This window comes from Candidatus Hydrogenedentota bacterium, assembly GCA_012730045.1.
Taxonomy (GTDB): domain Bacteria; phylum Hydrogenedentota; class Hydrogenedentia; order Hydrogenedentales; family CAITNO01; genus JAAYBR01.
The window spans coordinates 114429-172099 of sequence record JAAYBR010000143.1 but is presented as its reverse complement, the minus strand read 5'-3'; the positions used below and the strand labels follow the sequence as shown (position 1 = coordinate 172099).

Sequence of the window (57671 nt, the reverse complement as noted above, 5' to 3'; positions counted from 1 at the left end):
GCCGGAGCCGGTCGAGGCGCTGGAGCCGGTCGCGCCCCCCATAGATGTCATGGCCATCGTGAAACTGGACAACCTGGGGGACGGCGAGGCCCGCCAGAAAATCCGGGGACTTGAGAACGACCTGGTCCTGGCCGACCAGGATCTCAGCCTGGCCCAGGTGAAACTGGAGGGGACAAAGCGGCTCTTTGAGAAGGAGTTTGTAACCAAGAACCAGCTTGACAGCGACCAGGCCGCTTATGACCGCAAGGTGATCGCCCTCGAAACCGCCCAGACCAGCAAGGAGCTCTTCACCAAGTACGCCTTCCCGAAGATGGTGGAGAAGCTGGTTTCCGACTATCAGGAAACCCTGCGCAAGCTGCGCCGGGACGAGCGCATGGCCATCTCGCGGACGGCGCAGGAGGAGGCCGACCGCGTCTCCGCAGAGGCCCGGCACCTCCTTCAGACGCGCAAGCGCGAGGAAATCGCCGAACAGATCGAGAAGTGCGTCATCCGCGCCGTGAAGCCGGGGCTGGTCATCTACGGCACCGGGCAGAGCTCCTACCGCGAGGAGATCATCGAGGCGGGCGCCAACGTGCGCGAGCGCCAGGTGCTGATCACGATTCCCGACATGAGCGTGCTCGCCCTCACCGTCAAGGTCCATGAGTCCGTCGTGCAGCAGGTGAAATCCGGACAGAAAGTTCGGGTCCGTGTGGACGCGTTCCCCGCCGAGACCCTCACGGGCGTGGTCCACTCCATCGCCCCGCTTCCGGACACCTCAAACCGCTGGATGAACCCCGATGTCAAGGTCTATGAGACAAAGGTCTACCTTGACGAGGCCCCCAAATGGCTGCGGCCCGGCATGAGCGCCGAGGCCGAAATCCTCGTGGAGCGCCACGAAAACGTGCTCCAGACGCCCATTCAGGCCGTCAGCATCCGCAACGAACGCCAGGTGTGCTTTGTCAAGACCGCCCTCGGGGTCGAGGAGCGCCCCGTGGAAACGGGCGCCATGGGCCTTACCATGGCGGAGATCAAGAGCGGGGTGGAGGAGGGGGACACGGTCCTGCTGCGGGCGCCCGCCCTCCCGGGGGGCGCCGCAGCGCCGGGGGAAAAGGAAGGAAAGAGCGCGGAGGAAGGGAAGAGGGGAGGCAAAGACAAGGCGGAAAAGGCAACGCGAGAGAAACGCCCGGAATCCGGCGGAACCCCCGAAAAACCGGCGGAGCAATGATGCAGGCGGAAACCATGGTGGAGCTTCAGCGGGTCACCAAGACCTACCGCATGGGGTCGGTGTCCTTCAACGCCCTCGACGACGTCTCCCTCGTGGTCGAGAAGGGCGAGTACGCCGCCATCATGGGGCCCTCCGGCTGCGGCAAGTCCACCATGCTCAACCTGCTCGGCTGCCTCGACCGCCCCACCGCCGGGAAGTACCTCCTGGACGGGCTGGATGTCTCCACCCTCAACGACGACGACCTGTCCACCGTGCGCGGGGCCTGCCTCGGGTTCATCTTCCAGTCCTACAACCTGGTCCAGCAGCTCAACGTGGTCGAGAACATCGAGGTGCCCCTGTACTACCAGGGCCGCCACCCCGACGAGAGCCGAGGGATCGCCGTCGCCCTCGCGGAGCGCGTGGGGCTGGGGGAGCGGGTCTACCACAAGCCCTTCGAGCTGTCCGGCGGCCAGCAGCAGCGCGTGGGCATCGCCCGCGCCCTGGCCAACTCCCCGCTGGTCCTCATGGCCGACGAGCCGACGGGCAACCTGGACTCCCGGTCGGGACAGGAGATCCTGGCGCTTTTCGACGAGCTGCACGGGCAGGGCATGACGATCATCATGGTCACGCACGACGAGGGCATCGGCGCGCGCGCCCAGCGCGTGATCCGCCTGCGCGACGGGCGCGTGGAGGAGGACCGCCGCAATGGCTGACATCGGCGAACTCCTCCACACCCGCGGCCGCCTGTCGCTCCGCGTCAGCTCCCCCTGGCGCACCGTGCGCCTGGGATTCAAGAGCCTGTGGATGCACCGCCTGCGCAGCCTGCTCACCGTGCTGGGCATCGTGTTCGGCGTCTGCTCCGTCATCGCCATGCTCGCCGTCGGCGAGGGTGCCAGCTACGAGGCCCAGGAGCAGATCCGGCGCCTCGGCAGCAGCAACATCCTCCTCAAGAGCGTCAAGCCCTCGGAGGAGCAGAAGGTCTCCGCCCAGCGGAGCTATGTGAGCGAGTACGGCCTCACCTACGACGACATGGCCCGCGTCCGCGACAGCATCCCCGGCGTCACCGTGGTCGTCCCCGGCCGGGTGATCCGCCAGCGGGTCTGGAACGCAACGCAGAAGATGGACGCCGAAATCGTCGGCACCGTGCCCTGGTACCCCGAGATGCGGAACCTCTCCCTGCTGGAGGGGCGCTACTTCACCGAGACGGAGATGCGCTCGCACCACAACGTGTGCGTCCTCAGCGAGCCCCTGGTCGCGGGCCTGTTTCCCCTGAGCCCGCCCATCGGCGGGCGCGTGCGCGTGGGCAGCGACTACTACGTGGTCATCGGCGTCATCAGCCAGGAGGCCGCCGGCCCCGCCGCCGCCGCCCCGGGAAACGGGGAGGGCGGCCCCTCGAAACCGGGGGAGTCCTCGGCCACTCCGCGCGCGTACATCCCCCTGAGCACCGCGAAGTCCCACTTCGGCGAGGTGCTCATCCGCCGCAGCACGGGCAGCTTCGAGGCCGAGCGGGTCGAGCTGCATGAGGCCATCATCAAGGTGGACTCGCAGGACGAGGTGGAGGAGACGGCCCGGGTCGTCGCCGAAATCCTCTCCCGCCACCACAAAAAGGCCGACTGGGAAATGCTGGTGCCCCTGGAGCTGCTGCGGCAGGCCGAGCGCACCAAGCAAATCTTCAACACCGTGCTGGGCGCCATCGCCGCCATCTCCCTCATCGTCGGCGGCATCGGCATCATGAACATCATGCTTGCCACGGTCACCGAGCGCACCCGGGAAATCGGCATCCGCCGCGCCCTGGGCGCCAAGAAGCGCGACATCGTCGTCCAGTTCCTCGTCGAGACCGTCATCCTCTCCGGGTCCGGCGGGCTGGTCGGCGTGGCGCTGGGCCTGGTCATCCCCTGGTTCATTTCGCGCTTCGCGGAAATGGCCACCATCGTCACGCCCTGGGCGCCCATGATCGCCTTCTCCATCTCCGTCTCCATCGGCATCATCTTCGGCATCTACCCGGCCCTGCGCGCCGCCAACATGGACCCCGTCGAGGCGCTGCGCCACGAGTGACGGGACGGGGCGCGGGCTGTGCTATTCTTGAGACCCGACGCAACCGAGAGGATCCGCCGATGAGAGTCTCCCGAAACCGGTCGTCCGTCTTCGCCCTGTGCGCGCTCGCCGTGCTCGCGGCCCCCTGCGGGTTCGCGGAGCCGGCCAATAACTGGCACGAGGACGCCTTCTTCGGCCTGCACTACGACCTCCACCCCGGCGCCACCGACACCGAGCTCGGCCGGGAGTCCACCTACGATCACATCCGGGCCATGCTGGAGAAGGTCAAGCCCGATTTCGTGCAGTACGACTGCAAGGGGCATCCCGGCTATTCGGGATACCCCACCAAGGTCGGGGCCCCCTCGCCGGGCATCGTCGGTGACGCGCTGAAGGTGTGGCGCGAGGTCACCCGCGACATGGGCATCCCGCTCTCCATCCACTTCTCCGGCGTGTGGGACTCGCGGGCCATCGAGCTTCACCCCGAATGGGCGCGGATCAACGCCCAGGGGAAACCGGACCCCAACTACACCAGCCGGCTCAGCGCCTACGATGACGAGTACATGATCCCGCAGCTCCTGGAGGTGGTGCGGGAGTACGACATTGACGGGATGTGGATTGACGGCGAAAACTGGGCCAGCCAGCCCGACTGGAGCGAGGCCTGCCAGAAGGCCTTCACGGAGAAGACGGGCATCGCCGAAATCCCCCGCAAGGCGGACGACCCCCACTGGCACGAGTGGCTGGCCTTCCAACGGGAGCTCTTCGTCAACCACGTCACCCGGTATGTGGACGCGGTCCACGCCCTGAAGCCCACCTGCATGGTCACCAGCAACTGGATGTACAGCGTGCGGATGCCGGAGGCCGTTGTCTCCCCCATTGACTACCTCAGCGGCGACTTCGACCCCTCCTTCGGCGCGGAGCGCGCCATGGCCGAGGGCCGCTTCATCAGCAGCCGCGGCAAGCCCTGGGACCTCATGGCCTGGGCCTTCCTCCAGACCGGCAACCAGGGCTGGACCATGAAGAACGCGGAGCACCTCTGCCAGGAGCTGTCCACCGTCCTGGCGCAGGGCGGCTCGGTGTTCATCTACGACAACCCCCACCGCTCCGGACGCCTCACGGAGTGGCACCAGGACATTCTCGCGGACGTGGCGAAGTTCTGCCGCCAGCGCCAGGAATACTGCCACAAGTCCGAGACCATCCCCCAGGTCGCCATCCTCCACAGCGAGACGGCCTACTACCTCCACAACGACCCGCTGTTCAACTTCGCGCAGGCCAACCGGGCCATGGAGGGCGCGCTGCACGCCGTGCTCGAAAACGGCCTGAGCGCGGACATCCTGAACGAGGACACGCTGCTGAAACGCCTCTCCGAATACCCGGTGGTCATCATTCCCGAGGCAGTCGAGGTGTCGGACGCCGTCCGCCAGGCCCTGCCGGGCTACGTGGAGAACGGCGGACGCCTGCTGCTCACGGGCGCGCAGGTCGCCGAGCAGTACGGCGCCGTCTCGGGCGTGGAGAAGCGGGGCAAGCCGGAGGAGGGGGGATGGCTGCCCGTCGGCGGCGAGGCCGTCAACGTGTCGGGGCCCTACCAGGCCGTCACCCTGAAGGACGCCGAGGCGCTCGCGCTCATGTTGAACGAGCGGGAGCCCGCCCTGAACGCCCGCGCGGACTTCCCCGCGGCCACCCGCCGCCGGGTGGGCAGGGGCGCCGTCGTCGCCGTCCACGGGCCGGTTTTCCGGTGCTATTACGAGTCCCATTACCCCGCCCTGCGCCGCTTCATCGGCGAAATGGTCGCCGCCCTGAACCCCGCGCCGATGGCGCGGGTGGACGGCCCCTGGTGGGTCGAGATGGCCGCCCGCAAGAAGGACGGCCGCACGCTCATCCAGCTGGTCAACCGGTCCGTCGGCGGCTACCTGTCCCCCAGCCGCCACATGGCGGAGTCCGTACCCGACACGGGCCCCTTCACCGTCACCGTTCCCCTCGCCGAAAAACCGGCCAGGGTCTTCCTCGCCCCCGACGACAAGGGGCTGGACTGGTCCTGGGACGGCGGCCTGCTCACCGCCAAAATTGGCGGGCTGGGCATCCACAACGCGCTTGTGATCGAACCCGGCGCGCCGGGTTCCTGAGAACAAAGGAGAACATGCCATGCTGGCAACCCTGGCCGTCCTTTCCGCCTGCTGCCTGGGACTCGGCGCGGGCGCAGAGGCCCCTGACACCACCCCAAAGCCCCGCGTGCTGGTCGTGACCGGCGGGCACAGCTTCGACGAGCCGGAGTTCCGGGCGCTTTTCGACGCCATGACGGAGCTCGACGTGACCTTCCACGACCTGAAGGACGAGAGCGAGGTGTTCGAGGACATCAGCGCCTGGCCCTACGACGTGCTCGTGCTCTACAACATGAGCCAGAAGATTTCGGAGAAGCGCAAGGCCAACTTCCTGTCCCTGCTGGACAGGGGCGTGGGGCTGGTCGTGCTGCACCACGCCATCGCCGCGTTCAACGACTGGCCCGAATACTGGAAGATCATCGGGGCGCGGTATTTCCTCAAGGACACAGAAGTGGGCGGGAAGACCATCCCCGCGTCCACCTACCGGCACGATGTGGACATTCCCTGCAAGATCGAGGATCCCGCGCACCCCGTCACCGCCGGCCTGAAGGACTTCGTGGTCCGCGACGAGACCTACAAGGGCTTTCTCGTGGAGCCGGACAACCACCTGCTGGTGGGTGAGGACCATCCCGAGGCGCAGCGCGAGGCGGCCTGGACCCGCCAGTACAAAAACGCCAAGGTGTGCTACATCCAGCTCGGGCACGACAAGCTGAGCTTCGGCGACGACAACTACCGCACCCTGGTCCGCCAGGCGATCCGGTGGGCGAAGAAGCCCTGACCGCCGAAATGGCCTTCGCGCGCGTTCGCGGCAATTCGAGAACGAGATCGCTTTAGTCGCTGGCGCTCCTTCGCGATGACGGTGAGCGCCGCAGCCGCCGAAAGGACACGCGTTTCTGCGGTCATTGCGAGCGAAGCGCGGCAATCTCGTTCCCGCCAAAGCCCCGGGCCGCCGCGGCAATCTCTTGTCGGAATGCCCGCGGTCAGGCGCATCCTGCGGGGGGAAGGGCGCACCTCTCCCAACAAAAAAACGGGCCGGACAGGGCGCTTGCCCGTCCGGCCCGTGTGTTCGGGCTGGGATCAGTCCTCTTCCTCGCCGCTGCGGGTCTTCTCGTAGGCCGCGATGAGCTCCTTCGCCACGTGGTCCGGAACCTCGTCGTAGTGGCTGAACTTCAGCTCATAGCTGCCCCGGCCCTGCGTCATGCTGCGCAGCTCCGTGGAGTAGCGGAGGATCTCCGCCTCGGGAACCAGCGCCTTGATGACCTGGCGGCCGCCGCCCACGGCGTCCATGCCGAGGAGCCGGCCGCGGCGGCTGTTCATGTCGCCGCTGATGTCGCCCATGAACTCCGACGGCACCGTCACCGCGATCTCCATGATCGGCTCGAGCAGGCAGGGCTTCGCCTCCTTGACCGCCTTCTGGATGGCCTTGCGGGCCGCGATTTTGAACGCCATTTCGGAGGAGTCCACGGCGTGGAAGGAGCCGAAGTACAGCTCCACGATGATGTCCACCACCGGGTTGCCGCTGATGACGCCCTGCTGCAGCGCCTCGAAGCTGCCCTTGTCCACGTGGGGGATGTACTGCTTGGGCACCACGCCGCCCACGACGCTGTCAACAAACTGGTACCCGCCGCCGCGCTCGTTCGGCTTGAGGCGCAGCCAGACGTCGCCGAACTGGCCGTGGCCGCCGGTCTGCTTCTTGTGCTTGCCCTGCACCTCGGCCGTGCCCTTGATGGTCTCGCGGTAGGCGACCTTCGGGGTGCGCGTCTCCACCTCCACCTTGTACTTGCGCGCCATGCGCTTGAGCAGGATGTCCAGCTGCAGGTCGCCCATGCCCCGGATGACATGCTCGTTGGTGTCCGGGTCGCGGTAGTGCGTGAACGTCGAGTCCTCCTCGGCCAGGCGGTTCAGCGCCTCGCCCAGCTTGTCCTCGTCCGCCCGCGCCTTGGGCAGGATGGCCAGCTTCACCATGGAGACGGGAAGCTGGATCGGGGGCATGAAGACGTTCGTGCCCGGCGCGGCGATCGTGTCGCCAAAATGGGTGTTCTTCAGCTTCGTGAGGGCGGCCAGGTCGCCCGGCCCCACCTCGTCCACCGCGACCTGCTCCTTGCCCCGCACCAGGAACACCTTGCCGGTGCGCTCTTTGGTGTTGGTGGTCACGTTGTAGAACTCGGAGTCGCTCTTCAGGGTGCCGCTCAGCACGCGGAACAGGGTCAGGTGGCCCACATAGGGATCCACGACCTGGCGGAACACCTGCCCGAAGAAGGGCTCGGAGGCGCCCACCTTGACCTCAACGTCGTTCTCGCCGGAATCCCTGGCCACCACTTTGCGCAGCAGCGGGTTCGGGAAGGACTCGGCGATGAGGTCCATCAGCTCACTGAGGCCGAAGCCCATGCTGACGCTGCCCGCGATGATCGGCACGATCTTGCCGCTGGTGATGCCGTTCTGCAGGCCCGTGACGAAGTCCTCGTGGGACAGCTCCAGGGCGTCCAGGTACTTCATCGTCAGCTCTTCGTCGGTCTCGGCGACCGTCTCGACCAGCGCGTCCTTCAGGGCGTCCGCCCCGTCCACCGCCGACGCGTCGCCCGTGACGATGTTGACCACGCCCTTGAGCCCGGCGCCCGCGCCCACAGGGGCCACCAGCGGCACGCAGTGCTTGCCATAGGTCTCCTGCAAAGCCTTCACGACCTCCAGGAAGTCCGTGTGCTCGCGGTCCAGCTTGTTCACAAAAAACGCGCGCGGGACGTTGAACTTGTCCGCAAGGCGCATGGCGTTGTCCGTGCCCACCTGCACGCCCACGGAGGCGTCCACCATCACCACAATCCCGTCCAGCAGGGGAACGGAGGACGAAGGCTCGCCGAAGAAGTCCACATAGCCCGGGTGGTCAATCATGTGGATGCGGCGCTCTTTCCACGTGAGGTGGACCATCTTCATGGCGATGGTGCACTTCCGCTCGATCTCCTCCTCGAGATAGTCGCAGACCGTGTTCCCCTCCTCGATGCTCCCCATGCGCGAGGTGAGCCCAAGCTGGTTCAGCACGCGCTCGACAAACAGCGTCTTCCCCACGCTGCCATGACCAAGCATCCCAACGTTATGTACCATTGCAGGGTCCATGGTTGCCATCAAAAATCGCCTCCGCGTTGCAGGTTGGACGGCCCGGAAAGGGCCATGATTCTGGCTACACACGCCGCCCCCGCCGGGAACGGACGGGAAGCGGGATTATACCTTCTGACGCCCGTGTTACTCAAGCCGGGGAGGGAGGACGGGGGGCGTTCGAAACGCGGCGAGCCGGACCGGCGGCGGGAGAGAAGAAATGGGCATGAGAAAACAGCTGGCGTCGGTGTTCACGCTGGGGCTTTCCCTGGTCGGGGTGAGCTGCAGTTCCCTCGCCGTGGACCCGCCGGAGGTGAAGGGCCCCCTCGACCTCACGGTCAAGGACATCGAAGGCAGCGACGTGGACCTCTCCAAATACAAAGGGAAGGCCGTCCTGATCGTGAACGTCGCCTCCAAGTGCGGCCTCACCCCGCAGTATGACGCCCTGGAGGCGGTCTACCGGAAGTACAAGGACCGGGGGCTGGTCGTGCTGGGGTTCCCCGCCAACAACTTCCTCGGCCAGGAACCCGGCACCAACGAGGAAATCGCCACCTTCTGCCGCACCAAGTTCGACGTGTCCTTCCCCCTGTTCGCCAAAATATCCGTGAAAGGGGAGGACATCGCCCCGCTCTACGCCTGGCTGACCTCCGAAAAGACCAACCCCGGCTTCTCCGGCGACATCGAGTGGAACTTCGGCAAATTCCTCGTGGATGCCTCGGGAAAAGTGGTTGCCCGGTTCCACCCGAAAACCAAGCCCGACGCGGCCGACGTGACGGCGGCCATCGAGAAGGCCCTGCCCCCGGCGGCGGCGAAGGCTGAACCTGAAGCCACGCCGGAGAAGTAGCGCCCCCTGCTAATGAAGTAAGTCGTCGAGAACGCCCGCAAGTAGACGCGCCATCTTGGCGCGTTCTTGATCCAACGAAAACCCCAAGAACGCGGCAAGATGCCGCGTCTACGTTTCCAGCCCTCCCGCAGCCCTCACTTCATAGGCAGAATTCCCGCCCACGGCGGTCAGGGGCTCGCCAAGAAAGAGCGCCGCGACCGGATGGCCGGTCGCGGCGCTTCGTTTTCAGCAAGAGGTTGCGGCTAGAAGAGCACCTCGGCGCCCCGCCCCTGGGAAATGAGGGACTTGTAGTTCTTGAGCGCCGTCTGCGTGTCCTTGTCGGTCAGGTAGATGGTCTTGCCCTCCTCGGCGGACATGTAGGCCGCCTGGCAGAGCTTGGTGATCATCGCGCCGTACTCGAAGTTCAGGAACCCGTCGCGGCCCGCCTGGAACGACGCCACGGCGTCCTGAATCTCGTCCACATACCCGTACAGGTCCGCCTCGTTCGTCTCCACGGCGAGGAGGCCGCGGCTGGCCGTGGACTTCTCCAGCGCCAGCTCGGTGTCCGCCGCCGCCTCTGCCGCCTGGTCGCCGATGAAGATTTCCAGCGGGGACTTGAGGGAGTTCAGCTCGAAGGCGTAGCCGGGCCCGAGGCCGTCCATGGCCAGGCGGAGCCCCTGCTTGTCGTACATCCAGGAGTTGGTGAACTGCGCCTGGACCAGCTGGCTCGTCTCGGGGTTCTTGAAGGTCACGATGCCCGTGCAGAAGTCCTCGGCCGGCGTCTTGGCGTAGTCCACGCCCATCCGGTCCAGCAGCTCCTTGCGGTAGCGGGGCACGCCCCACTTCAGCAGGCTGGTCGTCGCCGACACGGAGATGGGCTCCAGGAAGGTCGCCGGCTTGCCCACGGGGGTGAGCACATACCAGCCGACCGCGATGCTGTGGCAGCCCATGTCGGAGAGCACGCCGCCGCCCTGGCGGGTGGGGTCCCAGAACCACGGCTCGTGCGGCCCGGAATGCTCCTCGGAGCTGCGGGCGAGGGCCAGCGGCCCCATCTGCGCCTGCACCGGTGCCAGCTGCTCCATCTGCGCCCGGATGCCCTTCATGTGTACCTGGTTCTCGAAGTACGCCGTGGGCAGGCCCGTCCGCTTCGCCAGCTCGACGATCTGGGCGGCCTCGGCCACCGTGCGGCCCAGGGGCTTCTCACAGATCACGCCCTTGATCCCCGCGCCCGCTTCAACGGCGTCGGAGATTTCCTGCATGAGCTGGATGCGCGCCATGTTCGGGGCGAAAATCGCCACGGCGTCCACCGCCTTGCACAGTTCCGCCACCGACGGATACACCGCGCAGGGGCCGATCCCCGCCTGGTTCGCGTAGTCCGCAAGCTCCTCCGCGCCCTTCAGCGCGCAGACACCCGCCAAATCCACGCCGCGGATCTGCGACACGGCCTTGGCCTGGAACTTCGCGATGAAGCCCGCCCCGATGAATCCCAATTTGAAGTTCGCCATGGTCTCTTCTCTCCTTGCGCTGGTTTGACTCCCGGGGGACCGCCCCCGAACCTGTGGACAGGCATTATAGCCCATACGCGTGGGGCCATCAAACCACTCCGAGCACCCCTCGGACCTGTCTGACCAGTCGGACCTGTCTGACCTGTCTGACCGGGTCGGCGTGAGGTTCGAAGACAAGGCCGCCGGGACGGCGGCGCTACATGACGGCCCTGTCTTCCGCCCTTCCGTAGCGCCAGCGTCCCGCTGGCCTTGTCTTCCGACCCGCCGGACCGCCGGTGTCCCGCTAACCCGTATCGGGAATATGCCCTTTTCCTGCCCCAAATAAGGCTGCGGCCCACAAACGCCTGCATTCTTAAGATTATTATTTCCAATCAGTTACACCTTTCTTTCTCGTGGCACATTTCTTGATTCATGCCCCGCATGACTGTTTTCCGAAATAGTGCGGCGACCGCCTTTGCGGTGCTTCTCACCCTGGCACCCCTCGCGGGTTGGTGCGAGGAGGGCGCGCCTTCGTGCGAAGTGGTCGTCCCGGCAGGGAACCCCCGTGCCGATGCGCCGGTGACGGTCGAGTATGTGATCCGGTGGCCAGAGGCCAGCCCGTGCGCGGTCTTTCCGTTGGAAGTGTCCCCACCTGACTGGGGGACTGCGGAGTACGTTTCGCAGGAAACCACCGTATCCGACGGCCAGGTGGAACTGCGCCAGCGGGTGCGCTACACGGCAACTCAGGCGGGGGAATACGACCTTCCGGCCGTGAAAATCCCCCTGGCCGAGGGAACCCTGCCCCCCGTGGGCCGGTTTGACCAGGCCCCCGGCCGGTATCTGGACGCCCCCGCGACGCAGATCACCTTCCGGGATCCGGCCCCGGGCCGCGCTCTGGCGGCGGGGGGCGCGCTGGCCGCGCTGATGCTGGCGGGGGGGATCGCGCTCGTGGTGTTGCGCCGCCGGAACCGGGACCAGGCGGAGGAGGGCGACCGGGCCGAGGCGCTGGCCGCCCGGCTGCACACGGCCCGGAAGCACCGGCTGGACGGCGATCATTACGCGTGCTACCGCGAGCTGCTGGCGGTGGCCAAAGAACTTGCCACCGTCTTGGAGCCCGCCAAACCGCTGGTGGCGGCCCTGTCCAAACAGGTGGACCGGGTCGGCTACGGCGGACAGCGGCCGCCGGACGACGAGATTGAGGGGTATTTCCGGGATCTGGAACGCCTGGTCCCCGTGTATAGAAACACCGTCCATCCCCCGCAGGAGAACGCCCAATGAACGTGAACGTGGAGGCCGTGCGCCGGGAAGTCGAGCAGCACGCGCCGCAGATCAACCAACTGCGCGAGTCCGTCGGCAAGATCATCGTGGGGCAGCGCTACATGGTGGAGCGCCTGCTCGTGGGCCTGCTGGCCAACGGCCACGTGCTCATCGAGGGCGTGCCCGGGCTGGCCAAGACCACGGCGGTGAACGCCCTGGCGCAGGCCATGTCCTGCGTGTTCCGGCGCATCCAGTTCACGCCGGACCTGCTGCCCGCCGACCTCATCGGCACGATGGTGTACACCCCGAAAACCGGGGACTTCACCGTGAAGAAGGGGCCGGTCTTCTCCAACATCGTGCTGGCGGACGAGATCAACCGGGCGCCGGCCAAGGTGCAGAGCGCCCTGCTCGAGGCCATGCAGGAGCGGCAGGTGACCATCGGGGACCGGACCTTCCCGCTGGAGGCCCCCTTCATGGTCCTGGCCACCCAGAACCCCATCGAGCAGGAGGGCACCTACCCGCTGCCCGAGGCCCAGATGGACCGTTTCATGCTCAAGCTGAAGGTGGGCTACCCGTCGCGCGCCGAGGAGCGGGAGATCATGGACCGGGTGGACCTGCTCCATCCGCAGAGCCTGTCGCCCGTCATCGCGCCCGCGCAGGTCATGGAGGCCCGCGAGATCGTCAACCGCATCTACGTGGACGCCAAGGCGAAGAACTACATCGTGGACATCGTGTGGGCCACCCGCGAGCCCGAGGCCTTCGGCCTCCAGATCCGCCACCTCATCGAGTACGGGGCGTCCCCCCGCGCCACGGTCTACCTCCAGCAGGCGGCCCGCGCCATGGCCTTCCTCCAGGGCGAGGGCAACGTGTTCCCCAACGACGTGAAACAGGTGGCGATGGACGTGCTCCGGCACCGCATCAAGCCCACCTACGAGGCGGAGGCCGAAAACATCACCGCGGAGGACATCATCCGCAAGATCCTGGACACCGTCCCGGTGCCCTGAGAGCCCGCATCAAGGAGAACGGAACCCATGAATCCTGAGAACGAAACCGACCACGGCCTGCTCATGGAAGTGCTGGACGCCGCCTCGTCGCCCCTGGTCTGCGGCGGGGAGAACCCGGCGGACGCGCTCTGCGCCGTCCTGCGGGGGCGCGGCCTGCATGTGCGGCGGCTGGTCTGGATCCCCGAGCACCAGAACACCTTCGAGCTGAACTGCGGCTACGCCGCCGACCTGGTGGTCGGCGACAGCATCGCGGTCTTCGTGGACGGCGGCCGCTTCGGGGCGTGCAGCTTCCTGGACTACGCCCGCAAGGGCCTGGCGCTGGCCGGGCTGCCCCACGGCGTGCTGCTCAAGCCCGGCCCCGACGGCGGCCTCGCCGTGGTCGGCCCCGCGGCCCCCTGGAGCGACGAGGAGGCGTCCCCCTGCACCTGCGGCGAGGAGCTGGTCCATGCTGCCCTCTGAGGTCATGCGCCAGGTCCGGCGCATCCAGATACGCACCAGCCGGATGGTGAACGAGTTCCTGTCCGGCCAGTACGAGAGCATCTTCAAGGGGCAGGGCATCGAGTTCAAGGAGGTGCGCTCGTATGTGCCGGGCGACGACATCCGGGCGATTGACTGGAACGTGACCGCGCGGACCGGGGAGCCGCATGTCAAGGTGATGGCCGAGGAGCGCGAGCTGACCGTGATGCTGCTGGTGGACATGAGCGGCTCGGGCCGCTTCGGCAGCGTGAACCGCCTGAAGAACGAGCTGGCCGCCGAGCTGTGCGCCGTCCTCGCCTTCGCGGCGATCCAGAACAACGACAAGGTCGGCCTGATGATCTTCACCGACCGCGTCGAGCTGTACGTGCCCCCGCAGAAGGGGCGCAAGCACGTGCTGCGCGTCATCCGCGAGGTGCTCTGCCACGAGCCGAAAGGGAAGGGGACCGACATCGCCGCGGCCCTCCACTACCTCAACAACGTGGTCCGCCGCCGCGCCGTCGTCTTCCTGGTGTCGGACTTCATGGACGACCACTACGCCGACGCCCTGCGCATCTGCAACCGCAGGCACGACGTCATCGCCGCCACCGTCACCGACCCCCGCGAGGAGGAGCTGCCCCCGGTCGGCCTGGTCAACCTGCGAGACGCCGAGACGGGTGCCGAAGTGCTCGTGAACACCCGGAACGCCGCGTTCCGCCGGGCCTACGCCGAGGCGGCGGACACCGCCCGGCGCGCCCGCGACGAGCGCCTCCGCAAGGCCCGCGTGGACGTCATGAACGTCCGCACGGACATCCCCTATGTGAACGAGATACACCGCTTCTTCCGGATGCGGGAACGGAGAATGCGTTGAGACGAACGGGACACATCCTGATGCCGCTTTTCGCGGCGCTGGCGGCCGTGGCCGGGGCGGAGCCCCCGTCCGGAACCGCCCGTCTGGAGCTGTCCCCCCCGGAATTCCCCTACCACCGGGCGGCAACGCTCACGGTCACCGCCGACGCCCCGGCGGACGTCGAAATCTCCCTCCCCGACTTCTCCAAGATTCCGGAGGGCATCGAAACCCAGGTCTCCCCCCCGGAAACCCTGCCCGCGCCCGAAGGTGTCCAGCGTCTCCGGCAGCGCTGCCTGCTGGATGTCGTCTCCCCCGGCAAGTACCGGCTGCCCGACCTGAAGGTGGAAATGGAGAGGGGAGGGGAGACGCGGACCGTCACCCTGCCCGGTCCGATCCTGAACGCCCGCGAGCTGACCGACGCCGAACGCGAGGCCGCCCAGGGCTTCGCGGACCCCGAGCCCGCCGTGGCCGTTTTCGGCGCGGGGAGGAAGATATCCCCGTGGCTGATCGTTCCGGCGATTCTCGCCGTCCTGGCCGGTGCGGGCCTTCTGGCCGCCCGGAGGACCCGGCGCGGGAAACGCGGCGGCGAGCCGCCCAAGCCGCCCTGGGAGACGGCCTTCCAGCGCCTGCGCACCCTTCAGGCCGCGGGCCTGTCGGACGCCGGCCGCTTTGAGGCCTTCTATGTGGACCTCTCCGCCATCCTGCGGTACTACATTGAGGACCGGTTCGCCCTGCCCGCGCCGGAGCAGACCACCCAGGAGTTTCTGGAGACGGCCCCCGGACACGGCGAACTGACGCCGGAACAGGTGGGCTTCCTGTCGGAGTTCCTGGTGTTCTGCGACCGGGTCAAGTTCGCCAACCACGTCCCGACCCGGCACGGCGCGAAGGAGCATTTCGACGCGGTGGAGGCCTTCGTGACCGCCACCATCCCGCGCCGGGGGGAGGAGGCGGCATGAGCGGACTCCTCACCACCTTCGGTTTCGACACGATGACCTACCCGCAGGCCTTCTGGCTCCTGATCCCGGTCGCGCTGCTGCTGCTGGTCGAAGTGGCGGCCCGGCCCGGCGGCGCGGTGACCTTCTCCACCGGAAGCAGAGCCGCCGGACTCCGCCGGAGCTTCTCCCGTCTGGTGCTGGCGGTGCCCCCGCTCCTGCGTGCGGCGGGGTTCGCGCTGCTGGTCGTGGCCCTGGCGGGCCCGATGACGGGCCACCAGCTCAGCCGAGACCGCGCCGGCGTGATTGACATCCTGCTCTGCGTGGACGTTTCAGGCAGCATGCGGCAGGCCGACTTCATGATGGACGGCCGCCCGCAGGACCGGCTGCATGTGGCCAAGCAGGCGGTCAGCAATTTCATTGACAGCCGCCGCGAGGCGAGGGGAAGCCGTTACGGCATGGACCGGGTGGGCCTCATCTGCTTCTCCGGCATCGCGTGGACGCAGTGCCCCCTGACCCTCGACTACGACGTGCTGGAGCGCGAGGTGCAGAACGCCCAGGTGGCCCCCGACTCCAAGCAGGGCACCGCCATCGGCTCCGCCATGGGCCTCGCCCTGCGACGCCTGAGCCAGACCGAGGCGAAATCGAAAGTGGTCATCCTCCTGTCCGACGGGCGCAACAACCGGGGCGAGCTCGACCCGCTCTCCGCGGCCCAGATCGCCAAAGAGATGGGCATCCGGGTGTACACCATCGGCGCGGGCTCTCCGGAGGAGCAGGTGCTCAACGGCGGGTTCTTCCCCGTGCGCAGCGAGGCGATTGACGAGAAAATGCTCCGCGAGGTGGCGGAGGGCACCGGCGGCCGCTATTACCTGGCGACAAACACGGAGGCCCTGATGGGGGCCTACGACGAGATCGGCGCCCTGGAAACCACCGAGATAGACCTGGGCGACTATTACGAATACCACGAGGGGTTCCTGCCGTGGGTGCTCGCGGGGGCGGCGCTCATGCTCGCGTCGCTCGTCATCCGCAGGACCTGGCTGGACCCCCTTCCCTGAATGGAAACCTCATGGGCGTGACGGACATACAGTTTGCCTTCCCCGCGGCGCAGGCGCCGCTGTGGGTCTCCGCGGGCCTCCTCGTGACGGTGGCCGCGGCGCTGCTGCTGTTTTACAGCGAACAACGCCGCCGCCGCAGGCTCTCCCTGCTTGTGGACGCGGGGCTGGCCCCCCGCCTGCTGGAAGGCTACACGGACCGGATCCGGCTCCCCCTGGCGGTATTCACGGTGCTGGGCGTGGCCTTTCTGCTCGTTGCGCTGGCCCAGCCCAAGTGGGGCAGCGCGTGGCGAAAGACCGCACGGTCCGGACGCGATGTCCTGGTGCTGCTGGACACGTCGGAAAGCATGAACGCCCAGAACCCGCTGCCCACGCGGCTGGAAAAGGCCCGGCAGAAGATACAGTCCCTTGTGGAATTGTCCCCCGGCGACCGTTTCGGGCTGGTTGCCTTCGCGGGGGAGGCGTCCTGCCAGGTGCCGCTCACCCTCGACCACAACTATTTCCGCACCGTGCTCGACGCCGTCTCCTCCGACACCCTGAGCATCGAGGGCAGCGACCTCGCCGCAGCCCTCCGGGAGGCCCGGCGCATGTTCGACGAGGACGTCCAGAAATCCGGCGGCGACCAGCGCCACGCCCGGGTCGTCCTCGTGGTCACGGACGGCGAGCAGACCTCGGGCGACGTGCTGGCCACGGGCGCGGAAATGCGGGACTACGCGGGCATCTATGTGCTGGGCATCGGCACCCCCGAGGGTGCTCAGATCAGCTACCCTGCATGGATGCAGCGCTATGCCCGGGTGCCGGAGGACCAGCGAACCCGGCTCTCCCGGCTGGACGAGGAAAACCTCTCGCGGCTGGCGAAGGAGAACGGCGGGGCCTACGCCCGCGCCACCGCCGACAACGCGGACGTGGCCTTTCTTCACGGCGAGTGGGAGCAGGTGCGCGCCAGGGCCCTGTCCAGCGAACTCCGCTTCAACCGGGTCAACCGCTACCGCTGGCCCCTGGCCGCCGCCATGCTCTGTTTCGCCGCCGAGGCGTTGTGGCTTGCCCTGATCCCCGTGGTCCGGGCACGCCGCCTGCGCGCGGCGGGGAGGCTCGCCGAACATGGATAAGCGCTTCCCCCTGGCCGTGTTCATCCTCTGCGCCCTGGTGCTTGCCGCCGCCGCGCACGCGGCGGGCGTCGGCACCGTGCTGAAAAAGGCGCAGGAACTCACCGTCTCCGGGCAGCCCGACCAGGCGGTGGAGGCCCTCCGGGAGGCCCAGGTGGACCACCCGGACGCCCCCGAACTAAACTACGCCCTCGGCGAGGCCCTGTATGCCGCGGCCGCCGCCCGCGCCGAGGCGGACCCCGCGGCCGCGCTGGAGATGTACGCAGAGGCGGAGCGCATGTTCGGCGTGGCCGAGTCGGCGGCCCCGCCCGAATGGAAGCCCCGCGCGGCCTTTGCGCGGGCCGCCGCGCTGGCGCGCGCCGCCCTGGCGCACCCCGCCGAAAAGGAGCAGCACCAGGAGGCTGTCGCCGCCCTGCGGGGCGCCATCACGGCGTTTGACAAGTTCCTGGAGGAGCATCCCGATCATCCGGGCGCTCAGACCAATCTGGACCACCTCCGCCTGCGGCTCAAGGAACTGCTCCAGAACCCGCCGGAGAAGCAGGAGGGGCAGGAACAGCAGCCGCCGCCGGAAGACCAGAAACAGCCGCCGCGCGCCTACTTCCTGAACATAGACACCCAGTGGCCGGGCGCCCGGGTCGAAAGCGAGGGCAACGCGGCCCGCCTGGTGGTCCCGGAAAAGGCAGGGGAGGACGAGAAATGACGCCCTTGCTCCGATGCCTGCTCATCGCCCTTTCCGCCGCCGGATGCGGCGCCCTCGCGGCCGCCCAATTGGCGCCGCCCGCCGCGGCCCCCGGCCCCGGCACGGCGCCCGCACCCGTGGCCTGCGTCCTGACCGCCGTCTGCGGCGTCAATCCCCCGGTGGCCGTGCCCCCGGCGGACGACCGCCTGGCCGCACTGGAGGCCGCCCTTAAGCCCCTCGGTTTCGCGGGATACGAGTTTGTTGGAACGGCGGCCCGGGAACTCGCGCCGGGACAGGAAACCCGCTTCCCCATCAACGCGACCTATTCCGCCGCCGTCACCCTGCTGCCGTCCCAGGACGGCGACACGGCGGCGATGGAAGTGCGCATTGAGGCGCTCCTCGACGGAAAAATTGTCACCGCCCTCGCGGGCACGGTGCAGGCGCGGCCCGGCGACACCGTCGTCTTCCGGGGCATGCCTCTGGCCCCCGGCGAACTTGTGGTACTCTTGACCCGGCCCTCCGAACAGTCCTCCGAGCAGTCCAAGAGCGACCAGAACCAGCAGGAACAGCAGGACCAGCAGAAGCAGGATCAACAGCAGGGGCAGCAGCAGGAGGAGGAGAAGGAACAGGAAAAGGAGAAACAGGAAGAGCCCCAGACCGCGGAGGAGCAGGAGACGCAGCCTGCGGCGGAAGAGCAGGAGGACGGGACGGAGGAGGAAGAGAAGGACATGGAGAACGGAAGCCTGCGCGCCCTCCTGGAATCGCTGGAGGAGACGGACAAGCGCGAGCAGAAGGAGCTCCGCAATGTCCGCCAGCGGATTGACTTCAAGGGGGGGTGGTGGTGATGCGCGGAATCCTCTGGAAAACCGCGGTCTTCGCGGCGCTTCTGCCGGGGCTGGCGGCCTGGTGCCAGCAGAGCCCCGTCAGCGCGTCCCTGTCCACGAACAGGGTCGGCGTGGGGGAGGTGTTCCTGCTGACGCTTCAGGCGGCGGGCAGCGATGTCCGCAACCCCGATGTGACCCCCGTCACGGACACGGGGCTGGTGCTGGACGCGCCCGAGGTGAGTTCCGCGTCCAGTTTCACCATTGTGAACGGCCGGTCCACCAAGTCCCAAAGCCGCACCTGGCGCTATCGCGGATGGGCCGAGAAAGAGGGCACCTACCGCATTCCCCCGGTCAAGATCAGCGTGGACGGCCAGGAATACCTCACCCAGCCCCTCACGCTTGAGGTGGGCGGGCCGGTGGCCGGCGGCCGCCAGAGTGGGGCGCGCAACGACGGCATCTCGGTCGAGGAGATGGCGATGGCGGAGACGCGGGTGGACAAGAGCGAGGTGTTTCAGGGGGAGGCGGTGACGCTCCTGCTGCGGATTCTGATTCTTGACTCGTTCAACGTGGACCTGCGCACCCCCCAGAACCTCCCCCTGCCGGAGACTTCCGGATTCTACACCGGCCCCCAGACCAGCCGGCAGTCCAAGGAGACCCGGGGAAACCTCTCCTACCGGGTCACGGAAATCTCCCAGGTGCTGTACCCCACCACATCGGGCACCCTGGCCATCGGGGGCTGGCGGTGGCAGGGGCAGGTCATCTGGTCGGACGGCTGGCGGCCCGCGTCCGCCATACGCGGCTTTGCCGCCCCGGAAATCGCGGTGACCGTCAAGCCCCTTCCCGCGCCGCCCGATGGCTTTTCGGGGGCCGTCGGCAAGTACCGGGTCACTGCGGAATTCCCCTCGGGCATTCTCGCCCAGGGCGTGCCCGCGCAGTGGGTCATCTCCGTGACCGGCGAGGGCAACCCGGACTCCATCGGCGCGCCCTCGGTCCCGCCCATCCCGTGGGCGCACCTGGCGGGGCCGGAGGTGGAGACGGTGCAGGACAACGCGGCGGCGGGAAACGGGACCAAGCAGTTCCGCTATGCCGTCACGCCCCTGGAGCCCGGCGAACACGAACTGCCGGAGGTCTCCTACGTGTTCTTCGCCCCCATCCTGAAGAACTACAAGACCGAGAGCATCCCCGCGCGCAAGATCACCGTGGCCGTCGCGGCCCAGGGCTCCCAGGAGCTGGTCACTGCGGGCGGCGCCCGGGAGGAGCAGCGCTCGGTGGTGCTTCCGGTCAGCGACGACCTGCTGCCGCTCATCGAGGACGCGGGGCTTGGCGCGCGGCGGACTGGACCGGCCCTGGCCCTGCTGGCCGCGCTGCTGCCCCTCCCCCTGTACGGCGGGCTGTGGCTCTGGCTGCACCGCCGGCGGCGCCTGGAGACGGACATTCCCTACGCCCGGCGGCAGCATGCCCTGAAACGCGCCCGGGGGGCGCTCGGCCGCGCCGACGGCCAGTCGGCGGAACCGGTCCAGCTCGCCCTCGCCGGTTTCGTCGCCGACCTGGTCAACGTCAACGCCGCCGGACTCACCGCGTCCGACGTGGCCGACCTTTTGGGCGGACACGGGTGCGACCTTTCCTTGGTCAAGGAGACCACGGACATCCTGCGCGCCTGCGAAAGGGCGCGCTATTCGGGGGCCGCACTGCCGCCCGGAGACCTGGAATCCCTGCGGGCGCGCGCCGAGGCCCTGCTGGAGCCCCTGCGGCGGGCGCTGATGGAGGGGACGGCCCCATGACACACCTGGTTGCGGCTGTGCTGATCACCCTCGCCTCCCCGGCAGTCCTGGAGGACTTCGCCGCGGGCAAGACCGCCTACCGGGAGGGAAACCACGCCCTGGCGGCGGAGAAGTTCGCCGCCGTTGCCGAGGCGGAGCCGGGCAACGCGGCGGTGTTCTACAACCTCGGCAACGCCCTCTTCCAGGCCGGCGAACTCGGCGAGGCGGTGGCCTGCTATGAGCGCGCCCTGCGTCTGGACCCCGCACTGGAGGCGGCCCGCGTCAATTTGGAAAAGGTGCTGGAACGAACCCAGCGGAACCTCGCGCGCCCCCTGCCCGCCGACTGGCGGCAGGCGCTCTTCTTCTGGGCCGACGGGCTTCGTCCCGGCATCGCGGCCGGCCTGGCCCTCTTCTTCTGGTGGGGACTGCTTACCCTCCTCACGGCGGCGCAGATCCGGCGGATTCCCTACTGGAAGACCGCGGCGGCGGCGGGGTGCGCCCTGCTCGCCCTGACGGCGGGCGCGGCCTGGTCCAAGGCGAACCCCGTGCCCCTCGCCGTGGCCGTGGACACCGAGGTTCCCGTCTACTTCTCCCGGAGCACGGAGGACACCCCGCGCTTCATGCTGTACGAGGGCGACCGGGTCGCCGTGGAGCGCACCGCCCAGGACTGGGCGCTGGTCTCCACCGTCGGCGGGGAGCGCGGCTGGCTTGCGCGCGCCGCCATCGTGCCCGTGGACGCGCCCGCGTCGTTCCTGCGCGGCGACGGCGCCCCCGCCCCGCCGCCGGACACGGGGGAGGCGCGGCCATGACCGTTGCGGCGGCCGATTTCGACACCCTGCGCGGCCTGGCCCGCACGGAGCCCCGCCAGTTCCGGGAGGTGCCCCATGCGGTGTGCCTGCAGGCCATCCGCATGCACGTGCTCGAAAGCCGGCGCGCCATCCGGAACCGCCACGCAGCCGGGGAGTCCGGGGCAAACACGCTGCACCAGCTCACCGTGCTGTGCGACGACGTGGTGCGCGCCGCCCTCGAGTTCGGCCTGGCCTGGAGCCGCAACTCCGGCGTTGTGCTCAACCGCGTGGCCCTGTGCGCCCTGGGCGGCTACGGACGGGGGGAGATGAGCCCCTTTTCCGACCTGGACGTCTCCCTGCTGTTCGACTCCGAACTGGACGGGGAGATCGAGCGCCTGGCCAGTTTTCTGCACCCCCTTTTCTGGGACATCGGGTTCTCCGCCGGATTCGCCCTGCACAGTGTCGGCGAGGCGGCCGCACTGGCGGCCACGGACCCCCAGGTCTGCACCACCTACCTCCAGGCGCGCCTGGTGGGGGGGGACGCCACCACCCTGGGCCGGCTGAAACTCCTGCTCGCCGACCTGCCCTCCCGGACCAAGGAGGGCATCCTCGCGCATATCCGGCGGCGCGAGCGCCTGGAGTCCCTCCCGGCCGAACAGCGGGACCTCTACGCCCCGGAGCCGGACATCAAGGAGAACGCGGGCGGTTTGCGGGACTTCCACGCCGCCCTGTGGATGGTCATGCTCGGCAGGGGCGTCTTCTCCCTCGACGACATGGAGCGCGAGGGGCTCATCACGCCGATGGAGCATCTGGACCTGATGGAGAGCCTCGACTTCCTCTGGCGGACACGCAACGAGATGCACTTCCACGCCGGACGCTGCGACAACCGGCTGGCCTTCCCCATGCAGGCCCACATCGCCTCCGTGTTCGGCTACGGCACCGGAAGCGCCGGCGCGGTCGGGCGCCTCATGGAGGACTACTACCAGAGCGCCGCGCGCGTGCGCGAGTTCATGCACGCCGCCGCCCGCGTCTGCGACCAGGCCGGCATCGCCTCGCTCTTCGCCGACCGGGCGCAGAACCGCGCCCGCATGACCCTGCACAACGGCCAGCTCTGCGCGGACCCGTCGGACAAGAACTGGTTCGCCGAGAACCCCGCGCGCCTCATGGAGGTTTTCTGGGAGTGCGCCCGAAGGGTCGCCCCCCTCAGCCCCGGCACCGCGCACTGGGTTTCCCTCAACGCCCGCCTCGCGGGCCAGGAGTTCCGCGAGAGCAACGTGGTCCGCCGCTTCTTCCTCGCCGTCTGCGGACGCTTCTCCGGCGCGGGCACCGCCCTGCGCGAGGCCGCCCGGACCGGCGTCCTCGGCGCCTACCTCCCGGAGTTCGCCGCCGTCCGCGGACTGGTCCGCTACGAGGATTTTCACAGCTCCCCCGTCGACGAGCACACCCTCCGGGCCGTGGAGGCCCTCGCGGAGATCCCCGCCATGAAAGGGCCCGTCGGCCGCTTCCTGAACGAGGTCCTCGAACGGATCGGAGAGCCCCACCTGCTCGTGCTGTCCATCCTTCTGCACGACCTGGGAAAGGCCGCCGGCGAGATCCATGTCGCAGAGGGCGTCCGCGTCGCCCGCGCCGTCTGCGACCGGCTCGCCCTGCCCGAGCACGACGCCCTCCGCGTGCTCTTCCTCGTCGAGCACCACATGACCATGTCGGACATCGCGTTCTACCGGGACACGGAGGATCTGGACGTTGTCCAGGGGTTCGCCGGACTCGTGCGGTCGCCCGACACGCTCGCCATGCTCCTCCTGGTCACCTATGCCGACCTCTGCGCCGTCGCGCCCAATGTCTGGAACGAGTGGAAGGGCTCCCTGCTCATGAAGCTCCACTTCCAGACCGAGCGCCTGCTGACGGGGCGCGAGACCCCCGGGGAGCAGGACCTGCGCGGGGCAAAGGCGGCCCTCATCGCCGACGGCCTGCCGGACCGCCCCCGCGACGCGGTGCTCGCGCACCTGGCGGGCATGGGCGACCGTTATGTGTTCACCTTCTCCCCCGCGCAGGTGGCCGCCCATCTGGCCTGCCTGGAGGACGCCGCCCGCTCGGGACTCGGGGTCAGATGTCTGGGAAGCGGGGACGCCGGCCCCAGCGAGGTCATCGTCTGCACGCGCGACCGGCGCGGCCTCTTTGCCGACATCGCGGGTGTCATGGCCTCGCGCCTGATAAGCATCCAGAACGCCGCCCTCTTCACCCGGAATGACGGCTGGGTGGTGGACTGTTTTCTGGTGGAGGACTCCGTGTCGCGGCGGCCGCTCACGGAGAACGAGTTCGCGGAACTGGAGGGGCTCCTGCGCGACGTGCTCGGGGGCGGGGAGGAGGCCGAGCCCCTCGTGGAGCGCGCGCGCACCCGTCTTTTCGCCCTGCGCACGTCAGTCGTTCCCGTGAGGACCGTCGTTGAGATAGACAATCGCGCGTCCCGCACAGACACGGTGGTGGACGTGGTGACCGGAGACCGAACCGGCCTCCTGCACGACATCGCGCGCACCCTCGCCCGCACGGGCGTGGACGTGACGGCGGCGCACATCATGACCGAGGTGGGCAGGGTGCGCGACTCGTTCTACGTCCGAAAGGACGGCCGGAAAATTGAAGACAAACGTGCCTTGGAATCCGTCCGGACCAGCCTCCGCGAGGCTATCTTCGGACACCCCGGAACCTGAACAGCAACCTGAAAAGGAGCACACCATGAGAAAACACGCCTTCCTGATCGCCCTGGCGGCCGTCGCCGCCCTGGCCGCGCCGGGCAACGCCTCCGCGCAGCCCCCCATCCTGCAGCAGCTCGAGGACGGCTTCGTCCAGCTGCATGACCAAATACGCCCCTCCGTGGTCACCATTGACGTGAAGGGAAAGGACCAGGGCATGGAAATGGGCCGGATGGAGGAGCTCTACCGCTTCTTCAACCTGCCCGTCCCGTCCCCGGAGGACCGCCGCAGAATGCCCGCCCGGCCCCGGGGCACCGGATCCGGGTTCGTCTACGACGCCGAGGGCTACATCATCACCAACAACCACGTCGTGGAGGAGGCGGAGGAGATCACCGTCCGGTTCTCCAACGGCAAGGAGTACGAGGCGGTCGTCTCCGGCACCGACCCGGAAACGGACCTGGCAGTGATCAAAATCGAGGCGGACGAGCCGCTGCGCGCCATTCCCCTGGGCGACTCGGACGCGCTGAAGGTGGGCGAGTTTTCCATCGCCTTCGGGAGTCCGCGGGGACTTGAGGGGTCCATGTCCGTGGGCCACATCAGCGCCCTGGGGCGCGAGGGCCTGGCCGAGCTGGCCGCGCAGGGGCTCACGTTCCAGAACCTGATCCAGACGGACGCCGCCATCAATCTGGGCAACAGCGGCGGCCCCCTGTGCAACATCCGGGGCGAGGTGGTCGGCATCAACACGGCGATCATCCTCGGCGCCAACTCCATCGGCTTCGCCATCCCGATCAACACGGCCAAGGAAGCCGTCCCGATGCTCATCTCCAAGGGCAAGGTCTCCCGCGGCTACCTCGGCGTCTCCATTGACGACGCGAAGGACTACGCCGACGTGGACTCCCTCGGCCTGCCGGACAGCGACGGCGCGGTCGTGCGCCAGGTCCAGCCGGACACGCCGGCGGACAAGGCGGGCATCAAGACCTACGACGTGGTGCGCAAGGTCAACGGGGAGCCCGTGAAGACCGCCAGCGAGCTGGTCCGCCGGATTTCCTCCTTCACGCCGGGCACCAAGATCATCCTGGAAGTCTGGCGGGACAAGGCCCCCGCGGACATTGAAATCACCCTGATGGAGCGGAACCTCGCGGAAGGGCGCGCCGCGCAGGACAAGGCGGTTCTCGGCATCCGTGTGCAGGAGCTGACCCCGCAGCTGCTCGAGCGCATGGGCTTGGACGCCGCGCTCCGCGGCGTGGTCGTGACCGATGTCGAGCCGGGAAGCCCGGCGGAGGAGGCCCGGCTCATGCAGGGCGACGTCATCACCGAGATCGGCCAGCAGTCCGTGGCCTCCCCGGCCGATTTCCTCTCCACCCTGGAGAAGCATGCCGTCCCGGGCAAGTCGGTGCTGGTCCGCTTCGTGCGCGGCAGCAACGACCCGGACATCACCGTCATCCGGGTGCCGAAGGACTGACGGCGGCCCCGGCCGCCCGCGGCGCGGCATCCCCGGGGATGCCGCGCCGCGTTCTTGTGAATCGGCCGCGCGTTTTCTTAGAATCTCCAGGGACAGCCAACCCCTGGAAGGAACCGAACCCATGGAATACCGCCGCCTTGGCCGGACGGACTGGATGGTGTCGGTCGTCTCTTTCGGCGCCTGGCAGATCGGCGATGCCGAGTTTTGGGGGGATGACGACGCCGCGAACGCGGAGACGGCGGTGCAGGTGGCGCTGGATGGGGGGATCACCCTTTTCGACACCGCGGAAATGTACGGCGCGGGGGCGTCCGAAGAGGCCCTGGGAAAGGCGCTGGGACCCCGCCGAAAGGATGTGTACATCGCGGACAAGGTCTCCCCGGAAAACTGCGCCCCCAACAGGGTGCGCAGCTCCTGCGAGGCCAGCCTGCGCCGCCTCGGCACCGACTGCATTGACCTCTACCAGGTCCACTGGCCAAGCAGGACCGTCCCCTTTGAGGACACCCGGGCCGCCCTGGATGCCCTGCGCGACGAGGGAAAAATCCGTGAGATCGGGGTGTCCAACTTCGGCCCCCGGGACCTGGGAAGCTGGTGTGCGCGGGGAGGCGCCGTTTCCGACCAGGTCGGCTACAATCTCCTGTTCCGCGCCGTGGAGTACGAGGTCATCCCGGCCTGCCGGGACCTCGGTGTCTCCGTGCTGGCCTACATGCCCCTGATGCAGGGGCTCCTCACGGGGCGCTACGCCTCCATTGAGGACATCCCGATGCTGCGCCGCCGCACCCGCCACTTCTCCCGCCACCGCGACGGCACGCGGCACGGCGAGGACGGCCACGAAAACCTGCTGATGGACACGGTGGCCGACCTGCGCGACTTCGCCGCAGCCGTCGGGCTCACCGTGGAGGGAATGGCCCTCTCCTGGCTGGTGGCGCAGCCGGGGGTCGCCTCCATTGTCCTGGGGGCGCGCAACCCCTCGCAGTTGCTCGGCAACCTGCGCGCCGTGGCGGACATCGGCCCCGCGGCAATCGCCCAGCTCAACGAGCTGACCTATCCCCTCAAGCGCGTCCTCGGGCCAAACTGCGACATGTGGCAGACGGCGGAGAATTCGCGCATTCGCTGAGGCCGGAAGGGGAAGGGGGCGAAGAGGGGGGGGGTTATTCGCCCCAGCGCGCACGGCGCGACTGCTCGCCCAACCAGTGGGTCTGGGAGTCCAGGATGCCCATCCACTGGGCGGGGGAGTACCCGGCCACCCGGCCGCCCTGCTGGGGCGTCTGGTAGCACACCGTGGTCACATGCTTCACGCCCACGGCGTAATACAGGGCCACCCGCTCGGCGTAGGAGAGGGCGCGGTGCCGCTCATAGGCCCCCAGCAGCTTGTCCGTGCGGAAGGACATCTTCTCCGGACTGGTGGTGGTGCGGATGCAGAGGTTGGACACGGCGTAGGAGATGTCCTCCAGATAGCACCCGTCGCCGGCGAACTCCAGGTCTATGATCGCCTTGAGCGTGTCGCCGTCGAACAGCAGGTTGCCCCCGTGCCAGTCCCCGTGAATAAGCCCCGTCTCGAAGGCGTAGCGCTTGTCAATGTTCAGCACCTCCTTCGCCTGCTGGAGAAAGAGGACAATGTTGTTGCAGTGCCCCTGGATCTTCTGGTCGGCCCGCTCCTTGAGCGCCATTTCGTAGAACTTCTGGAAGGTCTCCTGAGGCACCTCGCTGAACCGCCACTTGCGCGCGTCGCGCGGGGGCACCGGCATCCCCTGGCACACCTGATGGAGCCGGCCCAGGGCCGATCCGGAAACCTGCAGCGTCGCCTCGTTCACCATCATGCTGTGCCCGAGAACAAACTGCTGCAGCTCCAGGCACCACGTGTCCTGGACCACAAAGGTCCTCCCGTCCCGGGTGGCCCGAATCTTCGCCACGGGGAGGCCGTTCTCCGCGAGAAACTCCGAGAGACGGTGCTGGAAATACAGGGAGTCCACCGATGCGGGGTCGTTCCGGTAGGTTTTGGCCATGAAAAAGCCCTGGGACGTCTCCACAACCATCTTGCGGTGCCGCCGCTGGTGCGTCGTCTCAAGCTGGCGCGGCACGGCGACCTCCCCGAGATCATAGTGCTCCCGGATGACGTCGCCAATGATTTCAAGTCCTGTCAGTTTCGAAGTGCTCACTGGAACCTGTGGGTAACCCCGCCGCGCGACACCGCACAAAAACCCCCTGGCACACTCCAACGGCCTTGCGCGAGGCCGCCCAGTCCGCCGTGAAACCACGCACGCACAAACAAAGCATATCGCATTTTGCCGTTCGCGGTCAACCGGCAGGCCGGAGAAAATGCGCGCCTGAAGCGCTTTTCCCCCCCTTTCTCCAAAAAAAACAAAAAAGGGCCGGGCCCTTTCAATGGGTCCGGCCCGCTTCGCGGGGCGCCGGGGCGCCCCGGTCAAACATTCTTGGAAAGGTACTCGGCCACGCCCTCGGCGGAGGCCTTCATGCCCTCCGCGCCCTTGCGCCAGTTCGCCGGGCAGACCTCCCCGTTCTCCTCGTGAAACTGGAGGGCGTCCACAATCCGAAGTGCCTCGTCCACGCTCCGGCCAAGCGGCAGGTCGTTGACCAGGGCATGGCGCACAAGGCCTTCCTTGTCAATCAGGAACAGGCCCCGCAGGGCGACGGCCTCGTTCACCAGCACCCCGTAGTCCCGGGCGATCTGCTTGGTCAGGTCGGACACCAGCGGGTACTGGATGTTGCCGATGCCGCCCTTCTCGACCGGGGTGTTCTTCCACGCCCAGTGCGTGAAATGGGAATCCACCGAAACGCCCACCACCTGCACCCCGCGCTCCTCAAACTCCTTCACCCGCCTGTCAAAGGCGATAATCTCGGAGGGGCACACGAAGGTGAAATCCAGGGGGTAGAAGAACAGAATCACGTGCTTTCCCCGGTAGTCGGAAAGCTGGAACTTCTCGTTAAAGGAGTTGTCCGGCATCACGGCGGTGGCCTTGAAGTCCGGGGCCGGCTGGGTAACTTGAACGCTCATGGGTAACCTCCTGGGGTGTGGTGTTCCGCCTGGCACGGGCGGTGTTTTTCGGGACGGCGCTCTCGCCGGAAAGCTAACAGGAACCGCTCCCAACTGCATTGAAAAACCCCGGCGGAATTGCGATTATTCCGCCGGGGTATGGGCCTGGAAAAAACGTGGGGGTCAGGTCGCGGAAGCGGCCCCGCCTCCTGCGGGGGCGGGCCGGCCGCCCAGCTCGCGGTCGAGCATGAACAGGCCGCCCGGCGCGCCCTTCACCATCTCCATCTGCGCCACGATGTCGCGGGCGTTGGACTCCTCCTCCACCTGCTCCGTGACGAACCACTCGAGGAATATGGTGCTGGCGGGGTCTTTAAGCTCCACCGCCTTTGCGTGCAGGTCCAAGATGCAGGCGGTGATGTGCTGTTCGTGGGCAAGGGCGGCCTTCCAGGCCTCCTGCGGCGATTTCCAAGCCGCCTTGGGGGCGGCGATGGCCTTGAGCTCCACCGCGCCGTCTCTCTCCAGCACATACCCGAAAAGCTTGGTGGCGTGAATGAGTTCCTCCTGCACCTGCACGCGCATCCAGGCGGCCATTCCCTTGAGATTCTGCTGCTCAAAGTAATTGACCATGGCCGCATACAGATAGGAGGAAAACAGCTCCTCGTTGATTTGGGCGTTGAAGGCTTTCTGCATTTCCGGTTTCATCATGGGACGTTCTCCTTAGTTTTCTTCTCAACACGCCTCCGCTTCGGATTCATTCCCGGCGCAGGCGGGGCAGAGCCCCTCGAAATCCAGCCGCCATCCCGTGGCCATGAACATCCCGTCCAAAACGCGCGGGTCGCCCACTCCGGCCACCTGATGGGGCCTAAGGTCCACGATCCGGCCGCACTGAAGGCACCGCGCATGGTAATGCGGCCGGATGTCGCCGTCATACCGCGTCTGCGCGCCGAGCGCCTCCAGTTTGAGAATCTTCCCGGCCTTCCAGAGGACGTCAAGGTTCCGGTACACCGTGCCCAGGCTGATGCCCGGCATGGCGCGGCGGACAATGCCATGCAGTTCTTCAGCCGAGGGGTGGCAGCTCAGTCTGCGCAACTCATCCAGAATCACCCGGCGCTGCCGGGTCATTCTTCGCTGTCTGCTGGCGGATTCCATACCTTTCACTCCATGCGCGCCCGTCCCCGGAAAGACGCTTCCGGCGGGACCGGGCGCACTTCGCGGAAAGGGAACCTTTCCGCGCCCATGCCAATCCCAATACCGTTTTACATCTTACCATTTTGACCCCCGCAATACAATCGTTTGTTTGGTTTTCTTGCCCGAAGCCGGTTTCAGGCCTCACCGGTATTCCCGGACGGTGAGGGGCACGCGCAGGGCTTTCCCGGCCCGGTTCAGGCCGAAGGTCGCCTGGTCCCCGACAAACAGCCCCCAGTTGATGAAGTCCACATCCGTCGGGTGCGCCACCGCCTCGCCATTTATCCGCACCACGACATCCCCCGGCTGCAGCCCCGCCTCGTCCGCGGCGGACGCCGGGAAAACCTCGGTCACCAGGACGCCGGACTCTGCGGAGACGTCCAGACGGCGGAGCACATGGGGGCTGACCTCCTCCACCGCCTGGCCCCGGAAACCAAACCACGGACTGCGCCGCCGCCCGTGCGTGAGGAGTTCATCCACGATCCGGCGGACCCGGCTGGCGGGAATGGCAAAGCCCAGCCCCTGATAGCCCCCTGTGTTGCTGAAAATCATGGTGTTCACCCCGACCACCTCGCCCAGGGCGTTGATCAGGGGGCCGCCGCTGTTCCCGGGGTTGATGGCCGCGTCGGTCTGGATGAGGTCCTGGTAGAACCGCTCCCCCTGCCCGATTTCCCGGCTCACCCGCCGGTGCGTGGCGGAAACCACGCCCACGCTGACGCTCGGCTGCGGGTCGCGCATCATGTTCCCGAAGGGGTTCCCGATGGCAATGACCCATTCCCCGGTCATCAGGGACTCCGAATCGCCCAGGGGGGCGAAGGGCAGGGGGGCGTCCCCCGTCTCGCGCACTTTCAGCACAGCCAGGTCGGAGCGCTCATCGGAGCCGACCAGGTCCACCTCGAGGCGCCTCCCGTTGGGCAGGGTGACGGACGAAATGGCGTCCGCGTCCTGAAGCACATGGTAGTTCGTGAGGATGTGCCCCCCGGCGTCCAGGATGAACCCGCTGCCGATGCCCTCCACCGCCTCCTCCCGCACGGGGGCGGGCCCGAAAAGAAACAGGTCGTAGAAGGGGTCCGAGAGCCGTTCCCGGCGGATCTGCACCGTGTTGATGGTGACCACGGCGGGGCCGGCCTTTTCGATTGCGGTGACAAGGGCGGTGCGCCGGGACTGGTCAAGCGCCTCCTGCGCCCCGGCGGCCAGGCCTGCGCAGAGCACCGCAACAGCGCACACGGAAAGGCGGATTCTGTGCTGCATCGGGTTGTCTCCTGATGGGTTCACCTCTTAGAAACGGGAAAGGGGCCGCCGGCGCTTCCGCCGGCAGCCCCAAATCTCCAGATGCTCCTTTTCTACTGCGCGGCCGCGGCGGGCTCGGAAACCACCACCACGGGCGCCGCTTCAACGGGCGCCGCAGGCGCGGCTTCGGGTGCCGGGGCCGCAACAGGCGCCTCCGCAGCCGCCGCAGGCGCGGTTTCGGGCACCGGGGCCGCAACAGGCGCCTCCGCAGCCGCAACAGGCGCCTCCGCAGCCGCAACAGGCGCTTCCGCAGCCGCCGCAGGCGCGGCTTCGGTGGGCATTTCCACGATTTCGTGGGAAATCTCGGGCAAAGGCGCGGGCGCTGCCGGAGCTGCGGCGGCGGGCATCGGCTGGGTCTCCGGCAAGGGCTCAGGCTCGGGGGCGGGCGGGTTTGCCAGCGTGTTCAGCGCCTCCCGCAACTGCGCCACCACCGGGGCCTCCGCGTCGAAGAGGGTGGACGCGCCGCCCAAGACCACCTTCTGGCGGCCCTCCGTCTCGGGGCCGAACTCCAGCGACGCCGCCGTGCCGTCCGCATTGCGGCACACCACGGAGAACGCCGCGCCTTCGAGAACAGCCGGCTGTCCCGGCACCGGGCCCGCCAGCTGGAAGCCGCGGGCGGTGGACAGGAAGTCCTCCACCATGTCGTTCGGCACGGGGGTGGTCGCACCGCCCTTTTCCAGACTCCAGGTTTCCCCGGACTTGGACACGGCGAAGGGGCCGCCGTCGCCGGCGAACTCGATGCGGTTCACATCGTCCAGCCGTCCGCCCAGCACGGCCATGACGTAATAGTCACGGGCCGGCGCGAGGAGCTTGGCCGCGTCGGTCTTGGACACGACCAGCGTGGCGGGGTTGTCGTCAAAGCGGGCGTAGACACCCTCGATGCACTTGGACGGCCCGCCCAGACGGATGGTGTGGTTGCCGTCGGGGCTCTCGATGAGGACGGTCTTGTCAAAGGAGGCGTCGTCCTGGACACCGTCCGCGTAGTCCACGGCCTTCAGGGCGACCGCCGTGTTGACCAGGTTGTCCGCCGTGAGCTGCTGTTTTTCCAGCTCATAGACGGGCTCCGTGAGGGACCATGCGCCGTCGGCCTGCGCCACGGCGACCCTGCCGTTCGGCTGGGTCACCTCCACGCGGGCGGCCTTTTCCTTCGCCACCGTGAGCGCGGGCAGGGTGAACATGGGCGCGCCCTTGATGAACACCTGCTCGAAGTTGATCTTGTTCATCTCGTAGATGAGCGCGTCGCCGGCGGTCCCCACCTGGACATAGGCGTTCTGGCCCGGGGCGGTCCGGCCGCCCAGCAGCACCACGTCGTCCTGCCCCTCGACGGAGATCACCGCCTTGTACTGCGGCGGCTCGAAGCCGATCTCGGCCTTCTTGGCGGGGTCGGCCACGTCGGTGACCGTCAGGTTCGTGAAACGGCCCAGCAGGGTCTCCAGCTCCATGTTGGAGAATTTCTGGTCGAAGCCGCCGGACGCAAGTTTCCACTCGTACTCGGGCGCCTTCGGCGCCTCCGGGGCGGCCTCGCCGCCCTCGGCTTTTTCCGCCTCGGCGGGCGGCGCCTCTGCCGCGGGCTTCTCATGCCGCTCGAAGACCAGTTCCTTGTCCGGCAGGGTCAGGGCCACGCGGGTGATCTTCGTCTTGTCCAGGGCGAGCAGTTCGGTCTTGAGCCACTTGGTGGGCTTGGGCGCCGCGGTGTCGCCGGAATCGGTCACCCCGGCGTCGCGCTTGAGGTTGGTGCCCTCCACATGCACGCGGGAGTCCCCCGCCTTGCGGATGAACACCGTCCGGAAGTCGGCGGTCTTTCCGACCAGCACGTCCAAGGCGGGGGCGTCCGACCCGTCCTTGTATCCCTTGGCGTGGAACGCCTGGTCGTCCTTCAGCTCGAAGGCGGCCAGTTTATCGTCGCCCTCGGCGGTGGCGCGGAACTCGCCCTTGAGGCCGACCAGGCTCTTCACAAACTTGTCCACGGCCTCCTTGTCCGCCGGGGCGTTGTGCAGGGAGGCGATCTTCCAGGCGTCGCCCTCCTTGGCGAGGACAACCTTCTCCTCGGGCTTGGACCCGGCGTACAGCTCCACGCGGGCGATGTCCTCCGCCTTCAGGGAGTCACCCGCCAGGGTCTCCAGCTTCACCTGCTCCACGATGGTTCCAGGCTTCTTCTCGGACGCTTTCCGCCACGCGACCAGCCCCGCGAGCACGAGCAGGACGACCAGGAACGGAATGAGTTTCTTCGGGCTCATTGTCTTGTCTCCGCTGTTTAGAGGTTCTTAATTGGCCTGTTGCCGCGCCTGCGCGACCGTGTAGGCGTTGCGCGCGCTCCGGCGGTAGGCGAACACGGCGAGGCCGGCAGCCGCGATGACCAGGTTGGCCAGGCCGTAGTTCGCGAAGCGCCAGACCATCTTGGTGGTGTCGGACAGCTTCTCGCTGATGATCCGGTCCACCGGCTTGCGGCCGCGCACCTTGATGAGGTTCTCGTCCAGCGACACCGAATCCACACTGTTCAGGAACAGGTCCAGATTGGCGCGCTGGAGGAAGTTCTTGCGGAACAGCTCGGAGCAGCCCAGCAGCACCAGTTTCGAGGGCTTCGCCTCCACGGGCGACGCGGCGGGCTCGTTGTCCGGCTCGTCCGGGGCGGGGGGCATGCCGGGCTGCTGCTCGGGTTTGGGCCACGCGGGACGCGGCGTCCCGGCGTAGGCGTCCGGGAACTGGCCCGTCACCACGGCCATGAGCGGGTAGGACTGTCCGGAGGCCGGCGCCTCGAAAGACTGCCCGGTCATCTGGTCTTTCCCCGGAACGGTCCACGCGCCGCCGGAACTGCGCATGAGGGTCTTCGCTTCCAGGTTAAGCTCCTTGAGCTTGTCCTCCTTGAGATCCAGCGCGGTGCCCCAGAGGTACAGGAGCTGGCTGAGGCGGTTGGTGACCGGGGACTCCGGGTCCATGGTGGCGTTCCCGACCACGATGTGCGTGGGCAGCTTGAACGGCTGGCCCATCAGCGCCTGGATGCCCTGGCCGCCCTGCATGGTCAGGGTCGTGTGGCTGGTGTCCATGAGCACGGCGTCGCTCACGCCCAGGCCGTACTTCTCCAGCAGCGGGTTAACCCCCGGGTTTTCCTCGCGGCGCTGGATCTGCGTGCCCTGGCGGGTGGCCTGGTAGTTCCACTCGTAGGTCTGCACCGCCATGACCACCGGCCTGCCGCTGTGCAGCGCCCGGTTGATCTCCCAGAGCTGCCGCTCGTTCAGGCTGCGCGGGTTCACGACCACCAGGGTGTCGTACTCTTCCGGAAGCGGGCTGTCCTTGGTCAGGTCCACGCGCTGAACCTCGTACTTCTCCATCTCCAGCACCTGCTGCAGGACCTCGTAGGGGTCCTCCTGGTCGGGCACGGGCTGGCCCATCTGCATCATCATCGCCCGGATCTGCGGGTCGATGCTGACCGCCTCCTTCGGCGCCACCAGGGCGACCACGGGGGCCTTGGTCCGGCTCATCTTGTAGACCGTGTTGGCCACGCGGTACTCCAGCTGGGAGAGCGGCACGGCGCCGAAGCCGCCGCTGTTCATCTCGTCGGGGATGACCTGCGGCAGGATCTCCTCGGCCTTGTCCTTGTAGGCGATGCCCATGCTGGAGTAGACGAGCTTGTTGGTCATCTCGTCCTCGCTGATGGCCTGAACGCTGAAAGGCTCCACACCCTTGTCCAGCATGCGCTTCTCAATGGCCTCGTTCTCGTCCTTCTCCCCGTCCTCCTTCTCGGCCTCCGGCTCGGTGTACTGGATGTTGGCGGCCTCCAGGTAGACCACGTCGTAGGACAGATTGCCGCCCGCGGCGATGCGCAGCTCGTCCAGCTTGTCCGTGATGTCCGTCTCCAGCGCGCGCATCTGCGTCGGCATCTTGTCCTTCGGCGTGATGTACACCTTCACCTGCACCTCGCTGTCCAGTTTGGACAGGATGTCGCGCGTCGCGTCGGACACCGTGTAGATCTTTCCCTCCGTCAGGTCGGCGCGGGCGATGCTGCTGCCCGCCAGCAGGTAGTTGAAGAGCAGGCCGATGGCCGCGCTCATCACCACGGCCGCGGCGAAGATGGTCCGCGCGCGCGGGCGGTTGCGCCCGTCAATGAAGAGCACGTTCAGCGCCAGAAAGATAACGATCCACGCAAGGAAGAAGGCCAGGTCGGCCACGTCCACCACGCCGCGCACGAAGGGGGTGTAGTGCGTGAACACGCCCATCAGGTCGGAGAGGAGGGAGCCGAGCCCCGCCACGCGGCCGTCAATGTAGGCGGAGATGAACGACGTGCCCAGCAGGAAGAAGCCCAGGCAGGTCAGGAGCGTCACCACGAAGGCGACGATCTGGTCCTTGAAAAACCCCGAGAAGAGGATGCCCAGGGACAGGAAGAAGGCGCCCATGAGCAGGGTGCCGAGGTACCCGCCGAGGATCATCCCGGGGTCCGGGGTCCCCAGGGAGAAAAGCATGGCCGGCACGGTGAAGGTGGCGGCCAGGGTGATGACGTAGAAGACCAGGGCGGCGAAGAACTTGCCCATGACCAGCTCCCACGCCTGCATGGGGAAGGTCAGGAGCATCTCCCAGGTGTTCTCCTTGCGCTCCTCCGCCCAGATGCGCATGGTCACCGCGGGGATGAACACGCACAGCAGGAGCGGGAGGTTCTCGAAGTAGGGCCGCATGTCGGCCACGGGGAACACGAAGAAGGAGGTGATGTACAGCCCCACGCTGATGGTGATGAACACCATCATGAAGATGTAGCCAATGGGCGACGTGAAGTAGGCGCCCAGGTCCCTGCGAAGTATGGCGATGATGTTGCGCATTGGTTCTCTCTCCTAGTCGCGAGCCGCGCCCTGCGTCGCCCGTTCGGTCAGCCTCAGAAAGGTTTCCTCAAGCGTCAGGGGCCGGTCGCCCAGCTCCCGCAGCTTCCAGTTGCGCCCCCGCGCCAGCTCGTTCACCTCGCGCCAGGGGTTACGGCCCGAAGCCGTGTGCAGGGTGAAGGCCGGGCACCCGTCCACCTTTCCGGCGGCCTCGACCCGGCGGACGCCCTCCACGCCCGAAAGCAGGCGCTCGGCCTCGTCGGAAGCGCCCTCGACGGCCACCAGGATCCGCTCGCCGTCCTTGGCCTTGCTCCGGAGCTCCTCCAGCGTGCCGTCGCCGACGATCCGGCCGCGGTTGATGATCACAATGCGGTCCGCCGTCGTCTCCACCTCCTGGAGGATGTGCGTGGAGAGGATCACCGTCTTCTCCTTCGCCAGCCGCTCGATGAGGTGGCGGATTTCCAGGATCTGGTGCGGGTCCAGGCCCGACGTCGGCTCGTCCAGGATGATCACGTCGGGGTCGTGGATCAGCGCCTGCGCCAGCGCCGTGCGCTGCTTGTACCCCTTGGACAGCTCCCGGACCACCTTGCGGAACATGGGGCGCAGCCCGCACGTCTCCAACACGGCGTTGATCCGGCTGTTCAGGGTGCCGCCTGAAAGGCCCCGCGCCCGCCCCACGAACTGGAGGTACGACCGCACCTCCATGTCCATGTACAGCGGCAGGATCTCCGGCAGGTAGCCGATGAGCTTGCGCACCTTCAGGGGGTCCTTCAGCACGTCCACCCCGCCGACCTCCGCCGTGCCCCGCGTCGGGTACAGGTAGGTCGTCAGGATCTTCATGCACGTGGACTTCCCCGCGCCGTTCGGGCCCAGCAAACCGACGATTTCTCCCCGGTTCACCTCGAACGACACATTGTCCAGCGCCACCACGGGACCGTAATGCATCGTCAGCTTCTTTGCTCTGATCATGCTCTTCTCTCCGCTTCCGCTTGGGGGTTGGATCGGACCGGCCGCGCTCTGCGCGAAACACCAAACCGGCCCGCAGGGGAAAGGCAAGGGCCGTGCCAACAGGGCCTCCCCGCAACATGGGGATATTATGCTCTTCATAAACATTGTCCCGCAAGGATTTACGAGAAATGAAGAAAGACCGCCCATTCCCCGAAGGCCCCCGGAAACCCGCCCGATTTCAGGCCGCCTGCCCGTTTTGGGGCAGGGGAAGGGGGGCCTGGCAAGCACCTAAGACAAGGCCGCCGGGACGGCGGCGGTACGCAAACCGCCCCGATCGGCCATTCTTGTTACGCAAGCGTCCCGCCGCCCGCGCGGACTACTCCGCCGCGAGCATCCCGGCGATGCAGGCGGTGCAGAAGGAGGCGAGGGTGCCGGAAACGACGGCCCACAGGCTGAGGCGTGCGATTTCGGCGCGGCGCTCGGGGGCGAGGGCGGACAGGCCGCCGATGAGGATCCCCATGCTGCCCAGATTGGCAAAGCCGCAGAGGGCGTAGGTGAGGATGACGACGCTGCGCCTGGACAGCGCGCCGTCGGCAATCAGCGTCTGGAGCTGCTGGTAGGCCAGAAACTCGTTGAACACGGTCTTGGTGGCCAGCAGTTCGGAGGCTGTGCGGATGTCCGGCCCGGGCACGCCCATGAGCCATGCGAAGGGCCGGAACGCCACCCCGAGGATCACGGTCAGCTTTTCCCCGGTCAGGGCCGTGGCCCCCTTGTCCAGCAGGAAGATCAGGCCGACAAAGACGATCAGCAGCGCGCCGACGTTCAGGGCCATGTTCAGGCCCGTGGCGGCCCCGCGCGCCGCCGCGTCGAAGACGTTCACGCTCTCGACGGGCATCTCGAAGCGGTGGGCGGCGGAGCCGGTCTCCGGCGTTCCCGTTTCCGGCACCATGAGCTTCGCCAGGGCGATGGCCGCCGGGGCGCTCATGAGCGACGCCGCCAGCAGGTGGCCCGGCTCCGCGCCGAAGGACGCATAGGCCACCATGACGCTCGCGGCGATGGTGGCCATGTAGGCCGTCTGGATGGTGAACAGCTCGGAGCGGGTCATTTTCGCCAGATAGCCGCCGAGGGCCGTGGCGGACTCGATGCCCGTGAACACCAGCAGGGCCGCGCCGAAGGTCTCCGCGCCGGAGGTTTTCATGGTCCGCCGCATGAGCCAGGCCATGCCCCGCACCACGGCCTGGATCACGCCGAAATGCTGGAGCATGGCGGAGACCGCCGCCACGAAAATGATCACCGGAAGGACGTTGAACGCAAACACGGCGCTCACCACGAAGGGGGCCTGCTGCGCCATCTCGCCGCCCGGCCCCGGGGCCATCGCGTGGTCGAGGATGAACACCTGGGACAGGGACCCGAAGAGGAACTGCGCCCCCGCGGTGGACCCTTCGGTCAGCAGGTCGAAACCCGCCTTGACCCCCGCGAAGAAGCCGCGCCCCCATCCGGTGCGCAGCACGAGCAGGCCCAGCGCCGCCTGGAGTCCCACGCTCCATAACACCACCCGCCACGGCACTTTTCTGCGGTTCTCCGAAAGCGCCCAGGCCATGACGAAAAAGCACACCAGCCCCAGCCCGCTGACCAGTCTCAACATGCGGCGTCCTCCGGGCCGTCGGTCCCGCGCACCGGCGCGGGCCTTCCGGCGATGCAGATCAGGAAACAGACCGGGCTGACAATCACCCAGTGCCAGGGCCAGCCGACGGACCATTCCCACCGGACGGCGGGGAACATCCACGGCTGGAGCAGCAGCACCAGCACCACACCGATGGCGGTGGCAAGCAGCATGCTGGCCGCGTTGCCGCGCCGGGTGAACAGGGCCGCGCAGAACACGCCCAGCAGCGGCGCCAGCGCGAAGGCCATGACCCCCAGGGCGAAGTCTATCAGCCGCGTGTTGCCGCTCTGCTGCATGTACACGGCAAAGACGGCGAAGACCGTGAGTCCCGCGCCCATGAGGGCCACGGCGGTGCGGGACGCCGCCAGATGGGTCTCCTTGGCGCCGTCCGTGGACCCGTCGCGGCGGCCGCGCCAGGCGAGCCAGGGCAGGTAGATGTCCGCGATCAGGCAGCTCGCCATGGCGTTGATCGCCGAGTCGAAGGTGCTCATGGCGGAGGCGAACAGCCCCGCCATGATGAGCCCCCGCAGCCCGGAAGGGATGTGCCAGAGCACATACTGCGGAAAGACGTCCTTGGTGTCCGCCAGCACGTCCGCCGGGGCCGCCGCGCCCATGAGGTCCGGGCGGGCGTAATAAATGTGCAGCAGCAGGCCGATGCCCAGGAACAGCGCCACCACCGGCACCGTGAGGAGCATGGAGCCCGCCAGCGCCATTCCGCCCCGCAGGGGCGACCGCGCCGACATGACCCGTTGGAGCATGTCGTGGTCCACCCCGTGCGTGGAGACGGTCACCACGGTCATGGCAAACACCCCCGCCCAGATGGTGTAAGGGGAGCTGAGGCTCAGACTGGTGTCCACGAGGAGGAGCTTGTCGCCCCCCTCGGCGGTCCGTAGCGCGGCCACAATCTCCGGAACCGGCAGGGGGATGGACCGCAGCAGGAAGAACACCGCCGCCGTCGCCGCGATGACCGTCACGGTGATCTGGACGGTGTCGGTCCAGATCACGGCGCGGATGCCGCCGCACACCGTGTAGATGGTGCCCACGACGCCCAGGACGATGATCACGGGGACCAGCTCGCCGGGGGAGGTGCCCCCGTACCACATGAGGGCGAAGCCGATCCCCGCCATGAACAGCCGCGCGCCGGAGGACAGCAGCCGCCCGAAGAGGAAGAGGGCGGAGGCCGCGATCTTGGCCGCAACGCCGTAGCGCCGCTCCAGATACCCGTAAATGGTGATGGTCCCGGCGCGGTACAGCGGGGGCACGAAGAACACCGCCACCACGAACCCGCCAAGGCACGCCCCGATGTAGGTCGAGAGGTAGCGCAAATCGCCGGAGAAGGACATCTGCGGCACGCCGATGAACGTGGCCGCGCTCAGGGAGGACGCGATGACGGAGAGCGCGACCGCCCACGCGGGCATGGTGCGCCCGCCGAGGAAGAACTCCTCCGTGTCGTTCTGGCGGCGGGACACCACCGCGCCGATGACCAGCATCCCCGCCATGTAGACGAGGATGATTGCCCAGTCAAGAACGCTGAATCCGTGTCCTGCTTCCATGTACACTGCTCCGGTCCCGTGAAGGTGTGAGATCGGGAAACTTGCGGCAAAAACGCCGCGTCATGCTACCAAAGGAGCCGGGAAACCGCAAATGCCCGCGAAAAAGCCCCGGATAGGTTTGGTCACGCTGGGCTGCGACAAGAACACCGTGGACATGGAGCATGTCGCCGGCGCCCTTGCCCGCAGGGGCTGCGAGGTCCGCGTCGCACCGATGGATCCCGACGAATGCCGGCAGGATTTTGACGCCGTGGTCGTCCTGACCTGCGGGTTCATCGCCGACGCGAAGATCCAGAGCGTGGAGTCCCTGGTGGCGTGGGCCGAGCGCAAGAAGGCCACGGGACGCCCCGCGCGGCTTTACGCCGCGGGCTGTCTGGTCCAGCGCCACCCCGGCGAACTCCAGAAGGAGCTCCCCGAGGTGGACGGATGGGTCGGCGTCGGCCAGGTGGCGGACCTCGTGGCCTCGGTCACCCGGCCGCCCGCCGGGGGGGGATGTGCCGCGCTGGTCAGGGCGCGCCCCTCCATGGACGAGGTGCCCGCCCAGCCCCGCCTGCGGCTGGAGTCGGGGCCGTCGGCCTGGCTCAAGATCGCCGACGGGTGCAACCACCGCTGCGCTTTCTGCGCGATTCCCGCCATCAAGGGGCCTTTCGCGTCGCTGCCCCGCGAGTTCCTCCTGCGCGAGGCGCGGAGCCTGGTGCGCCAGGGGGTGCGCGAGCTGAACCTCATCGCCCAGGACATCACGGCCTACGGGAACGACCTGTACCCCGACTACCGGCTGCCGGAGCTGCTCCGCGACCTGTGCGCGGTCCCGGGAGACTTTCGGGTCCGCTGCCTCTATGCCTATCCCGGCGGCATCACCGACCGCCTGCTGGACGTCATGGCGGGGGAGGGGAAGGTGGTCCCGTATCTGGACATTCCCCTCCAGCACCTGGTACCGGAAATGCTCAAGAAAATGCGGCGGCCCTCGGCGACCCTCGGCACAGCCCGGCTCCTGTCCCGCATCCGCAAGCGCCTGCCCGGCGCGGTGCTGCGCACCACCCTGATCGCGGGGTTCCCCGGCGAAACCCGCGAGATCTTCCGCGAGGCTGTGTCCCTGCTGAAGGAATACCGCTTCCACTGGCTGGGCGTGTTCGCCTATTCCCCCGAGGAGGGCACCCCGGCGGAGCGGTTCCCGGACCTCCCAACGGAGTCCACCCGCGAGCGCCGGCGGCTCCGGCTGCTGGAGGCGCAGGCCGCCGTCACGGCGGAGCTCAACGCCGCGCGCGTGGGCGCGGTGGAACGCCTGTTGGTCGAGCATCGGGAGCCGGAATCAGGCCTGTGGCAGTGCCGGGGACCCTTTGAGGCCCCCGAGGTGGACGGAACGATCTGGCTGTCCGCCGCGCCGGGCGCGGTCGCCGCCGGCGATTTCGTGGACGCCCGCATCACCGCATCGGGCATCTACGACGTGTTCGCGTCGCCGTTGCCGGAAGGCTGATCCTCCGGCGCGGGGGCGGGCGCGGGGCGGAACAGCGTGAAGGGGGCCATGATCATCTGGCGCACCCCCGCCACCGTGGACACCTGGCGCACCGCGCGGCCCATCTCGTCCAGCAGCGCGCGACGCACGTCCGCCTCCTTCACCTCGCCCTCCTCGCGCACCGTCACCAGCCGGTGCATGGCGTACAGCCCCAGGAAGAACGCGATGAAGAAGAGGAAGTCCAGCCCGCGCAGGTCCAGGGCGGGCATGACGAAATCCGCGCCCTCGGGCCCTGCGGAGGCGTAGTGCAGGGTCAGCACAAGCTGCTGTGAGTCAAACCAGTCGGCGCTGAACCCCGCGATGACCGGGGAGACCGCCGCCGCCAGCCCGGACACCAGGGAGTTCACCGCCAGATAGGCCCCCGCCTTGCCGTAGGGCGCGAGCCGCAGGGCGAGATTCCCGGTGCAGAGGTTCACCCCCGCCGTGCCGATCCCCGCCAGGATGTGAATGACCAGCAGCAGGGGGATGGTGAGAAAGTACTGCTCCGGCATCGTGGTGAAGGGCCACAGCAGGAACGAGAAGATGAAGAGCGGTGCCGACACCGCCAGCACTGCCTTGTGCGAGAACCGGTCCGCCAGCCGCCCCCAGAACCGGAAGAACAGCACATTCACCGCCTGGCTCAGGACCGTCAGGCCGATGACCCAGGACATGTCCATCCCCAGCCGCTGGAGGAGGTAGACGGCGAAGAAGGGCGCCGCGAAGTTGAGGGCGAAGTTCCACGCCCCCAGAAAGATCAGCACCTGCCGGAAATTCCGGTCGCGCAGGGGCTGGCGCAGGGTCCGGAGGAAGGGCTCGTCCGCCCCCGTCGGCATCACCGGCTCCGGCGCCCGGAAAAGCTGGTGCACGCTCAGCATGCCGAACACCATGGCCAGCAGGAACACGGCGACATACGCGCCCGCCGCGCCGCCCGGCGCCCCCGGCAGGTGGAGCTTCCACGCGTCCACGCCAAACCCCGCCCCCAGGCTGACCAGCGCGCCCGCCGCCGTCGCCAGGGTCATCCGACGCGAGAAAAACTCGCCCAGGCGGCGCTGGGGGATCAGGTCCCGGATCCACGAGTTGAACGCGCACCCGCCGATGTTCCCCAGGGTGTAGTGGACCATCAGCGCGCCGAGGAACACCGGGATCTGGAGCCGCCGCTCCAGCACGAAGGGGATCGCCGCCATCACCAGCCACATGCTCCGGCTGAGCGTGGCCGCGACGAGGACGATGCATTTCCGCCACCGCAGCCGCTGCACGAGGTACACCGCCGGGATCTGAAACGCCAGTGCCAGCGGCCCCAGCGCCGCCAGCACCCCGATCACGCTGTTGCTCGCCCCCAGCGCCAGCGCAAACCCGATCAGGAACGCCCCCGTCGTCAGCACCGTGTGCGACTGGATAAACACCCCGTCCAGCACGAGGGCGCGCATGCCGCCTTCGAGTTCACGGTCGCTGATGGAGGACTGGGGGGGCACGGAACGAAACACGGGAAAAGGCACCTGTGGTTACACGAAGAAGTGACGGAATGGTACCGTTAATCGCGCATCAGGGAAAAGGGTTCCGGCCGGAAGAGCGAAAGAGGGGACTCACACGGAGGCACAGCGGCGCGGAGAGGGGAGAACGAGAGGGCAGGGGGCGGGGAACGCGCGCGAAGCGCGCCGCAGCAACACAATGACGGAGGAAACCGCAGATCGCGCGCGAAGCGCGCCTTGGAGTGCGGTAGCTTGCTGCCGCCTTTCTTCGCGCGGGCTCGCCCGCGCGGGGCTGCCTGAAGAACACAAACGTAGACGCGATTCCGGTACGGCAGCAATTCCCGGATCCTCCAGCACCAGCGCCCACTCCGGCGTGAACCCCGCCACCAGAAGAACACCGCCCGAGAACCCACTCGGAGAAGAAAGTCTCCAATTCGGCAGATGGGCATCCGGATAATTTGACTGGGGCTGGAAACAGGCGACGACAGCCGAATCCTGAGGACCACATCATGCGAGCATTGGACACGGACATGCGTACAGACAGGGGGGCCTCATATCGAAATTCACGGCTACAAACCAGGGGGAAGCGCTCTTCCTCCCCATGTGCCTGCGAACGGCTGAACCTCTTTGTCTTGATAATGTTCATTAAACTCTGTGACGAGCCCTTCGATTTCCCTCTGCAAGGCGCACAGAAGGTCCTCTCTGCTCTGAAAAACATATTTTCCTGATTTTATAGTTGCGAATCGCTCCCTTATGGGATCACAGGCCGTAGCTTTCCTAAACTGGGCGTCTTCGCCATGAAGAGAACAAATATGAAACACCTCGCTGTCACTCATTTCTTGCAGATAGTTACCTAATTCCCGAAAGTAGCTCTCTCGCCTGTCCTTGACATCAGTGTTGCGCACAAGCCTATACATAATGATAGGGCGCACACTATACTTGCACATGCGAAACACTTTTCTTAACACTATCACTGCCACAGTTGTTGTTACTGAGTCAACAGCATCGCCGCATTTCTCTGGATAAAGAAAGACATCAACTGCCCTGCGAACGATACCGCACCCATATTGACTGTAAAGTATTCTTCCCGATGTACATAAATACATATAGAACACAAGTTTCAAGCGAAGATGTTCTGTTTCTGAAGCTATTTTGCACAGTTCGTCGGCACAACCGTCGATTCCGGTAATTCCATCCATGTAATCAAGGACCTTTCCGATCCGCAACTCCTTTTCTAGAGCATCTTCTATAGGTAGTGCTTCGCGAATAGTCCTCAAGAAGTCATCGCAATTTGTTTGATAGAGCGACTCTCTATCCAGCGCGGCGCTGGAAAACGCTCCAAGAACAACTATCACACCAACAAATAGCACCCTCATACGACATCGGACATTCATCGATAAACACTCCTTCGCCACGGTTGACGACTCTAATGGCGTGACGATAGGCAGCCCGCGGGGGGGGCACGGCCCATCGTTTGGGTCTTAGGGGCGTTAGGTTTCTGTCGCACTTCTGAGCATGGGGAAATAATAGCCGAAAGGGTGTGCGGTGTCAATAGGAGGGATGAGTCCGGAGTCTGTAGCCGGGAGTCTGGAGGAATAAGAGCGGGCGCGCGCATGGGCGCGCGGTGCCAGGCTGGAGCCTGGCGATCCCAGGGGGGAGTCCGTCGGAGGTCTGGGGTCTGGAGGACGCGCTGCGCGGGCAGGCCCGCGCGGGGGGAAGGCGGCAGCAAGCTGCCGCACTCCAAGGCGCTTCGCGCTCTGTGGCACGGGGGGGGAATGCGGTGTGTACGGGGCGTTGCCGGAGTGGTTATCCGGTGCTGTTGGGGGTGCCGTGGTCGCCTTCGAGTTCGCGGTCGCTGATGGAGGACTGGGGACGCACGGAGCGGAGCACGGATAAAGGCACCTGTGGTTTCGGGAAGAAGTAACGGAATGGTACCGTTAATCGCGCATCAGGGAAAAGGGTTCCGGCCGGAAGAGCGGAAGAGGGGACTCACACGGAGGCACAGCGGCGCGGAGAAGCAAGAACGAGAGGGCAGAGGGCGGGGATCGCGCGCGAAGCGCGCCTTGGAGTGCGGTAGCTTGCTGCCGCCTTTCTTCGCGTGGGCTTGCCCACGCGTGGACGGACACGCGACAGGAGCTAACCTCCTCTCTCCACTCGGGCCACAGTCCTTAGGAGATGAGGGCCCCTTTAACTCAGAGACGCAGAGAACGCGGAGATGAAGAGTAACAGCAAAGGCATCCTGCCCACGATCTTCTGAGGTTTTCACCGGCCACATCACGGGCATTCTGCATGTGCTTCCGGGTTGGAAACACGTTTCCCATTCTCCCTCCCTCTCGGCGTTCTCTGCGTCTCTGCGTTGAGTCTTGTCTTCCATGCCGCAAGGGCGTTCATCCGCAGGAAGCCGTCGTGATGTCCGGTCTGAACGGCGTCAGCAAGCTGCCGCACTCCAAGGCGCTTCGCGCTCTGTGACACGGGAGGGAATGCGGTGTGTCCGGGGTGCTGCCGGGATGGTTATCCGGTGCTGTTGGGGGTGCCGTGGTTGCCTTCGAGGCGGGTCCTGTCTTCGGTTAGGATGGCCGCGAGGGTGTCGGGGCTTTCCTGCGCCCAGGTGAAGTCGTATACCCAGTCCGCGGACGGGTCCGCGACAGCATGCGCGAACACCCTTGGGGAGAGGGTCACCGTGAGGTCTCCCCGGCGTTCCACGCGCACGTCCACGGGGGGCTCCTCGAGGCGGAGGGTGCCGGAGGGCACCACGGGACCGGGGGCGCGGGACTGGAACAGGGGCACGTGGGCATGGCGCACGACGGCGGCGCGGATCCCGCCCTTCGCCGAAAGGAGGGCTTCCAGGGTCTCCGCGTCCGCCTCCAGGGAACAGGCGGCGGCATTCGCGCCCAAGGCGGACAACTGGGCGAGGCAGGCCCGGTTCATGCACCCGATGGACGGCAGGACCAGGGTCTCCAGGCGGCGTTTGCCCAGCCGGGAGAGCATCTGGAACCCGGCCGGGTTGGACGCCGCGACGGTCTGCACCCCGAGCTGCGCGGCTTTGCGCAGGCGCGCGTGGGCCTCCGCCAGCGCCTTCGGGTCAAACACGAGGTGCGGCAGAACCACCCCGACCCTGTCCGGGGCGGCAACGGCACGCAGCGCGGCGGCGAAGGCGGGGTCGTCCACTGCGGCCAGCGGCGCCATCCAATGGACGGCGCGCGTGCCCGGCCGCTCCGCCAGCGCCTGCCGGAAGACGGCCAAGCCTTCGAGGGCGGGAAGAATCACCCAGCAGACGGGCCGGGAATCCGGGTTCCCGCCGCCGGGGGCCACAGCGGGGGCCACAGCGGCGGCCACCGCCGCGTCCCGCGCCTCGTTCAGCGCGGCCTCCAGCCGCGCGAGGAAGCGGTCGCGGAAGGCCGCCAGTTCCTCCGGCTTCATCAGGAAGGGGGCGGGCGGGTCCGACCCCTCCGGCGCGAGCCGCACCGATGCTGATGCCGTGTCGGTGGCCAGTATTTCCAGGGCCTCGCCGTGCGGGATTTCCCCGCGCCGGGTCCAGGGGTGCCGCAGTTCCACCAACACCCCCGCGCCGGCCTCCGCCTTCAGCGTCACGCCGCCCTGACCGGTGCGGACCTGCACGGGAAAGCGCGCCTTTTCCGCGCGCCCCATGCGGGCCTCAAGTTTCTCCAGACGGTTCTGGAAGCCCTTGGGCCGCGCCCCGGCGTCCGCCGCCTTCACGACGGCCACGCCCGCCGGAACAGGGCAGGGGACCGCCACTTCCACCCCCCGCCCCGCCTGCACCCGCTTGACGGGGCGTCCGTCCAGCAGCAGTTCCCGCACCGTCACCGACACGGGCGGCTGGCCGGGGCGCGCCTGCACGCGCAGGCGGTCGCCCGCGCTCACAGGTTCCGTGGGCCGGAACGCGATATGGCCCGGCGTGCGGCAGGACACCGTGGTGCCGATGCGGCGTCCGGACTGCGACTCGGCGGCGCCGAGCAGCCCCGCGGGACGCGGCGCGGAGAGGTACCCGGTGCAGGATTCCCGGCCCACGGCGGAATCCAGCAGCCGCCGCGCCTCAGCGGCCTCCTCCCGGCCGATGCGGGGCCAGGCGTCCAGCAGCAGCCGGTAGGCGCGGACAATCTGGGCGACGGCCTCGGCGGGCTTCAGCCGCCCCTCGATCTTCAGCGAGGTGACGCCCGCCTCCACGAGCCGCCCCAGCACGGCGGTGGCGTCGAGGTCCCGCGTGGAATACGCGTTGCCCTTATGCCCCGCGCCGTCGAAGAAGGCGCGCCGGCAGGGCTGGAGGCACAAGCCCCGGTTCGCGCTCTTGCCGTGGACGTGGCTGCTGAAGAGGCACTGTCCGGACACGGAATAGCACAGCGCGCCGTGGATGAACACCTCCAGAGCCACCGGGCAGGCGTTCCGGACCGCCCGGATCTCGTCCACCGTCAGCTCCCGCGCCAGCACGACCCGGTCAAACCCCATCTTCTGGGCGGCCAGCGCGCCGTCGGCGTTGTGGATGGTCATCTGGGTGGAGGCGTGCAGGGGAATCTCCGGACACAGGGTCCGGGCCAGGCGCAGCACCCCCAGGTCCTGGAGGATCAGCGCGTCCGGGCCGATGCGCCGCAGGTCGTCCAGCAGCGCCGCGACGTCATTCAGCTCGTCGTCCCGCACCAGCGTGTTCAGGGTGATGTACAGTTTCCGGCCCAGGTCATGCGCCAGCGCCGCCATGCGGGCCAGGTCGTCCCGCGTGAAGTTGTGCGCGCGCAGCCGGGCGTTGAACTGGTGCGCGCCGACATACACCGCGTCCGCTCCGGCGTCCAGTGCCGCGAGAAAGGCCTCCATGCGCCCGGCGGGCGCGAGCAGTTCCGGCGGTCTGGGGGAACCGCCGGAAGGGCAGGGGGGGGTATGCGGGGACATAAGGGCCTTTCGTGAATTCTTGGTGGTCGCGGGACAAAACATGGCGCGAATCGGGGCGCTTGCGGGCACGAGATTGCTTCACTACGTTCGCAATGACGTGTATTCCTGCGGCCATTGCAGCGACGTTTATTTCCACGGTCATTGCGGTGACGTGCGTTTTTGCGGTCAATGTAATGACGTTTATTTCCGCGGTCATTGCGAGCGAAGCGCGGCAATCTCGTTCCCGCCAACGCCCCGGCGGACGCGGCAATCTCTTCACTACGTTCGCAATGACGCGCGTTTTCGCAGTCATTGCGAGCGAAGCGCGGCAATCTCTTGTCGGAATGCCTGCGGTCTGAGACCTCTTTTTCAAATAGAGGCGCCCTCTTTCCCTCTGATCCCGGGTCCTGTGTGATGGGGGATTCGAGGTTTGCGCGGGAAAGCGGTATTATACCCGACAACCTTTCCGCCGTCCGCCGGAAGCGCGGCGCGGGGCGGAAACCCGTTTCGATTTCAGGAGGAACCGCGATGAAACCCCTTTGGACCTGTCTGGCGGCGGCCGTTGTTCTGGGCGCCGCGCTCTGCCCCTTCGTGCATGCCGGGGAGATCTCCCCGCCGCCCGAGGGCATCGAGGTGCTGCCCCTGTGGCCCGACGGCGCGCCGGCGGCCAAGGGCACGGACGAGGCGGACACGCCCCGGATCGCCGTGTTCCCCGCGCCCAAAGAAACGGCCACCGGCGCGGCGGTCGTCATCTGCCCCGGCGGCGGCTACGGCGGCCTGGCCATCGGCTACGAGGGCTACGAGGTCGCGCAGTGGCTCAACCGTCTCGGCGTGGCCGGCGTGGTGCTGCGCTACCGGGTGGCCCCCTACCGGCATCCGGTGCCGCTGGAGGACGCCCAGCGCGCCCTGCGCCTCGTGCGCAGCCGGGCGGGGGAGTGGGGGATCACCCCCGACCGCATCGGCATCCTCGGCTTCTCGGCGGGCGGGCATCTGGCCTCCACGACGGGCACCCACTTCGACGCGGGCGACCCGGCGGCGAAGGACCCCGTGGACCGCGTGTCCTGCCGCCCGGATTTCATGGTGCTGATCTACCCCGTGATCACGTTCAAGCCCCCCTACGGCCACGCGGGCTCGGGCCACAACCTGCTCGGCGAGGACCCCGACCCGGCGCTCCTGGACCTGCTGGCGAACGACGAGCGGGTCACCAAGGAGACGCCGCCGGCCTTCCTGGTCCACAGCACGGGGGACTCCGTGGTGCCCGTGGAGAACAGCCTGAACTTCTACAAGGCCCTGCGCGACGCCAAGGTGCCCTGCGAGCTGCACGTGTACGAGCGCGGCGAGCACGGCTACGGCATGGGCCGGGGCGACAAGGTGCTGGAGACCTGGACCGGCCACTGCGCGGACTGGATGCGCCTGCACGGCTGGCTGGACAAACCCTGAGTCCCCCGTGACCCCATGGTGATTCTCCGGCGGCACGGCGGGCTATAATGCCCTGTCCGCGCGGCGAGCGCGCGGCGAAGGAGTGCGCCTGTGACGGACGTCTGCATACTGGGCATGGGGTATATCGGCCTGCCGACGGCGGTGATGCTGGCGGAGTCGGGCTGCCGGGTGCTGGGGGTGGACACGAACCCCTTGGTGCGGGAGGCGCTGGGGCGGGGGGAGCCGCACATCGAGGAACCGGGACTGCGCGACCGGCTGAAGGCGGTGGTCGCGGCGGGAACCCTGCGCGCGGCGGAAACCCCGGCGCCCGCGGACGTGTTCATCATCGCCGTGCCGACGCCGCTGACGGCGGACAAGCGGGCGGACATGCGCCATGTGGCCGCTGCCGCGGAGGCGCTCACGCCGTTTCTGCGGGCCGGGTCGCTGGTGATTCTCGAGTCCACCTCGCCGCCGGGCACCTGTGCGGAGCTGCTGCGCCCGATTCTGGAGGCGGGGGGGAGAAGGGTGGGGGAGGACGTGTTTCTGGCGCACTGCCCGGAGCGGGTGCTGCCGGGGCGCATCTTCGAGGAGCTGGTGGAGAACGACCGGGTCATCGGCGGCGCGGACCCGCAGGCGGCGGAAAGGGCCCGCGACCTCTACGCCCGCTTTGTGAAGGGGGACATCCTCCTGACGGACGCGACGACGGCGGAGATGGTGAAGCTGATCGAGAACACCTTCCGCGACGTGAACATCGCCCTGGCGAACGAGACGGCGGTGCTCTGCGAGGCGATGGGGATAGACTTCTGGTCCGTCATGCGGCTGGCGAACCGGCATCCCCGGGTGGGGCTCCACCGCGCGGGGCCGGGCGTCGGCGGCCACTGCATCTCCGTGGACCCGTGGTTTCTGGTGGAGCGCTTCTCCGGCAGCACCCCTCTGATCGCGCTGGCCCGGCGGGTGAACGACGCCATGCCGGCCCACGTGGCGGACCGCGTGATGGCGATGCTCGCGGGCGTTCCGCAGCCCATTGTCGCGCTGTTCGGCCTGGCCTACAAGGGCGACGTGGACGACCTGCGGGAAAGCCCCTCGCTGGCCCTGGCGCGGCTGCTGGGGGAGCGGGGCTGCGAAGTGCGCGCCCACGACCCGCTCGCACAGCGGGCGCCCCTGCCCAACCTGTCCCCGGAGGCGTGCCTCGACGGGGCCGACCTGCTCCTGGTGGCGACGGCGCACAGCGCCTTCGCGGAGCTGGACCCCGCGGACGCGGCGGCCCGCATGCGGGGCAGGCGGGTGTACGACGCGCACCGCCTGCTCCCCGCCGGCCGCTGGGTGGACGCCGGGTTCACAGTGGAAGTGCTGGGCGTGGGGTGAAATAGAACCCGCCGTCCGCCTGTTTACTGGGAAAGAGAACGCCGCCCCTTCGGGCGGGTCAACTGTCACACCGCAAAGAGAGGGAGAACCCCGATGAGCTTCAAACAGCCCGAACTTCCGTACGATCTTGGCGCCCTGAACCCCTTCGTGTCCGAGGAGCAGATGTCCTTCCACTACGGGAAGCACCACGCCGCCTATTTCACCAACCTGAACGGGCTGGTGGACGGCAAGCCCGAGTCTGACCTCGCGCTGCGGCAGGTGGTGCTGGACGGCCAGGGGCCGGTGTTCAACAACAGCGCCCAGGCCTGGAACCACAGCTTTTTCTGGCACTGCATGGCCCCGGGCGGCGGCGGCGCGCCCCAGGGCGAGATCAAGGGCCTGATCGAGGCCCAGTGGGGCTCCTTCGACGCCTTCAAGCAGGAATTCTCCACGGCGGCGGCGAAGCTGTTCGGCTCCGGGTGGGCCTGGCTGGCCGCCGACCCCTCGGGGAAGCTGGAGATCCTGCCGCTGAGCAACGCCGACACGCCGCTCCGCCACGGCAAGGAGCCTGTGCTCACGCTGGACGTCTGGGAGCACGCCTACTACATTGACTACCGCAACGCCCGCCCGAAGTTCATCGAGGGCTTCTGGGACGTGGTCAACTGGGACTTCGTGAACAAGAACCTGAAGACGCCCTTTCAGGAGTAGCCGCAAGAGACAGGAAAGGCCGCCCGGTCCCCTGGGGACGCGGGCGGCCTTTTTGTTTTCCTTCCGCTCCGCCTCAGCGCACGTTCATGCCCTGCATGCGCAGTTTGAGGTCCTTGGGGCTGGTGGAGTTCTGGAGGGCGACGTCCGCCGTGATCTTGCCCTTGGACCACAGGTCGTAGAGCGCCTGGTCGAAAGTCTGCATCCCCCACTGGTCCTTGCTCTCGGCGATCAGCTCCACGATCTCCTTGAACGACTTGCCCTGCTCAATGAAGTCGCGGATGGTGCGCGTGCCGACGAGCAACTCGCAGGCCACGGTGCGGCCGCTGCCCCCGGCCAGGGGCAGGATGCGCTGCGAGCAGATGGACCGCAGCACGCTGGCAAGCTGCTTGCGGATGTGAATCTGCTGGTGCGGCTCGAAGAACTCCAGCAGGCGGTTCAGCGTCTCCACCGCGTCCACCGTGTGGAGCGTGGAGAGCACAAGGTGCCCCGTCTCGGCCGAGGAGAGCGCCGTCTTCACCGTCTCCGTGTCGCGCATCTCGCCGATCAGGATCACGTCGGGGTCCTGGCGCAGGGCGCCGCGCAGGGCGTTCGCGAAGGACAGCGTGTCGTGGCCCACCTCGCGGTGGGTGACGATGCCCATGTGGTCCTCGTGCATGAACTCCAGCGGGTCCTCGATCGTGATGATGTGGTCCGGCCGCGACCGGTTGATCTCGTCAATCATGGCGGCGAGGGACGTGGACTTGCCGCTGCCCGTGGGGCCGGTGAACAGGATGAGGCCGTTCTTCAGCTGGCACATCTTCTTCAGCGTCACGGGGAGGTCCAGGGCCTCCAGCGGCAGAATCTGCAGGGGGATCAGCCGGAGCACAATGCGGGGATGCCCGTCGTCCACGCAGGCGTTGACGCGGAAACGCGCCACCTCCTCCAGCAGGAACGACGTGTCCAAGTCCATGAGCTTCTCAAACTTGGCCAGGTCCTTGTCGTCCACAATCTCCCGCAGCAGCCCCCGGGCATCCTCGTCCGTGAAGGGCGGGTGGTCCTCCAGGCGGACCAGCACGCCGTCCACGCGGAAGATGGGCGGGTTGCCGTGCTTGATGTGGATGTCGGACGCCTTCAGGGAGACGGCCTTGTACATCAGCTCTTTCATGTTCATCATGGCGCTTATGACTCCGGGACGCCGCGGGCGCGTCCTGCATGATCATACCCCGGCCGCTGCTGGAACACAAACGGAAAGGGTCACCGCCTGCCCGTCTTTTTCCCCTGACGGGCCTTGGGCGGGGCGGGTGTCCGGGGGGCCGCCTCATATTCCTCCCAGACGGCGGACCGGGCCGTCCGCTGGGAGCGGAGCACCAGCCACACCCCGCCCGCGATCAGGAAGAGACTGTAGAACACGCCACGGCTCATGCCAAGAATCAGGGCCGCGTCGGGCTCGCGGAACTGCTCGCAGAACACGCGAAAAAACGCGTACAGCAGGAGAAACTCCCCGCTGATGCGGCCCGGGCGCTTCTGCGCGCCGGTGCGCCAGATCCGCCACTGCAGGAAGGCCAGCAGCACGGCGCCCTCCAGAAGGGCCTCATACAGCTGCGAGGGGTGCCGGGCGGGGATCATGTCCAGCGGCATGCCGGGGGCGCTCCGCGGGAACACGACCGCCCAGGGGACGCTGCTCACGTTGCCCCAGAGCTCGCCGTTGATGAAATTGGCGATTCTTCCCAGAAAGAGGCCCATCGGCACGAGGGGGGCCATGGTGTCACCGAACTCCACCAGGGTGAGGCGGCTTTTCCGGGCCACATACCAGCAGGCGATGAGGACGCCGATGAGGCCGCCGTGGAACGACATGCCCCCTTTCCAGACCTGGAACAGGAAGAGGGGGTCCTGAAGGGTCTCGGGAAGGGCGTAGAGGATCACGTAGCCCAGGCGCGCGCCGCCCAGCACCCCGATCATCATGGCGAAGAGCGCCGTGTCCTCCTGCTCCTGCGTCAGCGGGCTCCTGCCGTGGCGGCGGAGCCGCCGGTGGATCATCAGGCCGAACAGGAAGCCCAGCACATAGGCCAGCCCGTAATAGGTGACGCCCCGGTCCCCCCAGAGATGCAGGAGAACGGGGTCCAGGTCGTGTATCCAATGTCCTGACGACGACATCATTCCTCCGCTTTCCGTTTTGCCCCCCCTTTGCCCCTCCGGCGGTGCGCCTACGAGCCGCCGCCCGCCTCGTCCGCTCCCTTCGGCTGGTCCAAACGCCGGCCCGCCAGGTTTCCGAAGAAGTCCACGGCCCACCTTTGAAAGTCGTCCAGCAGCGTGAAGAACACGGGAACGACCACCAGCGTGAGGATCGTCCCGATGGTCAGCCCGCCGATCAGGGCCTGCCCCAGGCCGGCAAAGGTGGAGGCGCCGCCCGTCTTGGCCATGGCCAGGGGGACCAGCCCGAGGATGGTGGTGAGCGCGGTCATCATGACGGGCCGGAACCGGTCAATGCCCGCCTGCACAATGGCCTCTGTCCTGTCGCCCCGTTCGCGGTAGAGGCGGTTGATGTGGTCCACGATGACGATGCCGTTGTTCACGATCACCCCGGCCATGAGAATGCAGCCGATGAGCACGATCTGGTCGAACTGGCTGTCCATGTAAAAGAGCATCCACACGGCGCCGAAGAGCGAGATGGGCACGGTGGTCAGGATCGAGAGGGGCAGCAGGTAGGACTCGAAGAGCGCGGCCATGACGATGTAGATCAGGATGACCGCCATGGCCAGGGTGGTCGTGAAGTTGAAGATGTTCGACTCCAGGTCCTCCAGCTCTTCCCCGAAGTCCACCGTGTACCCCGGCGGCAGCCCGAGGTCCTCCACGGCGGACTCAAGCTTGGCGCGCACGGCGCTGAGGTTCTTGGTGTTCAGCTTGGCCGAGAGGGCGATGACGTTCTTGCCGTTGATCCGGCGGATGGAGGTGGGGCTGGCCTCCTTGCTGTAATCCGTGAGCCGCTGCAGCGGGACCAGCTGGCCGGTCAGCCCGGGCACGGCGACGTTTTCCAGGTTGGCCTGGGACTTGCGGTCCTCCTCGCGGAACTGGGCCCACACGGAGACCTCGCGCCGCCCCTGCTTGAGGTACGGCATGCGGGTGCCGCGCAGGGCGGCGTCCACCGTCTGCGCCACGATCATGGGGCTCACCCCGGCCTGCTGCGCCAGATCCTTGTCTATGCGCACCTGCACCTCCTGGACCTCCGGCTCAACGTTGGTCTCGGGGTCCGAGATCTCCTCGATCGTCCCCAGAACGGCCTTGAGCTGCTCGGCGTACTGGGTCAGGATCTGGCCGTCCTCGCCGCGCAGGAACAGGCTCACGGTCTCGCCCTCCTCGGACTGGCCGGCGTCGGCCATGGAGAACCGCAGTTCCGCGCCCGGCACCTGCTTCGGGATCTTCTCCGAGAGGATCTGCATGACCTCCTCGGTGGTGAAGGGCGGGTTTTCGCCGATGGGGCCGTCGTCCTCGGTGTACAGGTACACCTCGATGAAGCCCTCGTCCGCCCCGTGCAGCTTGAGCACCTTCTTGATGGCCAGCGTCTCCCGGAGCGGGTCTATCTGCGCCTCGATCCGGCTCATCAGGTCCTTCGCCATGTCCAGGTTGAAGTTCTGCTCCATGCGCGCGTCAATGCGCACCTCGCGCGTGTCCAGTTTGGGCATGGGGCGCATGCCCACATGCTGCATGGGGAAGGCGTAGGTGACGTAGATGCCCGCCCCCAGCAGCAGGAGGCACAGCACGCGCCGCCGGAGCGCGGCGCGCACGAGGCCCCCGTAGAGGCCGATCACCCACTGGATGGGGTGGATCCGCCCGAAACGGTGCACCACCCCGCCCACCATCCCCGTGGGCGGGGCGTCGGACGCGTGGGCGCGCCAGTAGCGGGACGAGACGGTCTGGAACACGTTCTGGTTCCGGGAGATGCGCAGGCGCGACATGACCAGAGGGACCACCGTCACCGCCATGAGCAGGCTGCCGGAGAGGGAGGCGATCAGGGGCCCCCCGAGCTGCTGCATGAAGACCGACATGCGCCCGGTCTCCATGAAGTACATGGGGATGAACACCACGATGGTGGTCAGGGTGCTGGCGAAGATGGCCATGCCCACCTCCGCCGCGCCGTCCACCGCCGCGTCGGCCATGGACGCCCCGAGGTCGCGGTGGCGGATCGTGTTCTCCACCACCACGATCGCGTTGTCCACAAGCATGCCGACGGCAATGATCATGGAGACCATGGTGATGATGTTCAGCGACATCCCGGTGAAAAACATGAAGACCACGGCGATGAGCAGCGAGGAGGGGATCGCGAAGGCCACCACCAGCGTGGGGATGACCCGGTGCAGGAAAAAGAAAAGCACCCCGATGGCCATCAGGGACCCGTAGAAGCCCTGCAGGAAAAGGTTCTTCAGCGCCCGGTTGATCAGGTCGGACTGGTCGAAGAAGATGAGGGAAGTCGCCCCGTCGAAGGCGGGCTCCTTCAGGATGCTGTCCAGCTCGGCCCGGACCCGCGCGCAGGTGGAAACCGTGTTCGCCTCGGAGTCCTTGACCACCAGGATGGCCAGGCCGTCCGCCCCGTCCATGGAGACCTGCTGCTGCTCCTCGCGGGACCGGTAGTTGACCTCCGCCACGTCCTTGAGCCGCATCCCTCCGGGGCCGACCACAATGGCCCCGATGTCCTCGATGCGGCGGTACTCGCCGATGACCCGGGCGTAGTGCTTCCGGGTGCCCTCCGGAAGCTCCCCCACCGACAGGTTGAAGCTGCTCTCCCTGACCGCCTGCAGCACCTGCGGGAGGTTGAGGTTCAGGGAGCGAAGCGTGTCCTGGTTGAACTCGATGAGAACCTCCCGCGGCTGGACGGGGGAGAGGATCTGCACCTGGGCGACGCCCTCCACGCGGCTGAGCCGCGGCTCCACCACGGTCCGCGCGAGGTGGTCGAACTTCTCCTTGTCCCCCTCCTTGAACATGCCGAAGGCCATGATCGGGATGGAGCCGGAACTGAACCGCTGGATCAGCATCTTGTCGGCCTCGGCGGGCAGGACCAGTTTCAGCCGCTCCAGGCGGTCGCGGACATCCGCCGTGGCGATGGACATGTCCGTGTCCAGGCTGAACAGCAGCCCGACCTCGCACCCGGAGCTGGTGGAGGTGGTCCGGATCCGGCGGACGCCGGGGATGGTGCGCAGCTCGCCCTCCACCGGGATGGCGATCTGCTGCTCCACCTGGGCGGGCGACGCGCCCGGGTAGGCGATGAACACCCCGATGAACGGCCGGTCCACGCGGGGCAGGAAGTTCAGGGGCATCCGGTTCCACGCGATGACGCCGAGGGCCACCGTGCTGAGGCTCAACATCAGCACCGTAATCGGGTGGCGCAGCGAGAATTTCGGCAGCGAGAAGCTCATTTGCGGTCTCTTCCGCCGAACAGCTCGTACAGCATGGGGATGATGAAGAGGGTGAGCAGGGTCGAGGAGGAGAGCCCCGCCATCACGGTGATGGCCATGGGCCGGCGGATTTCCGCGCCCTCGCCCGTGGCGGTGAGCATGGGAAGCAGGCCCAGCACCGTGGTCAGGGTCGTCATCAGGATGGGGCGTATGCGGACGGAGCCCGCCTGCACCAGGGCGTCCCGCTTCGAGTAGCCGCGCCCGCGAAGCTGGTTGACATAATCCACAAGCACGATCGCGTTGTTGACCACGATGCCCGCCAGCACGATGCCCCCCAGGAAGACCATGACGCTCAGGCTGGTGCCGGTGTAGTGGAGGGCGTAGACCACGCCGATGAAGGCCAGCGGGATGCTGAACATGACCAGCGCCGGGTGCACAATGGACTCGAACTGGCACGCCATCACCACATAGACCAGGAACATGGCGAGAAGCAGGGCGAACTGGAGGCTGGAGTACGCGGTGTCCAGTTCGCGGTTCTGCCCGCCCTGGAAGAAGTAGAAATCCTCCGGCCGGTCCACCGTCTTCAGCGCATTGTCAATGTCCCGGGAGACCGCCCCAAGGTCGCGTCCCTCCACGTTGGCGTAGATGAGGGCCACCTGCCGCTGGTCCACCCGCCGGACCTCGCTCGGCCCCTCCTGGATCGTGATGCCGGCAATGTCGGAAAGGGGGATCGGCACCGGGCCGTCCGTCACGGACAGCCGGCGCAGGTCCTCCACGTTCCCCAGCATGGCCCGGTCGGTGCGCACCCGGATGTCCACCTTCTCGCCCAGCCGGCTGAAGCGCGTGGCGATGTCCCCCTGCACCTCCGTGCGCAGCCGCTGGGCGACCTGTCCGGGGGTGATCCCGCGCGCCGCGAGCAGCTCCCGGTCCAGGGCGATGATCACCTCCGGATACCCCGCCTTCATGCTCAGCTCGGCGTCCTTCACCCCGGGCACTTTCGA

General features: G+C 67.5%; 43 protein-coding genes (2 of these 43 cut by a window edge). 24 read left to right on the top strand and 19 right to left on the bottom strand.

Translation table 11 applies throughout. The annotated features are described in order from the left end of the window. The 5 genes in view from GXY15_15990 to GXY15_15970 are tightly spaced (at most 59 nt apart) and all read left to right on the top strand, a layout consistent with a single transcriptional unit that may run on beyond the window. Positions 1 to 1204 carry the 3' portion of an HlyD family efflux transporter periplasmic adaptor subunit gene (locus GXY15_15990; GenBank protein NLV42712.1) on the top strand. It extends 731 nt beyond the left edge of the window, so the window shows 1204 of its 1935 coding nt (coding positions 732–1935); the start codon falls outside the window, past its left edge; the stop codon is at positions 1202 to 1204. Positions 1205 to 1218: 14 nt separating this feature from the next. After that, entirely contained in the window at positions 1219 to 1896 is a 678-nt protein-coding gene (locus GXY15_15985; protein NLV42711.1) for an ABC transporter ATP-binding protein, read from the top strand. Beyond that, positions 1889 to 3238 (top strand): FtsX-like permease family protein, encoded by a 1350-nt coding sequence (locus GXY15_15980; GenBank protein NLV42710.1) that lies wholly within the window; start codon positions 1889 to 1891, stop codon positions 3236 to 3238. The genes GXY15_15985 and GXY15_15980 overlap by 8 nt, the downstream gene beginning before the upstream one ends. Before the next feature lie 59 nt (positions 3239 to 3297). After that, positions 3298 to 5337 carry a hypothetical protein gene (locus tag GXY15_15975; protein NLV42709.1) on the top strand — a complete coding sequence of 680 codons (2040 nt, stop codon included), beginning with the start codon at positions 3298 to 3300 and terminating at the stop codon, positions 5335 to 5337. A gap of 19 nt (positions 5338 to 5356) precedes the next feature. Next, on the top strand, positions 5357 to 6091 hold the full coding sequence (locus tag GXY15_15970) for a ThuA domain-containing protein (protein NLV42708.1): 735 nt from the start codon (positions 5357 to 5359) through the stop codon (positions 6089 to 6091). A 299-nt stretch (positions 6092 to 6390) separates the two neighbouring features. On the opposite strand, the gene GXY15_15965 is transcribed toward GXY15_15970, so the two are convergent. Beyond that, positions 6391 to 8409 carry an elongation factor G gene (locus GXY15_15965; protein ID NLV42707.1) on the bottom strand — a complete coding sequence of 673 codons (2019 nt, stop codon included), beginning with the start codon at positions 8407 to 8409 and terminating at the stop codon, positions 6391 to 6393. A gap of 217 nt (positions 8410 to 8626) precedes the next feature. Between GXY15_15965 and GXY15_15960 the strand changes: the two genes are divergently transcribed. Then, a complete protein-coding gene (locus tag GXY15_15960; GenBank protein NLV42706.1) occupies positions 8627 to 9244 on the top strand; it encodes a glutathione peroxidase in 618 nt (205 codons plus the stop codon). Positions 9245 to 9486: 242 nt separating this feature from the next. On the opposite strand, the gene GXY15_15955 is transcribed toward GXY15_15960, so the two are convergent. After that, a complete protein-coding gene (locus GXY15_15955) occupies positions 9487 to 10728 on the bottom strand; it encodes a Gfo/Idh/MocA family oxidoreductase (GenBank protein NLV42705.1) in 1242 nt (413 codons plus the stop codon). A gap of 420 nt (positions 10729 to 11148) precedes the next feature. On the opposite strand from GXY15_15955, the gene GXY15_15950 reads away from it, so the two are divergent. From GXY15_15950 to GXY15_15885, 14 genes are all read left to right on the top strand, one after another. Further along, on the top strand, positions 11149 to 11985 hold the full coding sequence (locus tag GXY15_15950; GenBank protein NLV42704.1) for a hypothetical protein: 837 nt from the start codon (positions 11149 to 11151) through the stop codon (positions 11983 to 11985). Beyond that, positions 11982 to 12968, top strand: coding sequence for a MoxR family ATPase (locus GXY15_15945; protein NLV42703.1), 987 nt, complete (start codon positions 11982 to 11984; stop codon positions 12966 to 12968). Before GXY15_15950 ends, GXY15_15945 begins: the two co-directional genes overlap by 4 nt. Before the next feature lie 27 nt (positions 12969 to 12995). After that, the gene (locus GXY15_15940; protein ID NLV42702.1) at positions 12996 to 13427 is read left to right on the top strand and encodes a hypothetical protein; all 432 of its coding nucleotides are present in this window, start codon (positions 12996 to 12998) and stop codon (positions 13425 to 13427) included. After that, positions 13414 to 14292 (top strand): DUF58 domain-containing protein, encoded by an 879-nt coding sequence (locus GXY15_15935; protein NLV42701.1) that lies wholly within the window; start codon positions 13414 to 13416, stop codon positions 14290 to 14292. Before GXY15_15940 ends, GXY15_15935 begins: the two co-directional genes overlap by 14 nt. Next, the gene (locus tag GXY15_15930; GenBank protein ID NLV42700.1) at positions 14289 to 15227 is read left to right on the top strand and encodes a hypothetical protein; all 939 of its coding nucleotides are present in this window, start codon (positions 14289 to 14291) and stop codon (positions 15225 to 15227) included. Before GXY15_15935 ends, GXY15_15930 begins: the two co-directional genes overlap by 4 nt. Further along, positions 15224 to 16258, top strand: coding sequence for a VWA domain-containing protein (locus tag GXY15_15925; GenBank protein NLV42699.1), 1035 nt, complete (start codon positions 15224 to 15226; stop codon positions 16256 to 16258). The genes GXY15_15930 and GXY15_15925 overlap by 4 nt, the downstream gene beginning before the upstream one ends. An 11-nt stretch (positions 16259 to 16269) precedes the next feature. Continuing rightward, entirely contained in the window at positions 16270 to 17364 is a 1095-nt protein-coding gene (locus GXY15_15920) for a VWA domain-containing protein (protein NLV42698.1), read from the top strand. After that, positions 17357 to 18061 (top strand): hypothetical protein, encoded by a 705-nt coding sequence (locus GXY15_15915; GenBank protein ID NLV42697.1) that lies wholly within the window; start codon positions 17357 to 17359, stop codon positions 18059 to 18061. The genes GXY15_15920 and GXY15_15915 overlap by 8 nt, the downstream gene beginning before the upstream one ends. Then, positions 18058 to 18885: a hypothetical protein gene (locus tag GXY15_15910; protein NLV42696.1), complete on the top strand. Its 828-nt coding sequence runs from the start codon at positions 18058 to 18060 to the stop codon at positions 18883 to 18885. The genes GXY15_15915 and GXY15_15910 overlap by 4 nt, the downstream gene beginning before the upstream one ends. After that, positions 18882 to 20645: a protein BatD gene (locus tag GXY15_15905; GenBank protein NLV42695.1), complete on the top strand. Its 1764-nt coding sequence runs from the start codon at positions 18882 to 18884 to the stop codon at positions 20643 to 20645. Before GXY15_15910 ends, GXY15_15905 begins: the two co-directional genes overlap by 4 nt. Next, entirely contained in the window at positions 20642 to 21433 is a 792-nt protein-coding gene (locus tag GXY15_15900) for a tetratricopeptide repeat protein (GenBank protein NLV42694.1), read from the top strand. Before GXY15_15905 ends, GXY15_15900 begins: the two co-directional genes overlap by 4 nt. Continuing rightward, positions 21430 to 24117, top strand: coding sequence for a [protein-PII] uridylyltransferase (gene glnD, locus GXY15_15895; GenBank protein NLV42693.1), 2688 nt, complete (start codon positions 21430 to 21432; stop codon positions 24115 to 24117). Before GXY15_15900 ends, glnD begins: the two co-directional genes overlap by 4 nt. Positions 24118 to 24142: 25 nt before the next feature. Further along, positions 24143 to 25561, top strand: a complete 1419-nt coding sequence (locus tag GXY15_15890) for a PDZ domain-containing protein (GenBank protein NLV42692.1) — start codon at positions 24143 to 24145, stop codon at positions 25559 to 25561. 121 nt (positions 25562 to 25682) lie between these two features. Next, on the top strand, positions 25683 to 26675 hold the full coding sequence (locus tag GXY15_15885) for an aldo/keto reductase (protein NLV42691.1): 993 nt from the start codon (positions 25683 to 25685) through the stop codon (positions 26673 to 26675). Positions 26676 to 26709: 34 nt separating this feature from the next. Here the strand turns inward: GXY15_15885 and GXY15_15880 are convergent, their stop codons facing one another. The 10 genes from GXY15_15880 to GXY15_15835 form a co-directional block, all read right to left on the bottom strand. After that, positions 26710 to 27717: a phosphotransferase gene (locus GXY15_15880; GenBank protein ID NLV42690.1), complete on the bottom strand. Its 1008-nt coding sequence runs from the start codon at positions 27715 to 27717 to the stop codon at positions 26710 to 26712. Positions 27718 to 27983: 266 nt separating this feature from the next. After that, the gene (locus tag GXY15_15875) at positions 27984 to 28574 is read right to left on the bottom strand and encodes a peroxiredoxin (protein ID NLV42689.1); all 591 of its coding nucleotides are present in this window, start codon (positions 28572 to 28574) and stop codon (positions 27984 to 27986) included. Between the two features lie 162 nt (positions 28575 to 28736). Continuing rightward, on the bottom strand, positions 28737 to 29258 hold the full coding sequence (locus GXY15_15870) for a ferritin (GenBank protein ID NLV42688.1): 522 nt from the start codon (positions 29256 to 29258) through the stop codon (positions 28737 to 28739). Positions 29259 to 29282: 24 nt separating this feature from the next. Continuing rightward, complete coding sequence (locus GXY15_15865) at positions 29283 to 29702, bottom strand: transcriptional repressor (GenBank protein NLV42687.1); 420 nt, start codon at positions 29700 to 29702, stop codon at positions 29283 to 29285. A gap of 180 nt (positions 29703 to 29882) precedes the next feature. Then, complete coding sequence (locus GXY15_15860; protein ID NLV42686.1) at positions 29883 to 30989, bottom strand: trypsin-like serine protease; 1107 nt, start codon at positions 30987 to 30989, stop codon at positions 29883 to 29885. Between the two features lie 92 nt (positions 30990 to 31081). Continuing rightward, positions 31082 to 33265, bottom strand: coding sequence for a DUF4340 domain-containing protein (locus GXY15_15855; protein NLV42685.1), 2184 nt, complete (start codon positions 33263 to 33265; stop codon positions 31082 to 31084). A 27-nt stretch (positions 33266 to 33292) separates the two neighbouring features. Then, positions 33293 to 35836 (bottom strand): hypothetical protein, encoded by a 2544-nt coding sequence (locus tag GXY15_15850; GenBank protein NLV42684.1) that lies wholly within the window; start codon positions 35834 to 35836, stop codon positions 33293 to 33295. Between the two features lie 12 nt (positions 35837 to 35848). Next, entirely contained in the window at positions 35849 to 36802 is a 954-nt protein-coding gene (locus GXY15_15845) for an ATP-binding cassette domain-containing protein (protein NLV42683.1), read from the bottom strand. Positions 36803 to 37157: 355 nt separating this feature from the next. Continuing rightward, positions 37158 to 38426, bottom strand: a complete 1269-nt coding sequence (locus GXY15_15840; GenBank protein ID NLV42682.1) for a hypothetical protein — start codon at positions 38424 to 38426, stop codon at positions 37158 to 37160. Beyond that, positions 38420 to 39997, bottom strand: a complete 1578-nt coding sequence (locus GXY15_15835) for a sodium:solute symporter (GenBank protein ID NLV42681.1) — start codon at positions 39995 to 39997, stop codon at positions 38420 to 38422. The genes GXY15_15840 and GXY15_15835 overlap by 7 nt, the downstream gene beginning before the upstream one ends. A gap of 91 nt (positions 39998 to 40088) precedes the next feature. Between GXY15_15835 and rimO the strand changes: the two genes are divergently transcribed. Continuing rightward, positions 40089 to 41468, top strand: a complete 1380-nt coding sequence (gene rimO / locus GXY15_15830) for a 30S ribosomal protein S12 methylthiotransferase RimO (GenBank protein NLV42680.1) — start codon at positions 40089 to 40091, stop codon at positions 41466 to 41468. Here rimO and GXY15_15825 read toward each other — a convergent pair. The 3 genes from GXY15_15825 to GXY15_15815 all read right to left on the bottom strand — a co-directional run bounded on the left by GXY15_15825 (position 41432) and on the right by GXY15_15815 (position 47854). Next, a complete protein-coding gene (locus tag GXY15_15825) occupies positions 41432 to 42970 on the bottom strand; it encodes an MFS transporter (GenBank protein ID NLV42679.1) in 1539 nt (512 codons plus the stop codon). The genes rimO and GXY15_15825 overlap by 37 nt on opposite strands. A 554-nt stretch (positions 42971 to 43524) precedes the next feature. Then, on the bottom strand, positions 43525 to 44349 hold the full coding sequence (locus tag GXY15_15820) for a hypothetical protein (protein ID NLV42678.1): 825 nt from the start codon (positions 44347 to 44349) through the stop codon (positions 43525 to 43527). Between the two features lie 1117 nt (positions 44350 to 45466). Continuing rightward, positions 45467 to 47854 carry a U32 family peptidase gene (locus tag GXY15_15815; protein ID NLV42677.1) on the bottom strand — a complete coding sequence of 796 codons (2388 nt, stop codon included), beginning with the start codon at positions 47852 to 47854 and terminating at the stop codon, positions 45467 to 45469. A 507-nt stretch (positions 47855 to 48361) separates the two neighbouring features. Between GXY15_15815 and GXY15_15810 the strand changes: the two genes are divergently transcribed. The 3 genes from GXY15_15810 to GXY15_15800 all read left to right on the top strand — a co-directional run bounded on the left by GXY15_15810 (position 48362) and on the right by GXY15_15800 (position 51304). Next, positions 48362 to 49273 carry an alpha/beta hydrolase gene (locus tag GXY15_15810; GenBank protein ID NLV42676.1) on the top strand — a complete coding sequence of 304 codons (912 nt, stop codon included), beginning with the start codon at positions 48362 to 48364 and terminating at the stop codon, positions 49271 to 49273. 114 nt (positions 49274 to 49387) lie between these two features. Then, positions 49388 to 50617, top strand: coding sequence for a nucleotide sugar dehydrogenase (locus GXY15_15805; protein NLV42675.1), 1230 nt, complete (start codon positions 49388 to 49390; stop codon positions 50615 to 50617). 93 nt (positions 50618 to 50710) lie between these two features. Then, the gene (locus GXY15_15800; GenBank protein NLV42674.1) at positions 50711 to 51304 is read left to right on the top strand and encodes a superoxide dismutase; all 594 of its coding nucleotides are present in this window, start codon (positions 50711 to 50713) and stop codon (positions 51302 to 51304) included. Positions 51305 to 51377: 73 nt separating this feature from the next. On the opposite strand, the gene GXY15_15795 is transcribed toward GXY15_15800, so the two are convergent. The 4 genes from GXY15_15795 to GXY15_15780 form a co-directional block, all read right to left on the bottom strand. Continuing rightward, a complete protein-coding gene (locus GXY15_15795) occupies positions 51378 to 52457 on the bottom strand; it encodes a PilT/PilU family type 4a pilus ATPase (GenBank protein ID NLV42673.1) in 1080 nt (359 codons plus the stop codon). Between the two features lie 80 nt (positions 52458 to 52537). Continuing rightward, on the bottom strand, positions 52538 to 53440 hold the full coding sequence (locus tag GXY15_15790; GenBank protein NLV42672.1) for a prolipoprotein diacylglyceryl transferase: 903 nt from the start codon (positions 53438 to 53440) through the stop codon (positions 52538 to 52540). Positions 53441 to 53487: 47 nt separating this feature from the next. Next, positions 53488 to 56691, bottom strand: a complete 3204-nt coding sequence (locus GXY15_15785; GenBank protein NLV42671.1) for an efflux RND transporter permease subunit — start codon at positions 56689 to 56691, stop codon at positions 53488 to 53490. Beyond that, a protein-coding gene (locus GXY15_15780; GenBank protein ID NLV42670.1) for an efflux RND transporter permease subunit crosses the window boundary here: on the bottom strand, positions 56688 to 57671 show its 3' portion. Its footprint extends 2637 nt past the window's final position; only the last 984 of its 3621 coding nucleotides appear in the window; the start codon falls outside the window, past its right edge; the stop codon is at positions 56688 to 56690. The genes GXY15_15785 and GXY15_15780 overlap by 4 nt, the downstream gene beginning before the upstream one ends.

Excerpts from the sequence above, each read along its gene's own strand:
- GXY15_15805 (NLV42675.1), top strand. The coding sequence starts at position 49,388 with ATGGGGTATATCGGCCTGCCGACGGCGGTGATGCTGGCGGAGTCGGGC.
- GXY15_15975 (NLV42709.1), top strand. The coding sequence starts at position 3,298 with ATGAGAGTCTCCCGAAACCGGTCGTCCGTCTTCGCCCTGTGCGCGCTC.
- GXY15_15865 (NLV42687.1), bottom strand. The coding sequence starts at position 29,702 with ATGGAATCCGCCAGCAGACAGCGAAGAATGACCCGGCAGCGCCGGGTG.
- GXY15_15910 (NLV42696.1), top strand. The coding sequence starts at position 18,058 with ATGACGCCCTTGCTCCGATGCCTGCTCATCGCCCTTTCCGCCGCCGGA.
- GXY15_15845 (NLV42683.1), bottom strand. The coding sequence starts at position 36,802 with ATGATCAGAGCAAAGAAGCTGACGATGCATTACGGTCCCGTGGTGGCG.
- GXY15_15945 (NLV42703.1), top strand. The coding sequence starts at position 11,982 with ATGAACGTGAACGTGGAGGCCGTGCGCCGGGAAGTCGAGCAGCACGCG.
- GXY15_15985 (NLV42711.1), top strand. The coding sequence starts at position 1,219 with ATGGTGGAGCTTCAGCGGGTCACCAAGACCTACCGCATGGGGTCGGTG.
- rimO (NLV42680.1), top strand. The coding sequence starts at position 40,089 with ATGCCCGCGAAAAAGCCCCGGATAGGTTTGGTCACGCTGGGCTGCGAC.
- GXY15_15800 (NLV42674.1), top strand. The coding sequence starts at position 50,711 with ATGAGCTTCAAACAGCCCGAACTTCCGTACGATCTTGGCGCCCTGAAC.
- GXY15_15870 (NLV42688.1), bottom strand. The coding sequence starts at position 29,258 with ATGATGAAACCGGAAATGCAGAAAGCCTTCAACGCCCAAATCAACGAG.
- GXY15_15950 (NLV42704.1), top strand. The coding sequence starts at position 11,149 with ATGACTGTTTTCCGAAATAGTGCGGCGACCGCCTTTGCGGTGCTTCTC.
- GXY15_15795 (NLV42673.1), bottom strand. The coding sequence starts at position 52,457 with ATGATGAACATGAAAGAGCTGATGTACAAGGCCGTCTCCCTGAAGGCG.
- GXY15_15860 (NLV42686.1), bottom strand. The coding sequence starts at position 30,989 with ATGCAGCACAGAATCCGCCTTTCCGTGTGCGCTGTTGCGGTGCTCTGC.
- GXY15_15885 (NLV42691.1), top strand. The coding sequence starts at position 25,683 with ATGGAATACCGCCGCCTTGGCCGGACGGACTGGATGGTGTCGGTCGTC.
- GXY15_15835 (NLV42681.1), bottom strand. The coding sequence starts at position 39,997 with ATGGAAGCAGGACACGGATTCAGCGTTCTTGACTGGGCAATCATCCTC.
- GXY15_15920 (NLV42698.1), top strand. The coding sequence starts at position 16,270 with ATGGGCGTGACGGACATACAGTTTGCCTTCCCCGCGGCGCAGGCGCCG.
- GXY15_15875 (NLV42689.1), bottom strand. The coding sequence starts at position 28,574 with ATGAGCGTTCAAGTTACCCAGCCGGCCCCGGACTTCAAGGCCACCGCC.
- GXY15_15970 (NLV42708.1), top strand. The coding sequence starts at position 5,357 with ATGCTGGCAACCCTGGCCGTCCTTTCCGCCTGCTGCCTGGGACTCGGC.
- GXY15_15960 (NLV42706.1), top strand. The coding sequence starts at position 8,627 with ATGAGAAAACAGCTGGCGTCGGTGTTCACGCTGGGGCTTTCCCTGGTC.
- GXY15_15940 (NLV42702.1), top strand. The coding sequence starts at position 12,996 with ATGAATCCTGAGAACGAAACCGACCACGGCCTGCTCATGGAAGTGCTG.
- GXY15_15900 (NLV42694.1), top strand. The coding sequence starts at position 20,642 with ATGACACACCTGGTTGCGGCTGTGCTGATCACCCTCGCCTCCCCGGCA.
- GXY15_15890 (NLV42692.1), top strand. The coding sequence starts at position 24,143 with ATGAGAAAACACGCCTTCCTGATCGCCCTGGCGGCCGTCGCCGCCCTG.
- GXY15_15965 (NLV42707.1), bottom strand. The coding sequence starts at position 8,409 with ATGGTACATAACGTTGGGATGCTTGGTCATGGCAGCGTGGGGAAGACG.
- GXY15_15915 (NLV42697.1), top strand. The coding sequence starts at position 17,357 with ATGGATAAGCGCTTCCCCCTGGCCGTGTTCATCCTCTGCGCCCTGGTG.
- GXY15_15925 (NLV42699.1), top strand. The coding sequence starts at position 15,224 with ATGAGCGGACTCCTCACCACCTTCGGTTTCGACACGATGACCTACCCG.
- GXY15_15840 (NLV42682.1), bottom strand. The coding sequence starts at position 38,426 with ATGTTGAGACTGGTCAGCGGGCTGGGGCTGGTGTGCTTTTTCGTCATG.
- glnD (NLV42693.1), top strand. The coding sequence starts at position 21,430 with ATGACCGTTGCGGCGGCCGATTTCGACACCCTGCGCGGCCTGGCCCGC.
- GXY15_15810 (NLV42676.1), top strand. The coding sequence starts at position 48,362 with ATGAAACCCCTTTGGACCTGTCTGGCGGCGGCCGTTGTTCTGGGCGCC.
- GXY15_15790 (NLV42672.1), bottom strand. The coding sequence starts at position 53,440 with ATGATGTCGTCGTCAGGACATTGGATACACGACCTGGACCCCGTTCTC.
- GXY15_15935 (NLV42701.1), top strand. The coding sequence starts at position 13,414 with ATGCTGCCCTCTGAGGTCATGCGCCAGGTCCGGCGCATCCAGATACGC.
- GXY15_15815 (NLV42677.1), bottom strand. The coding sequence starts at position 47,854 with ATGTCCCCGCATACCCCCCCCTGCCCTTCCGGCGGTTCCCCCAGACCG.
- GXY15_15980 (NLV42710.1), top strand. The coding sequence starts at position 1,889 with ATGGCTGACATCGGCGAACTCCTCCACACCCGCGGCCGCCTGTCGCTC.
- GXY15_15820 (NLV42678.1), bottom strand. The coding sequence starts at position 44,349 with ATGAATGTCCGATGTCGTATGAGGGTGCTATTTGTTGGTGTGATAGTT.
- GXY15_15955 (NLV42705.1), bottom strand. The coding sequence starts at position 10,728 with ATGGCGAACTTCAAATTGGGATTCATCGGGGCGGGCTTCATCGCGAAG.
- GXY15_15855 (NLV42685.1), bottom strand. The coding sequence starts at position 33,265 with ATGAGCCCGAAGAAACTCATTCCGTTCCTGGTCGTCCTGCTCGTGCTC.
- GXY15_15850 (NLV42684.1), bottom strand. The coding sequence starts at position 35,836 with ATGCGCAACATCATCGCCATACTTCGCAGGGACCTGGGCGCCTACTTC.
- GXY15_15785 (NLV42671.1), bottom strand. The coding sequence starts at position 56,691 with ATGAGCTTCTCGCTGCCGAAATTCTCGCTGCGCCACCCGATTACGGTG.